Annotated in this window: 42 protein-coding genes and 1 pseudogene; 13 read left to right on the forward strand and 30 right to left on the reverse strand. The window is 46.3% G+C overall.

Features of this window, described 5'->3' with window-relative positions:
- Positions 1-756: 756 nt before the first annotated feature.
- Positions 757-2,013 carry a hypothetical protein gene (locus tag QUB10_RS17570; protein ID WP_333204045.1) on the forward strand — a complete coding sequence of 419 codons (1,257 nt, stop codon included), beginning with the start codon at positions 757-759 and terminating at the stop codon, positions 2,011-2,013.
- A 291-nt stretch (positions 2,014-2,304) separates the two neighbouring features.
- Here the strand turns inward: QUB10_RS17570 and QUB10_RS17575 are convergent, their stop codons facing one another.
- Complete coding sequence (locus tag QUB10_RS17575; RefSeq protein ID WP_333204047.1) at positions 2,305-3,048, reverse strand: SIMPL domain-containing protein; 744 nt, start codon at positions 3,046-3,048, stop codon at positions 2,305-2,307.
- Between the two features lie 174 nt (positions 3,049-3,222).
- Here QUB10_RS17575 and QUB10_RS17580 point away from each other — a divergent pair, with 174 nt between their 5' ends.
- The 3 genes from QUB10_RS17580 to QUB10_RS17590 all read left to right on the forward strand — a co-directional run bounded on the left by QUB10_RS17580 (position 3,223) and on the right by QUB10_RS17590 (position 6,951).
- The gene (locus QUB10_RS17580) at positions 3,223-3,606 is read left to right on the forward strand and encodes a YkvA family protein (RefSeq protein WP_333204049.1); all 384 of its coding nucleotides are present in this window, start codon (positions 3,223-3,225) and stop codon (positions 3,604-3,606) included.
- 210 nt (positions 3,607-3,816) lie between these two features.
- Positions 3,817-6,165: a DNA helicase PcrA gene (gene pcrA / locus QUB10_RS17585; RefSeq protein WP_333204051.1), complete on the forward strand. Its 2,349-nt coding sequence runs from the start codon at positions 3,817-3,819 to the stop codon at positions 6,163-6,165.
- A 180-nt stretch (positions 6,166-6,345) separates the two neighbouring features.
- Positions 6,346-6,951 carry a hypothetical protein gene (locus QUB10_RS17590; RefSeq protein WP_333204052.1) on the forward strand — a complete coding sequence of 202 codons (606 nt, stop codon included), beginning with the start codon at positions 6,346-6,348 and terminating at the stop codon, positions 6,949-6,951.
- 269 nt (positions 6,952-7,220) lie between these two features.
- Here the strand turns inward: QUB10_RS17590 and QUB10_RS17595 are convergent, their stop codons facing one another.
- From QUB10_RS17595 to QUB10_RS17630, 8 genes and pseudogenes are all read right to left on the reverse strand, one after another.
- Positions 7,221-7,421 carry a hypothetical protein gene (locus QUB10_RS17595; RefSeq protein WP_333051533.1) on the reverse strand — a complete coding sequence of 67 codons (201 nt, stop codon included), beginning with the start codon at positions 7,419-7,421 and terminating at the stop codon, positions 7,221-7,223.
- Positions 7,418-7,762, reverse strand: coding sequence for a hypothetical protein (locus tag QUB10_RS17600; RefSeq protein WP_106146328.1), 345 nt, complete (start codon positions 7,760-7,762; stop codon positions 7,418-7,420). The genes QUB10_RS17595 and QUB10_RS17600 overlap by 4 nt, the downstream gene beginning before the upstream one ends.
- 105 nt (positions 7,763-7,867) lie before the next feature.
- On the reverse strand, positions 7,868-9,190 hold the full coding sequence (locus QUB10_RS17605; RefSeq protein WP_333204054.1) for an FGGY-family carbohydrate kinase: 1,323 nt from the start codon (positions 9,188-9,190) through the stop codon (positions 7,868-7,870).
- Positions 9,191-9,396: 206 nt separating this feature from the next.
- The gene (locus QUB10_RS17610) at positions 9,397-9,606 is read right to left on the reverse strand and encodes a type II toxin-antitoxin system HicB family antitoxin (RefSeq protein ID WP_333204056.1); all 210 of its coding nucleotides are present in this window, start codon (positions 9,604-9,606) and stop codon (positions 9,397-9,399) included.
- A gap of 214 nt (positions 9,607-9,820) precedes the next feature.
- Positions 9,821-11,221, reverse strand: a complete 1,401-nt coding sequence (locus tag QUB10_RS17615; RefSeq protein WP_333204058.1) for a serine/threonine-protein kinase — start codon at positions 11,219-11,221, stop codon at positions 9,821-9,823.
- A 326-nt stretch (positions 11,222-11,547) separates the two neighbouring features.
- Positions 11,548-13,383 (reverse strand): biosynthetic-type acetolactate synthase large subunit, encoded by a 1,836-nt coding sequence (gene ilvB, locus QUB10_RS17620; RefSeq protein WP_333204060.1) that lies wholly within the window; start codon positions 13,381-13,383, stop codon positions 11,548-11,550.
- A 72-nt stretch (positions 13,384-13,455) separates the two neighbouring features.
- Positions 13,456-13,628: pseudogene (locus tag QUB10_RS17625) on the reverse strand (RNA-guided endonuclease TnpB family protein); the annotation flags it as partial.
- An 862-nt stretch (positions 13,629-14,490) separates the two neighbouring features.
- A complete protein-coding gene (locus QUB10_RS17630) occupies positions 14,491-15,789 on the reverse strand; it encodes an MFS transporter (RefSeq protein ID WP_333204062.1) in 1,299 nt (432 codons plus the stop codon).
- A 356-nt stretch (positions 15,790-16,145) separates the two neighbouring features.
- On the opposite strand from QUB10_RS17630, the gene QUB10_RS17635 reads away from it, so the two are divergent.
- Positions 16,146-16,484 carry a P-II family nitrogen regulator gene (locus QUB10_RS17635; RefSeq protein WP_006633346.1) on the forward strand — a complete coding sequence of 113 codons (339 nt, stop codon included), beginning with the start codon at positions 16,146-16,148 and terminating at the stop codon, positions 16,482-16,484.
- 161 nt (positions 16,485-16,645) lie between these two features.
- Here QUB10_RS17635 and rdgB read toward each other — a convergent pair whose 3' ends face one another.
- The 8 genes from rdgB to QUB10_RS17675 all read right to left on the reverse strand — a co-directional run bounded on the left by rdgB (position 16,646) and on the right by QUB10_RS17675 (position 24,696).
- Positions 16,646-17,233: an RdgB/HAM1 family non-canonical purine NTP pyrophosphatase gene (gene rdgB / locus QUB10_RS17640; RefSeq protein WP_333204064.1), complete on the reverse strand. Its 588-nt coding sequence runs from the start codon at positions 17,231-17,233 to the stop codon at positions 16,646-16,648.
- 28 nt (positions 17,234-17,261) lie between these two features.
- Positions 17,262-17,870, reverse strand: coding sequence for a hypothetical protein (locus QUB10_RS17645; RefSeq protein ID WP_333204066.1), 609 nt, complete (start codon positions 17,868-17,870; stop codon positions 17,262-17,264).
- A 155-nt stretch (positions 17,871-18,025) separates the two neighbouring features.
- Positions 18,026-19,450, reverse strand: coding sequence for a phosphoglucomutase/phosphomannomutase family protein (locus QUB10_RS17650; protein WP_333204068.1), 1,425 nt, complete (start codon positions 19,448-19,450; stop codon positions 18,026-18,028).
- A gap of 211 nt (positions 19,451-19,661) precedes the next feature.
- Positions 19,662-20,396: a GTP cyclohydrolase I FolE gene (gene folE, locus QUB10_RS17655; RefSeq protein ID WP_333204070.1), complete on the reverse strand. Its 735-nt coding sequence runs from the start codon at positions 20,394-20,396 to the stop codon at positions 19,662-19,664.
- 218 nt (positions 20,397-20,614) lie between these two features.
- A complete protein-coding gene (locus QUB10_RS17660) occupies positions 20,615-21,340 on the reverse strand; it encodes an SDR family oxidoreductase (protein ID WP_333204072.1) in 726 nt (241 codons plus the stop codon).
- A 241-nt stretch (positions 21,341-21,581) separates the two neighbouring features.
- On the reverse strand, positions 21,582-22,562 hold the full coding sequence (gene accA, locus QUB10_RS17665) for an acetyl-CoA carboxylase carboxyl transferase subunit alpha (protein ID WP_333204073.1): 981 nt from the start codon (positions 22,560-22,562) through the stop codon (positions 21,582-21,584).
- 266 nt (positions 22,563-22,828) lie between these two features.
- Entirely contained in the window at positions 22,829-23,854 is a 1,026-nt protein-coding gene (locus QUB10_RS17670) for a long-chain acyl-[acyl-carrier-protein] reductase (RefSeq protein WP_333051513.1), read from the reverse strand.
- A 149-nt stretch (positions 23,855-24,003) separates the two neighbouring features.
- The gene (locus QUB10_RS17675) at positions 24,004-24,696 is read right to left on the reverse strand and encodes an aldehyde oxygenase (deformylating) (protein WP_333204074.1); all 693 of its coding nucleotides are present in this window, start codon (positions 24,694-24,696) and stop codon (positions 24,004-24,006) included.
- Positions 24,697-25,191: 495 nt separating this feature from the next.
- Here QUB10_RS17675 and QUB10_RS17680 point away from each other — a divergent pair, with 495 nt between their 5' ends.
- Positions 25,192-26,010 (forward strand): carbohydrate ABC transporter permease, encoded by an 819-nt coding sequence (locus QUB10_RS17680; RefSeq protein WP_333204076.1) that lies wholly within the window; start codon positions 25,192-25,194, stop codon positions 26,008-26,010.
- A 191-nt stretch (positions 26,011-26,201) separates the two neighbouring features.
- Entirely contained in the window at positions 26,202-26,450 is a 249-nt protein-coding gene (locus tag QUB10_RS17685; RefSeq protein ID WP_333204139.1) for a transporter suffix domain-containing protein, read from the forward strand.
- Between the two features lie 60 nt (positions 26,451-26,510).
- Here the strand turns inward: QUB10_RS17685 and QUB10_RS17690 are convergent, their stop codons facing one another.
- Positions 26,511-27,539, reverse strand: coding sequence for a hypothetical protein (locus QUB10_RS17690; protein WP_333204078.1), 1,029 nt, complete (start codon positions 27,537-27,539; stop codon positions 26,511-26,513).
- 348 nt (positions 27,540-27,887) lie between these two features.
- On the opposite strand from QUB10_RS17690, the gene QUB10_RS17695 reads away from it, so the two are divergent.
- The 3 genes from QUB10_RS17695 (at position 27,888) to QUB10_RS17705 (ending at position 28,905) form a co-directional block, all read left to right on the forward strand.
- Positions 27,888-28,304, forward strand: a complete 417-nt coding sequence (locus tag QUB10_RS17695) for a XisH family protein (RefSeq protein WP_333204080.1) — start codon at positions 27,888-27,890, stop codon at positions 28,302-28,304.
- A complete protein-coding gene (locus tag QUB10_RS17700) occupies positions 28,292-28,645 on the forward strand; it encodes a XisI protein (protein ID WP_333204082.1) in 354 nt (117 codons plus the stop codon). The genes QUB10_RS17695 and QUB10_RS17700 overlap by 13 nt, the downstream gene beginning before the upstream one ends.
- Positions 28,646-28,740: 95 nt before the next feature.
- Positions 28,741-28,905 carry a DUF2281 domain-containing protein gene (locus QUB10_RS17705; protein ID WP_333204084.1) on the forward strand — a complete coding sequence of 55 codons (165 nt, stop codon included), beginning with the start codon at positions 28,741-28,743 and terminating at the stop codon, positions 28,903-28,905.
- Positions 28,906-29,060: 155 nt separating this feature from the next.
- On the opposite strand, the gene QUB10_RS17710 is transcribed toward QUB10_RS17705, so the two are convergent.
- Together QUB10_RS17710 and QUB10_RS17715 are read right to left on the reverse strand one after the other, a co-directional pair.
- Positions 29,061-30,731 carry a tetratricopeptide repeat protein gene (locus QUB10_RS17710; protein WP_333204086.1) on the reverse strand — a complete coding sequence of 557 codons (1,671 nt, stop codon included), beginning with the start codon at positions 30,729-30,731 and terminating at the stop codon, positions 29,061-29,063.
- A gap of 20 nt (positions 30,732-30,751) precedes the next feature.
- Entirely contained in the window at positions 30,752-32,161 is a 1,410-nt protein-coding gene (locus QUB10_RS17715; protein WP_333204087.1) for a helix-turn-helix domain-containing protein, read from the reverse strand.
- A gap of 191 nt (positions 32,162-32,352) precedes the next feature.
- On the opposite strand from QUB10_RS17715, the gene QUB10_RS17720 reads away from it, so the two are divergent.
- Positions 32,353-32,538 (forward strand): hypothetical protein, encoded by a 186-nt coding sequence (locus QUB10_RS17720; RefSeq protein WP_333204089.1) that lies wholly within the window; start codon positions 32,353-32,355, stop codon positions 32,536-32,538.
- A 189-nt stretch (positions 32,539-32,727) separates the two neighbouring features.
- Here QUB10_RS17720 and QUB10_RS17725 read toward each other — a convergent pair whose 3' ends face one another.
- The 10 genes from QUB10_RS17725 to treZ form a co-directional block, all read right to left on the reverse strand.
- Positions 32,728-33,000 carry a hypothetical protein gene (locus QUB10_RS17725; RefSeq protein ID WP_333204091.1) on the reverse strand — a complete coding sequence of 91 codons (273 nt, stop codon included), beginning with the start codon at positions 32,998-33,000 and terminating at the stop codon, positions 32,728-32,730.
- A gap of 439 nt (positions 33,001-33,439) precedes the next feature.
- Positions 33,440-36,643 (reverse strand): efflux RND transporter permease subunit, encoded by a 3,204-nt coding sequence (locus QUB10_RS17730; protein ID WP_333204093.1) that lies wholly within the window; start codon positions 36,641-36,643, stop codon positions 33,440-33,442.
- 184 nt (positions 36,644-36,827) lie between these two features.
- Positions 36,828-38,693 carry an efflux RND transporter periplasmic adaptor subunit gene (locus QUB10_RS17735; protein WP_333204098.1) on the reverse strand — a complete coding sequence of 622 codons (1,866 nt, stop codon included), beginning with the start codon at positions 38,691-38,693 and terminating at the stop codon, positions 36,828-36,830.
- A 266-nt stretch (positions 38,694-38,959) separates the two neighbouring features.
- Positions 38,960-39,568, reverse strand: a complete 609-nt coding sequence (locus tag QUB10_RS17740; RefSeq protein WP_333204101.1) for a PadR family transcriptional regulator — start codon at positions 39,566-39,568, stop codon at positions 38,960-38,962.
- Between the two features lie 196 nt (positions 39,569-39,764).
- A complete protein-coding gene (locus QUB10_RS17745) occupies positions 39,765-40,277 on the reverse strand; it encodes a DUF4112 domain-containing protein (protein WP_333204108.1) in 513 nt (170 codons plus the stop codon).
- A 198-nt stretch (positions 40,278-40,475) separates the two neighbouring features.
- Positions 40,476-42,383 (reverse strand): molecular chaperone DnaK, encoded by a 1,908-nt coding sequence (gene dnaK / locus QUB10_RS17750; protein WP_333204111.1) that lies wholly within the window; start codon positions 42,381-42,383, stop codon positions 40,476-40,478.
- 465 nt (positions 42,384-42,848) lie between these two features.
- Positions 42,849-43,373 (reverse strand): GNAT family N-acetyltransferase, encoded by a 525-nt coding sequence (locus QUB10_RS17755; RefSeq protein ID WP_333204113.1) that lies wholly within the window; start codon positions 43,371-43,373, stop codon positions 42,849-42,851.
- A 6-nt stretch (positions 43,374-43,379) separates the two neighbouring features.
- A complete protein-coding gene (locus tag QUB10_RS17760; RefSeq protein ID WP_333204115.1) occupies positions 43,380-43,628 on the reverse strand; it encodes a type II toxin -antitoxin system TacA 1-like antitoxin in 249 nt (82 codons plus the stop codon).
- Between the two features lie 143 nt (positions 43,629-43,771).
- Positions 43,772-46,567 (reverse strand): malto-oligosyltrehalose synthase, encoded by a 2,796-nt coding sequence (gene treY / locus QUB10_RS17765; RefSeq protein ID WP_333204141.1) that lies wholly within the window; start codon positions 46,565-46,567, stop codon positions 43,772-43,774.
- Positions 46,568-46,693: 126 nt separating this feature from the next.
- A complete protein-coding gene (gene treZ / locus QUB10_RS17770) occupies positions 46,694-48,517 on the reverse strand; it encodes a malto-oligosyltrehalose trehalohydrolase (protein ID WP_333204117.1) in 1,824 nt (607 codons plus the stop codon).
- Between the two features lie 317 nt (positions 48,518-48,834).
- On the opposite strand from treZ, the gene QUB10_RS17775 reads away from it, so the two are divergent.
- A complete protein-coding gene (locus tag QUB10_RS17775; RefSeq protein WP_333204119.1) occupies positions 48,835-50,895 on the forward strand; it encodes an amylo-alpha-1,6-glucosidase in 2,061 nt (686 codons plus the stop codon).
- 35 nt (positions 50,896-50,930) lie between these two features.
- A complete protein-coding gene (locus tag QUB10_RS17780; RefSeq protein WP_333204122.1) occupies positions 50,931-51,971 on the forward strand; it encodes a glucokinase in 1,041 nt (346 codons plus the stop codon).
- The last annotated feature ends 165 nt before the right edge of the window (positions 51,972-52,136 follow it).

A 52,136-nucleotide genomic window follows, 5' to 3' on the forward strand; every position in this document is an offset into this window, starting at 1 on the left:
GAGCTGATTTTCTCTGTTTGACCCTCACGAGTGAGTGTCAGTAACATGATACCTCATCTTTCAGAGAAAGGCTATATAATCTCTCTATTATTATATAGGGCAAAATGCCGTATGTGACGCTAAAATTTAGGAGCGATCGAACTTATGCCCAATTACACGTAAGTGCGATCGCGCCTCTGGTGGCTAAAGCGGTCAAGTTGCTGTTCAAAGAGTTCTCCTCGTCAGTTAGATCACTCCTAAATCTGGCGTTGCTTAATCAGGGTATGAAAAAAATCAGTTGAAAATCCCCAAGCTTTGTGGGGACTGGTTTTTATGACTGGCATATTTAACCTTTCCTACCGTAAATCAGCAACGTCCACAAAACAAATCACTTGGTTCAATAATTAAACCTACAACTTTCCCTGATAAATATATTATTAATATCGTTGTTAAACCTTAAATTATAAGCGGACACTCCCATTTTTTTTAGAATATTTATGAATCATTTAATCAGTAAACAAGCCTGTATATATTAGTTATTTTTGGCTGGCTAAGCTAAGACTGTGCCAGATATGCGATCCTCTTCGAGGGCTTCGCTAACGCGCGCCTCCAACTTGTTCAAGGTCGAAGGAACAGCGAGTCCCTAGCGCGGTAGTGGTCAGTATTTTTGAGAATCTACTTCTTAAGTAACAGTCAAAATCTAGTTCTTAGGCAGTAGATTTTCTGAGAAGTATATAGTTAGCCTAGTAAATGTAACAGTAATACCCAAGGATATCTATGACTGATAATAAGCAGCCTTTTAACCAACCTGAAGCCAATCCTGACTTCCAGGAAAAGAATGTTGACAATAGCGAAAACGCGCAGCTTCAGGCTCAGACTAACGAAAATGCAGAATCAAAGGAAGATCAATCATCAGGCTCAGGCATTGGTGCTAGGATAGCTGGAGCAGCAGTCGGTGGTATACTCGGTGCTCGCTCTGGAGGCATTATTGGTGCTGTAGCAGGCTCAGTTGCTGGCGCTATGATTGGTAAAGGTACTGCTGATACTGTTAACCGTGCTGTAGATAATTTAGGGGATGCAGCACACAGCGTAGCAGACGGTATTACACACACTGTAGAAGAGCTAGGGACAGTAGTAAAGGAAACTGCTGAGGAAGTTAGACCATCTATCAAAGCTACAGCAGAAGCAGTCAAGGAGACTGTTGAGGAAACCAAGCCTTCGATTAAAAGTATAGCCGAATCTGTCGATCAGACAGTTAAGGAAGCCAAGCCTTCTGTAGTAGAAGCAGTCAAGAGCGCATCCGAGGAAGTCAAACCTACAATTAGAGAAGTAAAAGATTCAGTCAAGCAGACAGTCGAAGGTGTCAAGCCTTCTATACAAAGTGCAGCGGATTCTATTAAGAGCACTGCTGATGAAGTTAAGCCTTCTGCCAAAGCTGTAGCTCAGGAAATTGAGGGGGCAACTAAGGATCTGAGATCGACTGTAAAAGATACAGCGAAAGCAGTTGAGCCCTCTATAAAAAGTGCAGCCGAATCGCTTAAGTCATCTGGTAAGAGTGCTGCTGAATCAATGAAGTCATCTGCTCAAAGCGCCGCCGAATCTGCTAAAGGTGCAGCGCAGGATGTTAAGTCATCTGCCCAAAATGCTGCCGAATCTGCTAAAGATGCAGCGCAGGATGTTAAGCAGGATGTTAAGTCATCTGCCCAAAATGCAACCCCATCTCCTCAAGCTGCAGCGCATGATTTTAAATCATCTGCCCAAAATGCAGCCGAATTTGCTAAACCTCCAGTGCCTGATTTTAGGTCATCTGCCCAAAATGCAACCCCATCTCCTCAAGGTGCAGGGCATGGTTTTAACTCATCTGCCCAAAATGCAGCCGAATCTGCTAAACGTGCAGCGCACGATGTTAAGTCATCTGCCCAATATCTAGCCGAATCCACCGAGGAAAATATGGATACGGATATTCACATCTCCGGCACTCCTAAACTCAAGGATCAAGTGGTCATTCATGACAAGAGAATCATTAAGGACTAGGTAAAGTAAGGACTTAACTCTAGCTTGTTCAAGCTAGCCCTAAGAGAGTTTAACAAAGAGTGGATCTGAGAAAAGAGTCCACTCTTTTCTGTGTATGAGAAATGCGATCGCCTAGGGTTTAACGGAGAGTCTATTTATTGAGGAACTCTCCCCCTGAAGAAGGAGAGATTTCGTTTCTAGACTACTGGCAGAAGTGGTTAAAACGGCTAAATTTTTTTGTAGAAAAAGCTGCTTGATAAATCGAGAAATAGTTAGGGTCAAGCTGAGGTGGCCAGTTCAACCCCTAACTATTTAATATCCAAATTGCAAAGTCACAGAAGCTTCTACCTGCTGTTCCCCTCCCACCACTGGCGTTGTAATAATATCAGCACCAGCAGGGCGAGAAGTAGCAAACTGCCGATACATTGGAGGCGGCGCGATCGCACCGTTGACTTGAATGCCCAGAATCTCTCCCCGCTTGAGGTTGAGGGCGCTAAAGGCTGCATCCGCTTGCGCTTGAGCATCTTGAGTTGCTTTTTTGATTGCTTGTTTTCGAGCAGATTCGATCGCACTTTCGGCGGCGGCAAAACTCACACCGTCGATGCGTGTGGCTCCGGCATTTACCGCATCGTCGAGCAAAGTGCCGGCAGATGCAGTATTAATCCGAAAACTGACGGTATTTGTCGCCGTATAGCCAGTCAAGCGCTGCTGGTTGTTTTCGTAGCTGTAAGTCGGGCTGAGGGTGATGCCGGCAGTTTCGAGTTTTTCGACTTGGCGCGATCGCAGCAACTCTACCACAGCGGACGATCGTCTCGCCGCTTCCTGCTGCACCTCGGCCGCCGTTTTCCCCTGCACCTCAACCCCCAGCCGCACTTGCGTTTGAGTTGTAGGAATCGCTTCCACACCCCGCCCAGTAACAGTCAATGTTCTGATCCGCTGTTCTTGGGCCACCGCCGGATCTAATCTCACAAAACTAACGAGAGTTAAGGTTAAACATAACGCTGTTACCAGACTACGGAAATTAATGCGATCGCGACGTTGCCAATTTGAATTCATAAACTTGATTCTCCTCACATACAACAGATGCTATACTTTACCTTCCCACTGAAAGTGCTAAATATCCGGGTTGTTACATTTTTAGCAACTAAAAAAAGTATTAGTCATTAGTCATTAGTCATTAGTCATTAGTCATTAGTCATTAGTCATTAGTCATTAGTCATTAGTCATTATATGCAATCGTTAAAACAACTTGCCCGCCGACTCAAAAAAGAAACTTACGCTGTTTATTTAGCAAGTACAGACCAGAGAGTACCTTGGTACGCCAGAATTTTAGCAGGCCTTACGGTTGCCTACGCTTTTAGCCCGATCGACTTAATTCCCGATTTCATACCAATTCTCGGCTACTTGGACGATTTGATAATTGTACCTTTGGGAATTTGGCTGGTACTGAAGATGATTCCGCCACAGGTTTTAGCCGAGTGTCGGGAAAAAGCAGCCGCAGAAATAGAGCGAGGAAAACCGATAAATCGGGCTGCCGCTGTTGTGATTATTGCCATTTGGATTGGCTTGGGAATATTAGCAGTAATTTGGCTGACACGGATATTTAAAGGTTAAAAAAAATTACCTATCTATTTATAGTGTAGAGTGCGCGCCGAGCACCTTACCTTAAACAACTCCTTTGAGCCAAAAATATTTAAAGTTTAAAAAATCACCGTTCTAGTTATAATATAGGGTGCGCTAGGCGCACCTTACCTTAAAAAGAACTCGCGGTATCGCATACCAAGTATTATTTACCCCTTAAAAAATTAAACTAACTTTCTAGCTATGACTCAAACCACTGATTTCCTCAGCCACCTCAATCCATCTCAGCGCCAAGCAGTCGCCCATTATAACGGGCCGCTGTTAGTAGTAGCGGGGGCTGGTTCCGGCAAAACCAGAGCTCTAACTTACCGAGTTGCTAACTTAGTTCGCACCAATCGAGTCGATCCTGAAAATATTCTGGCGGTGACATTTACAAATAAAGCCGCCAGGGAGATGAAAGAAAGAATTGAGAAATTGCTGGCAACTCAGCAAGCTGAAGCCGAATATGGCAAACCTTTGGTAGACTTAGCCCCGGATGTGCAGACGAAATTGCGATCGCAAATTTACCAAAGAATCACCAAACACATTTGGATGGGGACTTTTCACTCTTTGTGCGGCCGCATTCTCCGCTACGATATAGAAAAATACCAAGACGAAAAAGGGCGCCAGTGGAAGAAAAACTTTTCGATTTTTGATGAGTCAGATGCTCAAAGTCTCGTCAAACAAATTGTCACAAAAACACTGAACCTCGACGACAAGAAATTTGACCCCCGAAAAGTCCGCTATGTCATCAGCAACGCTAAAAATAAAGGTTGGTCGCCTCTAGAATACCAAGCAGCAGAACCGGATTATCGAGGTCGCGTGATTGCCGATGTTTACAGTCGCTACCAAGACGCTTTAGCAGCAAACAATGCCCTAGATTTTGACGATTTAATCCTCGTTCCCGTTAAACTTTTGAGCCAAAACGAGCAAGTATTAAGTTACTGGCATAAAAAGTTTTGCCATATTTTAGTTGACGAATACCAAGATACTAACCGCACTCAATACGATTTGATTCGGATGTTGGTGACAAATAACGCCGACCCGAAAAACTTCGATAAATGGCAAAACCGTTCGATTTTTGTCGTGGGCGATGTCGATCAATCAATTTACAGCTTTCGGATGGCAGATTATACCATATTGCTGGAATTTCAAGAGGATTTCGGAGATGGTTTGTCGGACGATAAAACTCAGACGATGGTAAAATTAGAGGAAAATTATCGATCGCGCGAAAACATCCTGCAAGTCGCAAACCACTTGATCGAACACAATACCGAACGGATCGAGAAAATTCTGCGCCCGACTCGCGAACCCGGAGCTCCCATTGTTGTCTGGCGGGCTGACAACGAATTAGATGAAGGGGAATTTGTAGCAGGTCAAATTCATTCTTTGAAGCGCCAAAACTCCGAATACGAAAACGGTAGTAACTTTGCGATTCTCTACCGCACAAACGCTCAATCTCGCTCCTTTGAAGAAGCGTTAATGCGTTTAGACATTGCCTACAATATTGTCGGTGGTCTCAAGTTTTACGATCGTAAAGAAATCAAAGATATCCTAGCATACCTGCGGGCGCTTGCCAATCCCGACGATAGCGTCAGCCTCAAACGCATCATCAATACTCCCCGTCGCGGCATTGGGGATACCACATTTTCCAAAATCGAAGACGCTGCAACTCAGTTAGGCATTCCGTTGTGGGAAATCCTCAGCGATGAATCTTCTGTCAATACTCTCGCAGGGCGATCGGCAAAAGCTATTATTAAGTTTGCCGAAATGATTGGTCGTTGGCAATCGCAAGTTGAAACCCTGCCCGCTTCGCAAATTGTCCAAGGAATTATCCAAGATTCAGGCTACATTGAAGATTTGAAAAATCAAGGAACCGAGGAAGCAGAAAATCGCATAGAAAACGTCAGAGAATTGTACAATGCTGTGCTGCAATTTGAAGAACAAAACGAAGAACCGACGCTGACATCATTTTTAGCAAAAGCATCTTTAGCATCCGATTTAGATGACTTGCAGGAAGAGGATTCCCGCGTGTCGCTGATGACGCTGCACTCTGCAAAAGGGTTAGAATTTCCCGTAGTATTTCTAGTCGGAATGGAACAGGGTTTATTTCCCAATTTTCGCAGTTTGGACGACCCGAAAGCGATCGAAGAAGAACGCCGTTTGTGCTACGTGGGCATCACTCGCGCCCAGGAATTGCTATTTCTCACCCACACTCGCGAACGCCGCCTCTGGGGAGGCTACCGGGAACACTGCACCCCTTCGCTATTCTTAGGGGAATTGCCGACACATTTGCTGGCTGGAAGTGCGAAGAAAACTAAGACAGCTAAAACGGCTGTTTCCAAGGGAAAAACTAATAATTCAGCAGCTAATTCTGGGAATTCTCAATCGGCAGAGTGGAAAACGGGCGATCGGGTTTTTCATCATGCTTTTGGAGTGGGAGAAATTACCCATGTTTTGGGAGAAGGCGATAAAACTAATCTGGCAATTAAGTTTTCAGGTTTGGGCAGAAAAATTATCGATCCGAGAACAGCTAAGTTGCAGCGAGTGTAATAGAAAATCCGGCGGTTTAAACCGCGTCTATACAGGCAAAACCCGCCGACGCGGGTTTCCGAGGGGGCGGTAAAAATTACGTTTTTATCTTTAGTCCACGTCGGGTATCTCGTTTGTGTCGATGCGGTTTCAACCTTAGTTTTATCTAAGTAAAAAGCAGAAATAAAAACCTAAACTCTTATGTCTTACAGTCAATTTACGACCATCGGCAAGGTTAAAGAAGCCTTCAATCTTACAGTAGTGGAAGGAATCAGATTTCTGCCGGAAATCGAACCGATCGCACCCGCAACAGCCTTGCAGACCATGCTGGAGACAAATTTGCCTTGGGCGATCGCCACTAGCACCGAAAAAGCCCGTTCTGAAGCTATTATTAACCCTGTATTGCTGGAAGTTCGCAGGATTCTTAACCAACAAATCAGCGTGTTTTCGGGTGAGGAATTTAATGTTGATGTAGCTGTTGGACTTACAGGAGTTTGCGATTTTATCATCAGCCGTTCCCCGGAACAGTTAGACGTTGAGGCCCCGGTAATTGTGATGGTGGAAGCTAAAAAAGGAGATTTGAAAGTAGGTTTGGGTCAATGTATTGCTGAAATGGTGGCAGCCCAGAGATTTAATGAAGCAAAAGGGATCTCGATTTCCGTCATCTACGGCAGCGTTTCCAGCGGCACAGCTTGGCGGTTTCTCAAGCTGGAAGGGCAAATAGTGACGATCGATCTTACCGATTATCCGCTACCTCCAGTAGATAAAATATTGGGATTTTTAGTGTGGATGGTGTGCGAAAATTAGCATATATCAAATCTGCGTTGAAAACTCCCGATCGGAGTCGGCGGTTAAAACCGTTACTACACAACCTTGCGTCCGAACAGAGGGGACTCAAAAGAAATGATTCAAGGCTATCCCGCAGGGAATCGCCCCTCGATCGATCTTATCTCACATCTTGCACCATTTTCAAGAACAGGCAAGATGCCTGTTCCACAAGAAAATTCACTCTTTGTGGAACAGGCATCTTGCCTGTTCATAAAAGACTTATTAACAAGGATGCAACATCTCATATCTTATTCGACTACCTGAGATTCCACACGCCTGTATTTACCCGCCAAACGTTCTCGACGCTGGCGGCGGTTGTCAGCTTCAAATATGGCAATCGCTTCATCTAACTTCAAATTGAAAGCGTCCAACTGTCGGCAGACTTCACGCATCTTTTCAACGTGTCGCTTTCTGGTTTCAGCGTCGGGGATTCTAGGTTGTTGATTCATCGTAAGTTCCAATCCATTTTGATTTCTTGAATGCTTGCTGCTGAGGCATCGACAATTGCCTCTCCGTCTTCTATCGTTCCATACAAAAAGTTTAACGTATCCGCAGTCGCAGCGGGTTGAGATTCTGCCACCTGCTGCAAAAGCCTGTACAAACGATTGTAAGAGGTTCTCAACCTTTCCTTAATATTATCCAGGGATTCTAGTTCCGGGAGTGTCGCTTCTGTCTCGCCAAACTGCTGCATGAATATATATTCTGTGGCGGTTGTTTCGTTGAGGATTTCCACTAGCCGCCGCTGCAATGTGAAAATTGTGTTCAGGATGTCATCAGGTAGCTTTGCCATTGTCCTTAATTTTTAGGGATAACAACTTAACACAATATATCAGAATGTTTACTTCCTCTCATTTTAGCTTTAATCGAGAGCGATATCAGTCCAAATTTACCACCTTTAAATTTGCATTCCATGCTTCGCCAATAACGCACTTCCATAAGCAGCTGCAGTATGAATTGGCTTTACTACAGGCACTTTTAAATAACGCTTTCTAATCGCACTCCAAACCAAATTTTTTGCCCCGCCGCCAGCAGTATAAACTTTTGTCAAAGGAGTTGCACCCAATTCTTGCAATAATTGATATCCCCGCGCTTCAATCCGCGCGATGCTTTCTAGCAAACCGTGCAGAAATTCCACTGAATCAGTTGGACGCGGTTCGAGTCTGGGCGGCAAATTCGGGTCATTAATCGGAAAGCGATCGCCCTTTTTCAACAATGGGTAATAATCCAGCAAACTCTCTTGTTCTGGATCAATTTGTGTGCTATAATTTTCTAACTCAACATCAGTAAAAAAGTGTCGCAGCACCGCACCTCCGGTATTAGAAGCACCTCCAACTAACCACAAATCGCCTAATTTATGACTGTAAATTCCGTATCTAGAATCATCTACGCGGGTATGACTTAACAGTTTGACTGCTAGTGTAGAGCCGAGAGAAGTTACTGCTTCCCCTGGTAAATTGACACCGCTTGCTAAAAATGCGGCAATGCTATCGGTTGTACCAGCACAAATCATACAATCGCGGGGAAAACCGAAGCGATCGCCCACTTGAGCTCTCACTTCCCCCACAGGCGTGCCCGGTGCGACAACTTGCGGCAATTCAGGAGTTGCAGCGCCCGCAATTCCCTCTATCAGCCAATTCGGATAGCACAAAGTATCAACATCGAAACCGAGTTTCAAAGCATTGTGATAGTCGCTAATTCCCAATTTTCCGTGCAGCAGAAATGCCAGCCAGTCAGCTTGATGCAGGAAATAAAGCTTCTCAACAACAGGCAAGATGCCTGTTCCACAAAGACTGAATTGTGTTGTCGGGTGGGCTTCTAGCCCGCCCTCCTGCAACCACAGGAGTTTTGCCAGACTCGATGTAGCGCTTATTACTGTGTGGTTGTCGGGGGCGATCGCCCGCAACCTCTCTGTCACCGCTGCACCGCGCGCATCATTGTATAAAATCGGCTCACATACTGGTATACCGTCGGTATTGCACAGCATGACAGTGGAAGATGTGCCGTCAAGGGCGATCGCCCTTACCTGATTGCGGATGGCTGGGGGAATTTGCTCGATCGAATCCCACAGCGCATTTTGCCACACCGAGGGCAATTCAGGCTGTTGTTGCCCGTTGTTGGCAAAAGTATGTTCTGTCTCGCAATGGATTGTACCCTGGGAGTCGATGATTGTCGATCGCGCGCCTGTCGTGCCAAAATCTATTCCCAAATAAAGATTCATTGATTACTCCCGCGAATTTTCCTATATCTCAGAAACCGGGTTTTTTTACGAAAATCTTTCGTTGTCACCCACAGATTAGGTAAAAAACCCGGTTTCTTTGGCATTAGTGCGTAAGTTCATGGCTTAAGCATGGGGGCTAGAAACCCGGTTTCTACGAGTTTTGCGTTGAGTGACGAGAAATATAGAAAGAAACCGGGTTTCTGAGATTATCGTGCTTCGACATATTCACAAAGCGTAGTTGGTTCGGGAATCGGTAAACCTTCTTCTCGCAATCCTTCTAAGTGAAATTCGATCGCTTCTTTAATTTGCTGCTGTACTTCCGCAAGGGTAGCGCCTGTGGCTGCACATCCGGGTAAATTGGGCGCGTAAGCTGAATAGTTATTCGGTGTTTTTTTAATGACAATCGCATAACGCATTAGTTGATACCCACGGGTGGTCAGAAACCGGGTTTTTTTACGAAAATCTTTCGTTGTCACCCACCGATTAGGCCAAAAACCCGGTTTCTTTGGCCTTAGTGGGTAAGTCGTGTCTTTGTGAAACCCATCCAATTAGCACGTAATGAAATGACTAAAATCGATAATTTCGTAAAAAAAGATTCGATAAAAAAGACTTGAAAAAAGGCTGAAATTCCTATAAATTACACCTTACAGCTCTTGATGCGAGAGAAGAACCATAACGCCACTTCACACCCAAACCCCGGAACCCACCCCACCACCCACACAGTTGCCTAGGGAGGTGGCCCACAGGTGCTTGTTTATTATAGGTTAGGTCCTTTGTGTCCAACCAACTGCCTCCTTTTCGCCAACCGACACGATCGCCTAGCTTGCATTCAGTATCCCAATCAACTTTGCCGCCCACTTCCAACCAAATTTTTTTCTGGACGCTAAAACCAAAGCGACCCTGACTGTATTTTACCCACAATTTGTCGATGGTGTGTAAATCATCGCAAGGAAAATTCTCAATTGAACCCGTATCAAAATAATCTTCCTTCTCCCGTCTCGCAGCTTTCAGCATTACCTTTATTGTTTCCTGATCCGCCTCTTTCCACTTTCCTGCTGCTAATAAATCCCGCAGACGAGTATAGTCAACACCCCGCGCTGATTTAAGCGAGTCTGGTGGCGATGCCGGTGGAGGTGTTTGAGCTGATAATTGAGGTGATTGAGTACCAAGAGCCTGCAAAACTTCAGTAGCAGATTGATAACGTTTTTTAATAGCAGGTTGTATCATTTTATCTAAAATCTGACCCAGTTCCGAACTGACAGATGTTTTTAAGTGTTCTCGCCACACCCACTCAAACTCGCTATCATCGAATAAATCAATCGGTTCAACCTCAGTTAACAGACACAGACAAGTGACACCCAGACTATAAATATCACTCGCATGAATCGGTTTACCGTTGGCTTGTTCTGGTGCCGTATATCCAGCCGTCCCGATTCTCGTTCCCGTTACCCCTAGAGCCGTTTGTGTCGCATATTTCGCGGCTCCAAAGTCAACTAAAACCAGTTGCCCATCTTGCCTAAGAATAATATTTTCTGGCTTGATATCCCGGTGAATTACTTGGCGAGAGTGAATGAACTCGAATACTGGCAGTAAATTATTAAGCAAGTCGCGAATCTGCGTTTCGCTAAAATATCCCTTAGATTCTAGTGCTTCGGCTAAGTTTTCACCGTCGATGAATTCTTGGACTAAATACTGCCGTCCATCTTGACTAAAATATGCTAATAAGTCGGGAATTTGAGAATGTTTACCCAACTGCTCTAGGCGGACTGCTTCAAGCTCAAATAACTCAGCAGCTTTCTGGATACTAGAAGGGTCTTGAAATTGGGGGTAAAATTGTTTAATAACGCAGGGAGGTTTAGATGGTTTATACTCGTCAATAGCTAGAAAAGTGCGCCCAAATCCCCCTTGTCCAATAATTTTTTGGGCTCCGTAGCGATCGCCCAATAGCAGTTTATTCCCACATTTTTGACAGAATTTTGTATAGCCAGACGGGTTTTGGAATAGGCAATCAGGGTTTAGACACTGGCTCATAAAATATGCTTAGAGATTACACATTAAAGCTCTCGATGCGATGCCAGCGGAGATGGTGTTAAATGTGAAACAGCAGATCCGGGTAAAGAGACGGCATTGCCGATATGTGTCAACTTAAGTCTGAAACCTTTGTATCTCTCGCTTTTATCCGAGGCCAGATCCCCCCTAGCCCCCCTTAAGAAGGGGGGAACCGGAGCGATCTCAAAGTCCCCCTTCTTAAGGGGGATTTAGGGGGATCTGGCCTCGACGATAAACAGCAGTCTATGACTACGTTTGACCTTAAGTTGAGACTAATAGGCACTGCCTAAGTCCCCACTCAAAACTCGTTAAACTTTTGTCCCGCATTCAGGACAAAAATTATTGCTCGAAACATTCTTCGCGCCACAACTCGGACAATAAACCAACTCTGTAGATTGCAACTTGCTACGTTCCGGCAAACCAACCATTTGAGCGTTGCTCTTACCTGGAACTACCATCGGATAGCAGTTTTCGTCCCTCGTCACCTTCACGTTCATCAGCACCGGGCCGTCGTGAGCGAGCATTTGAGCGATCGCATCTTTGAGTTCCTCCGGTTGCGAAACCAGCATCCCCTTCACGCCATAAGCTTCAGCCAGCATCACAAAATCCGGCATCCCCACCGTCATATTCGACGAGGAATAACGCTCGCCGTAGAACGCCTGCTGCCACTGCCGCACCATGCCTTGCCAGCCATTATTTACAATAACAACCTTGACATTAATGCCGTATTGTGCTAGTGTTCCCAGCTCTTGAATATTCATTTGAATGCTAGCATCCCCAGCAATACAAATCACTTGCTCATTGGGTAGCGCCATTTTCGCGCCCATCGCAGCCGGCAGCCCGAAACCCATCGTGCCCAAACCAGCGCTGGAAATCCAGCGGCGCGGCCCGTTGTTCAAAAATTGAGCCGACCACATTTGATGTTGACCGACATCCGTTGTGTAGTAAGCATCAGGTGCTTGAGTAGCCAACTGAGAAATCACCTCTTGCGGAGACAAAATGTCTGGGTAATGAGGCACAACTAACGGATAGTCCTGTTTCCAGTGATCGATCCTGTGCAGCCATTCCGCAGTCTGTCCGGCCTTCCCCGAAACTCCAGTTTCCCGACAGCGACGCAGCAAATCGAGCAAAACTTGGCGGACATCTCCGACAATCGGCACGTCAGGGCCGCGATTTTTGCCTACTTCCGCCGGGTCGATATCGATGTGAATCACCTTCGCGCGCGCTGCAAACTCGTCTAATTTGCCCGTCACCCGATCGTCAAACCGAGCCCCGACAGCAATCAGCAAATCGCACTCGGTAACGGCAAAATTAGCGTAAGCAGTGCCGTGCATCCCCAGCATTTTCACCGACAAAGGATGGTTTTCGTCAAAGGCACCTTTGCCCATCAGCGTTGTCGTCACCGGCAATTGGAAAAGTTCGGCCAGTTCCTTAATTTCCTCGTGGGCCCCGGCTGCGATCGCCCCGCCCCCGACATAAAGCAAAGGACGCTTTGCTTCCTGCAGCAAATAAATTGCTTGATTAATTTGCCGGGGATTTCCCTTCACCGTCGGCCGGTAGCCCGGAATTCTCACCGATCCGGGTTCCACGGGCAGATAGTCAAATTCTTCTAAACCCACATCCTTGGGTACATCAACCAAAACAGGCCCCGGCCGCCCTGTACTCGCGATGTGGAAAGCTTCAGCCACAATTCGCGCCATATCTTTCGGGTCGCGTACTACATAGGAATGCTTGACAATTGGCAGGGTAATCCCGTAAATATCTGTTTCCTGAAACGCATCAGTGCCGATCGCCGGACGGGGCACCTGACCGGTAATAATTACCATCGGGATCGAATCCATGTGGGCTGTCGCAATCCCCGTCACTAAATTAGTTGCGCCGGGGCCCGAAGTAGCAAAACAAACCCCAACTTGTCCGGTAGCGCGGGCGTACCCGTCGGCCGCGTGAGCAGCACCTTGCTCGTGGCGCACCAGAATATGTTTGATTGCGCCAGTTTCTTCGGCGCGGTAGAGTTCGTCGTAAAGCGGCAGAATTGCGCCACCGGGATAACCAAAAATATGCTTGACGCCGTGGCGGATCAAGCTGTCAATCAGAGCAAATCCACCAGTTGCACGCCTGATGGTCACTTTAGTTTTTAGTTGCACAGAATTTCCTCCCTTAAACTAATTATGATTTTTAATGAAAGCTTTTATAGCTTGTAAAACTATAGTCATCTATTACATGACGTGGGAGGCATGAAGTCCCTCCCCTTTCGCTTTTACTTTGAGCGGATTAACCCGCCTCGGCTGAACTACGCAGCTCCCTATCCCATCGCTAAACGCATTTGGGATTGCTTTTCTCAAAATATTATAGACCCGTTAACATCGGCATTAATCATCTGGCTATATGATACTACCATTGTCTATTGATGTTTACAATCTTAATGATGTTTTATAATACTATAGCGGTTCTCAAAAAAGTGAGGTAGGCCATTAGCCATTAGCCCTATGACCTATGCCATTAGCCATTAGCCCATGAGTACCTCATCTTTCTGAGAAAGGCTATACTTTAATCTCAATAGTCAAACTCTGAAAATTTGACTGCTGATATTTTACAAAAAGTTTGGCGAGCGGGCGGTGTCCGATCGCGAAATTGTGGAACAGCAGAGGCTCAAAAGAAACAGAGGAAATCGCGGCCCCTATGCCGGTTTACCGCGATATGACGCTTGTATAGCATTCTTGATACTCCCCACTGATGAATCAGGGGGATTCTTGAATAAGACCACAAAGGGACTTTCAAAGGCGCTATCAATGCGCCTCTACCCACTCAGCATGGACGAATCCAAGCTTTGCGTATACTTTTGGCTTTTTTCTGCTTTCGGAGTCCATCACTTATGCCAGATAGGTACGCTCCACATTTTGATATTTTTTGTCAGTTAAATAGGCTTCCTGCTCAAATGCAGTAGTGGCTTACTGTGCCGGAATCTCACCGAAACTAAAATGTTTCAACACGTAGATGGTTATTCTTAGTCGCTGCACTTATCATATCATTGCGACTCCAATTGCGATCCTTCCACGGCGACGGTCGTCGCAGTCGCTTTCCTCCCCATGTCTAAAGCCAGGGGCTTCTCGCTCGTTTTTTGGTGATTCGGCATTCGACAAGAAAAACTAATCGTTTGAGCAATTAAGAACGTCCTAATCATCAGGGCGGTTGCTATGTTATGGATCGATCGCGAAAACCAAGCCCTCTTGCTTCTTCCTTCTTTGCAAAGTTCAGAGAACATCCTGCAAGACTTTGCGAGTATGTTTCCAAGCTGCCATGCCCATCACCGAGACCAAAAAGCCCAAACTCAGCAACACGATCCGCAAGCCGAGGTCATCCGAGCCGACTGCTTTGCTGACAGCATCAGTCAGTGGGCCAGTAATCGCTAAAGGCAGGCTCAGAGCAATATTAATCGCATTGTTTTCAAATCCAAAGACTTTACCCCGCATAGATTCGGGAGTTTTTTCTTGAATCAGAGCTTGCATCGGGCCGTTAATCAAGGAAGCACCAAAACCAAACAGAGCACTCAATCCGAAACCCACCCATAACTGTCGAGTAAAGGCAAACATTGCTAATACAAAACCCATCATCAAGAAACCGATTAAAGGCAGAGGTTTGTGGTGCATTCGATCGCCCCAGTGTCCCAAAAAGGCTGCGCCGAAGACCATTCCGACTCCTGCTGCAGCCAGCAAAAAGCCAAATTGAGTTTCTTTGAGACCTATTTTGCCTGAAAGCGCGATCGCCAGCACCTGAAGCGCCGCAAACACCGAATACAAAATGGTCAACTGCACCATCGCGTTGCTGACAAGGTGATTGTGTTTCAAATAGCGCAAACCTTCTTTGAGATCTTGCCAAGGATGGACGTTTTTGCCACTGCTGCCGGCATGACGTTCTTTGATCCGCATAGCATAGATCAAACCTGCTGATATTAGGTACAACCCGCCCAGCAAAAACTCTTGAGAACTCGATCCGAAGCTGTGTTTGACCCAACTAAACAGCGGTTCGCCGATCGTCATCCCGACAATAATCCCGCCCATTGTGGACGAGGCGAACAGCGCATTTGCCGACATCAGTCCCTCTCGCCCCACGGTCAGGGGGATTGCAGCCTGCTCTGCCGGAGCAAAAAATTGCGTTACGGTAGAGATTAAAAACGTCATCGTCAACAAAACCACAAAAGCTTTGGGCAAAAACGGCAAAGCTACAATCAACGCGGCTCGAATCACGTTGCAGGCGATCAGCATTTGCTTTTTGGAAAAGCGGTCTACCACGATACCGGCTACGGAACCAAAGACGATCGCCGGCACGGTGTAGGCGATCATCACCGCTGACAGCATAGAATTTTCCGAATGTTGCCAAGAAACAGGCCAGGGTCGGTAGTCGCCGGTTTTCAGCAGAATAATCAGCAATACGTAAAAGATTTTATCCGCCACTTGGGCCAATAATTGGCCCGTCCACAAGGCGAGGAAGGGGCGATTTCTCAGTAGGGCATCAAGCCCGCTGCGGTCAGGGGGAGGGCTGGCTGGGTGCATAGGAATAGTTTAACTGACCGCTTCTGGCAATTATAGTTTTCAGCAATATGTGCAAATCTGACATAGCAAAGCGGAAACTCGGAAAACTCCTGTCTCCTGCGTTCTTTTTCTGTTTTAGCAGATCAGCGGCGGGGGACGGCTGCTGCAGTCTTCTTAACTCTACCGCGATCGGCCGGAGCCGAGAACCCGCTCGCCCGGAAAATCCGAGAAGATTGTTAAAGGTTGGCGTGCATTTCATCGCGAGTACAAGATACGGTAATATACTTGACAAAATACTTGCTGCTGGCAGTGATATTAAAAGATGTCACGCCGATTAAGTAATATAACGAAGGTACTAACTGTTAGGAGTGAGAAACTTGAAAAAGGTTGAAGCTATTATTCGCCCCTTTAAACTAGACGAAGTGAAAATCGCACTCGTCAATGCTGGTATTGTGGGGATGACTGTTTCTGAAGTTAGAGGTTTTGGCCGTCAGAAGGGCATGACAGAACGCTATCGCGGTTCTGAGTACACTGTTGAGTTCTTGCAAAAGCTCAAGGTGGAGATTGTTGTGGAAAACGATCAGGTTGACATGGTGGTTGATAAAATTATCGCGGCTTCCCGCACGGGCGAGATTGGCGACGGCAAGATTTTCATCTCTCCTGTAGAACAAATTATTCGGATTCGGACTGGGGAAAAGAACTTGGAGGCAATCTAAGATACTGGGGCATTGGGCATTGGGCATTGGTAATTGGTCATTGGTCATTGGTCATTGGTAACTAATCATTGCCAAGGAAAAACCTCTTTCCTGTTTAGTTCTGATACCTAAGTGTCAATATCCAATGCCACAGTTACCCCCGGTTTTGGCTTTTTTCCTAATTAGGGGTTGACAATGCTCGCCATTTGTGGTATAAGAGCGTGGAAGGCTCTGCCGCGGTGAGAGTGCGATCGCTTGATATCCGGTGTCATTTCGGCAAATGTCTGTTGCTGTGCGGGTACGTAGAAAATGGGGTCATATCCGAAACCTCCCGTACCGCGAGGAGTATGCAGGATTTCGCCGCGGCAAATTCCTTCTACTTGCAAGGCAATTGTACCGTCGGGACGGGCGATCGCGATCGCGCAAACAAATTGTGCTTCCCGGTTTTGTTCGCTTCCCAATTCTTTGAGAAGTCGAGATATCCTGTCAGGATCGGTTTTCCCGTAGCGTGCGGAGTAAATCCCAGGTTGGCCGTCGAGTACGTCTACCATTAAACCAGAATCATCGGCGATCGACCATTTGCCCGTTGCTTTTGCCACTTCAGACGCCTTCAAGCAAGCATTAGCAATAAAAGTTTCGCCTGTTTCCTCGATTTCCAACTCTTCCGGTTTTAGTTCCAATTCCCATCCCAAATCCTGAAGATAAACTTGCATTTCCTTGAGTTTACCCGGATTGCCCGTAGCTACAACTAGCAATTTGCGATCGGTCATTATTTCTGTTAAAACTTACCGATCCATATTAACAAACATATTGGGGAAATGGTTGCAACAAAATTCCCAAAATCTTATCAACATCTTGAATATAGTATTCAATCGGATCGATATAAACAATAGTTTCCTCCAAAATCAAGAATTTCCAGTTAGTTCCCGTCGTCACCGCGCCGTAAATGCGATCGACCTCAGTGTCTTGGTTTTGATTGAAACATTGGGCCGCTACCATTGCAGCCACGCATTGACCCAAACCGCCAATAATATCTTCTTTTTTTGCCTCAAAAATTGTTATAACCGGAGCACTGATGAACAATTGTTCTGAAGAACCGCTAATAATATAATCGCAAAATCCTTGCAAACCTCTTTCTGGATCGACAGTAAAATCCTTACCGGAAAAAAGAGAAACTCGTTTGTTTAACAATCGCCGAACTTCTGCTAATATCGGGGCAATCAAAAATTCTGAGCGAGCTTTTTCTGTGGAAATAAAAGTTGCTAGCGGTACATAATCAATCAGGATTGTTGTTAATATTTCGGATGGTGAGACGGGTTTTGTATCGGCAAATAAATTGCGAGTTTCATCTAAAATCAATCCAAAATCTTTTTTGACTTTCGCAAGGCTGAAATCGCTGTAAGCCATTTGCTTTTATCCTAAAATTAATCTGATATAGCAATAGTATTTCATTGTGAGTAATATTTTTTTTACCGCAGAGGCCGCAGAGGACGCAGAGAAAGAGAGATTTGAGATCGAGTCATCCGCGTTCATCTGCGTTTATCTGCGGTGGAAAAGTCCGATTAATTATGCGCCCAATTTTTCGCCCAGTTTAAGTTTTGCATGACTTCTTTCAATGTCGCTGCTTCTGAATACAGCCGCAACACGGGTTCTGTTCCGCTAAACCGAATTAACAGCCAACTTCCGTCAGCTAAACGGAATTTATATCCGTCCACTTTGTTGCAATCTACAACTGCTTTGCCGGCGATTTCTGTTAAGGGTTGATTTTGCAGCAGGGACAGCAAACGCGACCTTTCTTCCATGTTTGCTAGGTGCAAGTCTATTCTGTCATACGCTGAAGTAAAGCTTGTTTCTTGTTGCAGTCGGCTGTAAATTTCGCTTAAGTCTTCCCCGGATTTGACCACTGCTTCTAATAAGTACAGGGCTGACAGTAAAGCATCTCGTTCGGGAATGTGCGTACCGTAGCCAATTCCTCCCGATTCTTCGCCGCCGACTAAGACTTGGGTGGTCAACATTCGATCGGCTATATACTTGTAACCGATCGGCGTTTCAAATAATGGCAAGTCGTACAGCTTGGCAATTTTGGGAATTATGTCTGAACCGCTGACTGTTTTGATGACTTCCCCGGTCAAGCCGCGCCGTTTTGCTAAATGTTCGATTAAGATGGGAACTAGGATTTGTGAACTGAGGAAGTTGCCGCTAGAGTCAACGGCTGCAATTCGATCGCTATCTCCGTCAAATACAAATCCGATTGACAAACCAGAACTTTTTCGCTGGTGAGTACGCATCACCCGAAATAACTGCGACAGGTAGCGCGGCAAAGGTTCGGGTGCACCGCCACCAAACAGCGGATCTCGATCGCTGTTGACTTCGTGCACTGTTTCTTCTAAAATTTGAGCTAATCCTCCGGCGGCGGCCCCGTGCATTACATCTACAAATACTGTAATTTTGCCGCTGGCGATCGCTTCTTTAATCGCCTCAATATCTACCGTTTCCCGCAAGGTTTTGCAGTAAGCCGGCCAAGGATTGAAATTCTCCAATTTGCCGGGAGTTGCTGAAAGTGCCGCCGGATTTTCGAGTTTTGCTTCTATCTGTTGAGTAACTTCGGGCGAAACTGAACCGCCAAATCCGCCCTTGACTTTTAACCCTAAATATGCACCGGGATTGTGGCTGGCTGTCAGGACGATCGCACCCAAAGCATTTAATTGTTTGGCAGCTAAACTGAAAGCTGGAGTGGGGGCGTAGGATTCGCTCAGGAGCACGTCAAATCCTGCGTTTTGGATGGCAACAGCCGCTGTGAAGGCAAATTCTTCAGCCAGAAATCGGCGGTCGTGACCGACAATTACGGTACCGCTGCTGCCATCGCTGCCGCCGGTTTGTGCGAGAACTTGTGCCGCTAGGGGAGCGACTAACGCTACGCGATCGAATGTAAAATCGTCAGCAATGATGCCGCGCCAGCCATCTGTACCGAATTTAATAGGATTCATTTAGTCACAAGTCATGAGTCACCCGTCTATTTTATGGGTTTATCAGTCGATCGTCATCTGATTTTAGATTTTAGATTTTAGATTGCGACTGCGGATGAATCTGGGGGCTAATGACCAAATTGCTCGATCGCTAGCCACCTGGAAAAAGTGATTGACTAATGACTAATGACTAATGACTAATGACTAATGACTAATGACTAATGACTAATGACTAAAAGAATGCCGGTTGGTGGCGGATCAAATTCAGGAATTCTTCACGAGTTTTCTGTTCTTCTTGGAACACGCCCAACATTGCACTTGTAACCGTCCAAGCACCGGGTTTTTGCACACCCCGCATCGTCATGCACATATGGCTGGCTTCCATTACCACAGCTACTCCCTTCGGTTCCAATATTGTCTGAACTGCTTCGGCAATTTGGCGCGTCAAACGTTCTTGCACCTGCAACCGGCGGCTATACATCTCGGAAATTCGGGCTAATTTGCTCAATCCCACTACTTTTTGGTTAGGAATGTAAGCAATGTGAACTCTGCCCATAAACGGCAGCATATGGTGTTCGCACATACTGAATACGCTGATGTCTCGCACCAGTACCATTTCGTTGTGACCTTCGTCAAAGATAGCGCCGTTGAGGAGTTCTTCGAGGGATTGACTATAACCACTGGTGAGAAACCGCATTGCTTCTGCTACCCGTTTTGGGGTTTTGAGCAATCCTTCGCGTTCGGGGTCTTCTCCTACTCCCAGCAGTATTGTGCGAACGGCCTCCATCATTTCTTCTTGGCCTACTTCTGAGGGTTTGGGCACGCTGGATTCTTGACCGTTCGAGGAATTGCGATCGGGTCGAGTGGGGATGCGCGGGGAGTTATTATCTGCGGTTTGTAACAGTTTCATGCTGTCAGTCGAGAGTGAGTTCGAGCCATTGGAATCGGTGGAAGATGCAATTGTCATAACAAGTTGGTGTGAGGGTGAATCGATTTTCGATTTTCGATTTTAGATTTTCGATTGGGGGATATATAGCCTTTCTCAAAAAGGTGAGGTACGAATTTTGACCTGAAAAGCTTGACCTTACAGGGTTTCTGTATACCTCATTTATCTGAGAACCGCTATAGCTAGAGATTCAAAGATTGTTGAATTCGAGAAAAATCCAGCAGTCTAAAATCTCAAGTTCACAAAACTCCTGCGTTGGACATGAGCGTGATTTCTTCAATTACTGCACTCGCTGGCAACTGAACTGCGTGCAGAATTGATTGGGCGACGATTTCTGGGGTTAACATGGCGGTGCGATCGAAGTCGGCGTCCACGGTGTCTGTGTCCCACAGGGGAGTGTTGACAGAACCGGGACAGATTGCTGTTACGCGAATTCCGTGAGCCCGTTCTTCGGCGGCTAAGGTTTTAGACAAAGCCATGAGACCAAATTTGCTAACGCAGTAGGCTCCCCAGTTGGGGAAGGCTTGGGTGCCGGCGATCGAGGAAACGTTGATGATGATTCCCGATCGGCGATCGCGCATGGAGGGCAAAACTCCTAAAATGCACTGCCAAACGCTAGTTAGATTGAGGTCTAGAACGCTCTGCCAGTCGGTTAGGGACGTTTCCGTCAAGGAGCCGGTGTAGCCCATGCCAGCGCTGTTTACCAGGATATCTACGGAACCCAATTGAGCTGCGATCGCGCTGATGCTGCTTTGCACTTGCTCAATTTTTGCCAAGTCTAAGGGATAAGCTTCTGCTTTCACTCCGACTTTTCGGGCTGCTGCGGCAACGGCTTCTAAGTTTTCCGACTCTCGGCTAACTAAGGCCAGATTTATGCCCTCGGCGGCGAACGCTAGAGCCGTCGCTTTGCCAATACCGCTGCTGGCTCCGGTAATCAGAGCCTGCTTTGTTGTTGGATGGTTCATTCAGTGTCCTAATACTTTCGCTCGGCAACTCCCTACAGCGTTGCAGCCTTCTTCGGCAAATTAGACAACTGTCTGCTGCGGGTGATAACAGTTAATTATGAGATAAACATTAAGAACTGTTAAGCCGTGTCACCTGAGAAATTATAACACTGCTGACAGATCCGCAGAATAATGAGGTGTGAGTTATGAGTTTAAAGTAAAAGATTTTCAACTCATAACTCACAGCTCTGAATCGAGCGGCTCAAGCCGCAATTTCAGTGAATACACCGATGTGACGAAACTTTTGATACCGGAGTTCGCGTCGCTGCTGACCCGTAAGCTGGGTTAGTTCTGCTAAGTTTTCTAACAAAGCTTGTTTGAGTATGGAAGCGGCTTTGAGGGGATTCGAGTGAGCGCCACCGATCGGCTCTGGTACTATTTGATCGAGAACGCCGAGGTTTTTCAAATCCCAGGAAGTGATTTTCAGGGCTTCTGCAGCCAAGTTAGCTTTGCCAGAGTCTTTCCAGAGAATGGCGGCACAAGCTTCGGGGGTGGCGACGGTGTAGACGGAATGTTCCAGCATCAACAGCCGCTCGCCGACACCGATACCCAATGCGCCGCCGGAACCGCCTTCGCCGATGACGGTGCAGATGATGGGAACGTCGAGGCGAAACATTTCTCGGAGGTTACAGGCGATCGCCTCTCCCTGTCCGAGCTGTTCTGCTTCTAAGCCCGCCCAAGCCCCCGGAGTGTCGATAAACGTGAAAATTGGCATTCCGAAGCGATCGGCGTGTTCCATCAACCGCAGGGCTTTGCGATAGCCACCGGGAGCCGCCATGCCGAAGTTGCGGGCGATATTGTCTTTTGTGTCGCGTCCTTTTTGATGGCCGATGATGACTGTGGGACGCCCGTCTATGCGGGCAATTCCACCGACGAGGGCCGGGTCGTCTCCGCCGCGCCGATCGCCGTGAAGCTCGATCCACTCGTCGCTAATTGCCTGAATGTAATCGAGGGTGCTGGGGCGGCGCGGGTGACGGGCGAGTTGCAGTCGCTGCATGGGGGACAAGCTGCTGAAAATTTCTTGTCGCAGTTGGGCTGAGCGAGCCTCGAGTTTGCGAATTTCGTCGGTGACATCGACGCTGTTTTCTGCGGCGAGTTCGCGAATCTGGTGAATTCGGGTTTCGAGTTCGGCCAGGGGCTTTTCAAAATCTAAGAGTAAGGGTTTACGGTCTGGGTTTGGCACGCTGATAATTTCTATAAGGTTTTGTCAGGTTTTGTCAGGTTTTGTCGATCGACTATTTTCCGATCCTACCCTGTCAGGGGATGCTGAAAAAGAGAGGAAATTTGGAAATTTTGAGTTTTAAATTTTGTATGATATCCAACTCGGTCACATCATCATTATCATATAGCGCGAGCTTCCCGATCGCGCTGCACTCCTCCAAATATTATTCCGATGCCAAAGAAAAAGTCAACTATTAAATTTTCAAATTTAACAGTTGACTTTTAACATCAAACTGACATTAATAAAGGTCTGAAACCGTGCTTGACAGAAATATGACCGATTTGCTCCATCTTTTCCACAGTAATTTGATTCCGTCCCCAAGAAAAATTGGTATACATTTTTTCAAATTCCAGTAGCATTGATTCAGCAAAACAGGCAAACAACTGTCGGCCCGGCACATCCATATTGACAATCTTCATGATTTTCCACTCAATATCGAGGGAATGCTCCACAATGCCGCCATTGAGTACGTAAATTCCGGGATGCTGAACCTGAGTTGCCAAATTTTTCGGATAGCCACCGTCAATCAATAAACATGGTTGCTTCAATGTCTTAGGGTCAATTTCTACTCCCTTGGGCATACTGGCTACCCAGACTACAATATCCGCTTGGGGCAGGGCTTCTTCCAAGTCCATAATTTTCCCTCGACCCAATTCTGATTGCAAATCTTGCAATCGTTCTTTGTCGCGGGCGATGAGCAACAATTCTGCTACATTTGTTTTAACATTGAGCCAGCGACACACAGCACTGCCAATATCGCCAGTAGCACCACAAACGGCTACCGTGGCTTTTGAAAGTTCAATCCCCAATTTAGGGGCTGCTTCTTCTACTTGGCGGCAGAGGATGTAAGCTGTGTGAGTGTTACCAGTGGTGAAGCGTTCAAACTCCAACTTGAGATTGCGAATTTGCTTAATTTGCTGCAAGTTGAAAGTCTCAAAAATGATCGAAGAAAAGCCGCCTAAAGCCGTGATGTTAATCCCGTTTTTTTGAGCGTGTGCCATTGCATTAAGGATTTTGCGAGTGGCTGCTTTTATCCGGCGAGTGGCTAGCATTTCTGGCAGAAAACAGGACTCCACATAGCGGCCTTCTATTTTTTGTCCAGTGATGCTTGTTACCGTGATCTGATCAACTATTTGGGGCGGTGCGCTGCACCAAAAATCTAGACCTTGATCGGCATATTCTGGATAGCCCAGCTCGTTAGCTACTGATTGGGCGTGTTCTAAGCTGGTTAAGTGACCGATTAGACCAAACATTAAGTTGTCAAATGAAGGAAGATTGAAGATGGAAGATGAAAGATGGAATATGGAAGATGGGAAAATTAAAAATATATATTTTAAAATGAGGTATCCCATTTTTAATTTTTAATTTTTAATTTTTTTCCCATTCCTTATTTCCAAATTAACTAGGCTGCGAGGCCTTGTGCTGACATCCGCATGATATCGCGGTTGTTAAAGCCTATGTTGCCTAGGGCTTCGCCGTAGGCAATCATAAAGTCTTCGATTAAAGCGTCTTTTTCCATTCCCAAAACGCGGGCATCGTCTGCGACAGAGTTTAGCAGTCTCCAGATGATGGGCAGGTTTTGGCGGTTGGCAGCTTCGAGTTCGGCTTTGGATTCCTCAAAGTGAGCTTGCAGCCAGACTTCCCCAAAGTTGAGGTGGGTGTATTCTTCTTTGACGACGCCTTCGGTGATTTTGCGAGCAAAGTCATCGGCGACGGGGATGTAGATGTTGTAAGCTGCGATCGCAAAACACTCGATAATTAGCGATTGAATCAACAAGCAAGTTACAATCTGACCTTGGGCCGCAGCCGTCTGGAAGTTTTTGTGCAATTCCGAAAAGAACTGCTTGGCAAATGCCATGTCCGGCGTGACTTTAAGATTCCGGCCACAAGCTTGGAAGCCTTTCATGTGGCGGTTCTCCATCTTGGACAAGCCAACTAACTCTGCTTTTTTGTCCGCCAACAGTTCGGCCAGTGTCAGGTAATTATCGTGAGCTTCTTGTTCGCCTTCAATCACAATGGCGTTGATGCGGCTGTAAGCATCTTTGTAAGTTTCGGTTTGAAAGTCAATTGTTGGGCTGGCCTCAAGCTGGGGCATAGATATGTAGTCTCCTTATATAAGCTTGCGGGATGTTGGGAAACCCCTTTAAAATGGGGGGTCAGTGACAGTACACTTTACCTATTTTGAACGCACCCCATCTAAATCACAGATTATAGCTGAGGATGCTTTCGACAAAGAACTTTTCTTTGACGTTCCGGGAAAAACTGGCGTCAAGCGTGCGTGTTTGCCGGACTTTTGCCGTCGAACACTCCAGAAAGACTATCGCTAGAATGCTATCTATTTACTAATTACTTGAATTAGTCGTTAGTCGATCTTTTGCCCGGAAATAGATGATAGAAATACGGTCTATGTCTCCACCTTTCAGGGTTTTACAGTACCAACTCTATCTATAACATTATATCCTAATCACAACTTCCTCCCTAGGTACTCCTTCTTTCCCTCTACTACTATTATGTTCTTGTATGGGAATCTGGGATGCGATCGGGTTGGAGAACGTCACAGGCTTATTATTTTAGGTTAATTCACAAATTTATGGGTAAATCCTTTGACAGGTCTCAGGCGCTGGAACTGCTGAGTTTTATTTTGTTGCTGGCGGGTGCTGCGCTGGTGCTGCTGCCACTGGCTGCTGTATTCTTGGTTTCAATATCACCATCGGGTGTCGGTGTCAAGGCCACAGGCCTGACTTTTGCAAACTATCAGGAGGCTTGGCGACGGGGCAATTTTTTGTTGGCATTCCTTAATTCTACTCTAGTGGCGATCGCAGTGACGGGTTTTCAGGTGGTGACTTCTGCTTTGGCCGGTTATGCTTTGGCCAGGCTAAAGTTTCGGGGGCGACAGGCCCTAGTTTTGGGGGTTTTGGCGACGCTGGTAATTCCGTTTCAGCTTTTGGTGATTCCGATTTTTTTGGTTTTGAAGTGGGGCCATCTACTGAATACCTACGGGGCGCTGATTTTGCCGACGGCGGCTAACGGTTTTGGGATTTTTTTGCTGCGCCAGTATTTTATGACTGTTCCGGTGGAGTTGGAGGAGGCGGCAATGCTGGATGGGGCTAACCGCTGGCAAGTGTTGTGGCAGGTGATGTTACCTTTGGCCCGCCCTGCTTTGGTGACGCTGTTTTTGTTTACGTTTATCGGGGAGTGGAATGATTTGTTTAAGCCGCTGGTGTTTACGACGCGGCCGGAGTTGCGGACTGTGCAGTTGGTTCTGGCTGAGTTTCAGGAACAGTTTACTAGCAGTTGGCAGTTGTTGATGGCGGCGGTGGTAATTGGAACTGTACCGGTGGTGTTGCTGTTTTTGGCCGGTCAACGGCAGTTTATACGGGGGATTGCGGCGACGGGGATTAAGAATTGAGGTGGAGATGCTTGGCAATTAAGTTTGTAGTCATTTGTTGAACCATTCTCTAGAACAGGCAAGATGCCTGTTCCACAAATACTAAATATTCTTGTGGAACAGGCATCTTGCCTGTTGCTGACATTGGTGCGAAGTCAACTCCAAGCGGACTAAGAGATAAAGGGGATATCAAAGCTGTATTATCTGAATCTATGCAAAAGCTCGGTTTGTTTTTATTTCTCCTATCTTTTCTGCCCTGGCTGGCAATCTTATTTGTTGTGCCGTTCCTGCCGCTGGACATTACCCAAAAAACTACTTTATCTGTCGTTCTAGCTGTTGGGGCGGAAGTTTGTTTTTGGATTAGCGTAGTGCTGTTGGGGAAAGAAGTAGTTACCAAATATCGGCGTTATTTGCATCCGCGATATCTTTGGAAAAAAATCAGAAATTTTAACCGCAGATGAACAGGGTTCGACGCCGATAATGAGCCGGGAGATTGGCGTTTATCTGCGGTCAAGGTTGAGCTATTCGCTGAAAATTTGCAAGCGAATAGAGCGTTCTCCGTCTCCGAAATCCACTTCAATCTTTTCTCCCGAAAGACTGTCCAAGCATCCCAAAAGCAATCGCAGATTGGGTGTGCTTGCTCCTGTATCCACGTACAATCTATCGGCCAAACTGCCTAAACGCTTCCAAATTGTGTAGAGTTTGACTACTGTTTGTTCAAGCTGTGCGGCTTGTTTTACAACGTCGGCGGTGGTTCCCAAACAGCCTACTCGCAAAGATTCTTCTAAGGCCATTTCCATGTCTAAGTGAGACTGATTGAGAGCTTGCACTTGGGCGGCGGCGTCGAGATATTTTGATAAGTTCTTGGCGTCGGAAGTTAGCTGTTTGACAGTATCTACGTCGGGATTTTCTGCTACTTCTTTTTGAATTTCGCTTTGGTGAGAGGGGGAGAGTTTCTCCATTTCTTTGACTAAAGGAGCGAGGTAGCGGGAAGGTAGAGAACCTGTAGATGCTTTTTCTTTGACTTCTTCTGGCAATAAATCTGAGTTCATTGCCATCCATTCGTCGGATAGTTGTTTGACTTCGCGGCGGGTGATGCGATCGCCATTTGCTGCTGCATCTGTTACCATTTGCTGGACTTCGGGAGATGCTTTGGCGGTTTCTACAAAGGCTCTTTTGCTGAAGTTTCTAATGGAATTTGGGTCTAAATCTCCTTGCTGGATCAGAGTATCGGCACTATTAGCTAATTCTATCAAAGAATAGGCTTGACTTTTGCCAATTTCTCTTTCTTTGAGCCAGTTCAAAAAGCCTGTACCGCGTCCTTCGCCGCCTTTTTTTTCTCTGTCTCTAACTGTTCGGAGAATGCGTCCCCGCCAAATGTCGGTTTGCAAGTCGAAGCGATCGCACACTTTCCAGGCATTGTCAACCTGATTGTCAAAATCAAAGTCTGGTATTTGTTCGTCTTCGGGGTCTGGCAATTGGAAATTGATATCGGTAAAGCCGTTGAGGGCTTCTGCAAGTTCTGCGGGATTTAGGGGGACTTCAGCCATTAGGAAAAATTTGGGTAGTGCAACAGCCGGTTGAATTGGGAACTTGCACGGGTTGACAGTTGAGACGCTATATGTAGCGGTAAGGTAGGCAAAATTTACCTACTAATAGAGTTTTTGTGCAAGTCATATCATTATTGCACGATGGGGTGCGATCGGCGAAAAGATACCCAAAAAGACTCCGGGCACGCCCCTGGTGGGACTTGATGCGAGTGCTGGCTGTGGGGAGATTCAGTTAAAGTGAATGAGGATATTATAGGATGGGATTACCTACTGTACTCGATCGCCAAGTTTGGGAGTATGTTGGTCAGCATGACTATAATTTAAGTAGCTGAAAACTCAAGTTGATTTATGCCAGCTAAAGATATCTACCACAACGAAGTTAAAAATGCCTTACTCAAAGACGGTTGGACAATTACGGCCGATCCATACTTTATTAAATATGAGGATGCCGAGTTATATGCTGATTTAGCAGCAGAAAAGCCGATTGCAGCACAACGTCATGGACAAAAGATAGTTGTTGAAATTAAGAGCTTTATTGGGCGATCGCTAATGTATGATTTTCACGGCGCACTCGGTCAATATATGGTATACAGAAATCTCATTCAACTCACAGAGCCAGAATACAAGCTCTATTTAGCAATTGACGATGTTGTCTACAAAAACTTTTTTCAACGCAAGTCTATACAATTAATTACTAATGAAAACAAGCTTTTGTTAATGGTAGTTGAAATGGAAAAGGAGGAAATCCTGCAATGGATCAACTAAAATACTATCGGAGTACGATCGAAAAAATATTGACTGAATATTATGAACTCGGCGTCAAGGGAGGGATGGCGATAGATGAATTAGAGACAGACAGCCGCCTTGCATTTGACGAAAAACGAGATCAATATCTGTGGTTTCGCTCTGGTTGGGAGGAAAAAAAACGGATATGCCACATTACGATGTATCTTCGTATTAAAGATGGCAAAATTTGGGTTGAAGAAGATTGGACAGATTTGTGTGTAGTTGATGATTTACTAGCAGCAGGAATTCCTAAAAGCGATATTGTTTTAGGGTTTCACAATCCCTATAAACGCAAATTTACGGAGTTTGCTGTTGGTTGATGCAATAAGTGCGATCGTCCGAGAGGATAAGCTGGGGGGCGATCGCTATTTTCTGATGCTAAAATGGAGAACAATCGAATAAATAAAGTAAAAATATGACAATTTACGATCTAACTTCGGCTAAAATTAGCCAACTGCCAGAGTCACTTGTTCAAGAAGTGAATGATTTCATAGACTTTTTGCTCCTCAAATATAACAGTGAATTGCCACAGTTCACTGAATCAGACTTTTCTGACTATTTAAATGATTTAGAAGCCTAAGAAGAAAAGTTAGCACGAGGAGAAATTCAATGGTAGGGGCTTCATCAGTAAATGTAACTTATACCAGAGGAGATGTGATTTTGTGCGATTTGAATCCGGTAGTTGGTACAGAGCAAGCTGGCATAAGATAGGAATTTCGCTAGTTTCAGCTACTGTTATGTGGGTTGGATGAGAGCTAAGTGCTGTTGATTGTACTCTCTTGCTTTGTTATAGTCTCCTACAGCAGAGAAAGCTTTGCATAAATTAAGTAACGTTCGCTCTTGGGCCGAGCGTTGTCCGATTTCCCGTACAATAGTTAAACTGTGTTGGTAATAGTTGATGGATTGAGGATATTTTCCTAGCGAATAGTAAGCAACTCCCAGATTTAACAGTGCGGTTCCCTCACCGTTGCGATCGCCGATTTCTCTTGCAATGGTTAAACTTTGTTGGAGATAGTGGATGGCTTGGGAATAATCTCCTAACAAATTGTAAGCATTGCCCAGATTTCCCTGTGCGCGTCCCTCACCGTTGCGATTTCCGATTTCCCTTGCAATGGTTAAACTTTCTTGGAGATAGTAGATGGCTTGGGAATAGTCTCCTAGCAGACCATAAGCAAGTCCTAGATTTCCCAGGACAGTTCCCTCACCGTTGCGACTGCCAATTTCCTGAACAATGGTTAAACTCTGCTGGAGATAGTCTATGGCTTGGAGATATTGTCCTAGCCCATAGTAAGCATTGCCCAAATTTCCCAGTGCGTTTCCCTCACCGCTGCGATTTCCGAACTCCCGTGCTATGGTTAAATGCTGCTGGTGAAAGTCGATGGCTTGAGGATAATTTCCTAGCGAATCGTAAGCAACTCCCAGATTTCCCAATGCGCGTCCCTCACCGTTGCGATCGCCGATTTCCCGTGCAATAGTTAAACTCTGTTGGTGATAGTCAATGGCTTGGAGATAATTTCCTAGCGAATTGTAAGCATTACCCAGATTTCCCAGTGCGATTTCCTCACCTTCGCGATTTCCAATCTCCCGTGCAATGGTTAAACTCTGTTGATGATAGTCAATTGCTGCGAGATATTTTCCTAGCCCATCGCAAGCATTACCCAAATTGCCCAGTGCGTTTCCCTCACCTTTGCGATCGGCAATTTGCTGAAAAATGGTTAAACCCTGTTGGTAATAGTCGATAGCTTGGAGATAATTTCCTAGCGAATTGTAAGCATTGCCTAGATTTACTAGCGCGTTTCCCTCACATTCGCGATTTCCAATCTCCCGTGCAATGGTTAAACTCTGTTGATGATAGTCAATTGCTGCGAGATAATTTCCTAGCGAACGGTAAGATCCTCCCAGATTCCCCAGTGCGCGGCCCTCACCTTTGCGATCGGCAATTTTCCTAAAAATGGTTAAACCATGTTGGTAATAGTCAATAGCTTGGGTATAATTTCCTAGCGCATCGTAAGCATTGCCTAGATTTGCGAGAAAAACAGCATCCAGATTAGAGCTTAATTTGCCCAAAAGTTGCTTATAAACCTCAATCAGTTCCTTATAGTAGCCCCAGAGTGATAATTGATGGTGCAATTCCTCTTTGGTAGGTGTATCTAGTCGAATTGATATAATTTTGCTATTTCGCATCCAATCTTCTACCTTACCCAGATGATGAAAGGTTTCCAAATACCCCCGCACCTTATCCAAATTAGTAGCATCTGACTTCGGTTTGTAATCCGTGAGCCACTGTACAACTGCTCTGTACTGAAGCCGCTGCTCGCGAGTAGGAAAATCGGCACGGAGATTATTAGAATTGATTCCTAACTGTTCCAAAACCTCCTCTCCAGATGGTGTCAGATTATTTGTCATGGTTAATTTCTCTAATTTGTTCAGTTTTCTGGTAGCTGTAATCGGTGAGCGATCGCCACACTGCGAATCAAATTATGTTGTCCCACCAGCCGATTATCTTCATCATCAATTCCTCCATCTTCAACTAAATACCGAGCGCGCAAAGTTTGCATTGCTGCTTTTTGCTGTTCTTCAGTGTAACCCTCGTCTTCTAAATTAATCACCCACCATTTTTCTTTCACTTCGCCGCGATATATTGAGGCAGTACAAAACAAAAGATAAGCATCGTAAACATCATTTTTTAACCGTTCAAATGTCTTTTCAATCCGTTCCTTGACTTTCCACCGCAAGACGGTATTATATGAGGCTAACTCCCACCTATCCTCATCTCCTTGAACTATTTCTTGATTCCGAGCTTCCTCAAGAGCCTCTTTTACTTCTTCAATGTAACGACTATTATCTTTCCAGTAAGACCTGACTTTCCCACCATAGGAACCCTTAATTTCTCCGGCGATTGTCCGCAAGGCTAAAGGATGCCCGTCATAAACTTCCCCAATTACTCGCAGGGGACTATGCGGTAATTCCAAATCGCCATCTAGTTCAGCTTTTTGAAATAAAGCCACCTGCTCAGGTACTTCTAATCCTTTCAAAAGTTGGCAATACCAAAGATTTTTGTAGCGATCGCACTCCGCCATCTCAAACTTAGTTGGCAAATCCTGAGATGTAAGAATGAAGCGACTTTGACAAGATGATTCTGCCAACAAACTCACAAAAAACTTACCCCACCACTCATCAGCAAAATCACCCCAGCCATCCTCTTCATTTCCTGTCAATAGGTACTCAACAGAATCTATGAGGATTAAATACCGATTTTCCCGCAAGCGTTTGACTAATCGCTGTAACAGTTGCTCTGGTTTGCGCTCCTCCTTTGGGACAGTTTCCCTCCACTTTTCCAGCCATTGCAGCGCCACACTGGCAAAATCTGAAGCTTTTTTATCATCTTCAAAATTATCCCTGTGTTCAGTCCAATCTCCTCGCAATTCCTCTACTATTCGCTCTGCAAAAGCAGTTTTACCAATTCCTGTAAGTCCTAGGACGAGCAACAACCGACATGAGCTGCGAAGTTTATCAGTTAGTTCTGCAAGAATTTTCTCTCGACCTACCCAGGAAGAGTCATAGACAGAAAAATTCATTAAAGCAAGTGGCTGTTCCGAAAGAGCGTCATCTTCTGACTGGACTGACTTGATTTCTTGCTTATCTAAGTTCAATTTTTCACAAATCCGTTCAAAAGTCGATACAAATACAGGCTTACTATTAATGAAGTTGCTGACGGTGGATAAAGCTATCCCCAAATGTGCTGCTAAGTCCCCCTGAGTCAAAAACCCATTGCGTTCAATGGCTGATATAACTTGCTGCTTGCGATCTGGGTTAATTTTGACGGATCTTGTCATGGCTCATCCCACAAGATTTACTTATTTATAAAATTACACAGTTGGTACTGATAATTCCGCATATTTGGACAAAACGATCGCGTCACAAATCAGTTGCGAACTCAGTTATCAAGTCAGATATTCCTCAGATTCGACCTCACTCAGACTTTTCAGACTATTGGAGTGTAGAGTTTTACAGGACAAATAACTCCATGTCTCAAACACAACCCACGACTTACACGAGCGAACCAATCATTTCTATACCAACTCATATCGAACCAAATCTGCCACCGCAATCTTATACAGGCAGTGTACCTGAAACCTTCTTAGCGATCGCAATCCTGATCCGCTCAATTGCACTACTAATTCATGTACTAAAGTCAGGTTCTAAGAAGTAGTACCCGTCATCTGGGAAAGAATGTCGCATCTCCTACTTATGGGGATGCGACTTTCAGACAGAACAGACATACTCCGAGGCCTAGAAACCGGGTTTTTCAGCGAATCTGTGCGCCACAGCGAAGTATTCTCGCAAAAAACCCGGTTTCTGACCACCCGTGCGTCAGTCCTCAACTACTCGATCGCGCAGCTTACCGTCCAGATTTTCTCGGCGGTGTATCATCAGTCGATCGCTTCCGACGGATCAGCACGCTCATCACCTGCTTCGGATTAGCGGCACGCTGTACGGGACTCCAATCGCCCACTTCTGCAAATCCCAGTCGGTACAAAGTGAGTATGGTTTCCCTGACACCTTTGGGCGAACCGACAACCGTTAACAGCACCACTTCCTGTTCGCATACTGCTGCTGAGTCGTCATTTGGGCGATCGGACAAGTTGTCGTCAGGCACGAATTCCTGTGACATAATATGTTCTCCTGGTTTTGGGTTTTCTAGAAAAACCCAAAAACCCAGCCGCCCCGCATTTCAAGACATAGCAGGGCGGCTACAGAGGATGTTAAAATGCTCCGTTAGCCTCCAGACTGCTCGTACCAGTTTGGCGGTTATGCTGTCCATTGCTGTTCGTAGCAGCTTTGGGCAGTGCAACTAGATTTTTGGGCGACGCGGGCTGCCTCCTCTACAAGCAAGCAACCTCTCACTTCAAAGCGTAGCCGCAGATGGGGGCCGCCGTCAATCGATTTTAGATTTTAGATTTTAGATTTTAGATTTTAGATTTTGGATTTTGGATTGAAGAATTGATCCCCGGACTAATCTGGGGACTTTGGGGGTTTTGATGCGGGATTGGCGGGTTTTGGGCGATCGCACCAATTCTACTGACAAAACCATAGTATTTTCCACTTACCAACTACAACGGCGATACTTTGTCGCGTTCAATCTCCTCGTGGGGAGTCGTTTTGCCATTCAAAATTGTGCCATCATCGGGCAGATTTTGCGGTCGATCGCGCTTCTTAAAGCGATCGCGAGCCGAGACAACCACCACATACAGAACCGGCACCATAAACAAACTCAAGACAGTAGAAACAACCATCCCCCCCGCGATCGCATTCCCTAGCGATCGCCGGCTCGCTGCACCCGCACCTTCTGGGTTAATCAGAGGAGAAATACCCAAAACGAAAGCCAGAGAAGTCATCAAAATCGGTCGTAAACGCTCTTGAGAAGCCTCAACTGCCGCCTTAGCAATTGAATATCCCTGCTCCCGTAACTGGTTCGCAAACTCCACGATTAAAATCGCATTTTTACTAGCCAATCCAATCAACATCACCAAACCAATCTGGCAATAAACATCATTCGCCAAACCCCGCAACGACTGAGCTAAAAGAGCACCCAAAATCGCCAGAGGCACCGATAGCAAAATAATGAAAGGATCGACATAATTTTCGTACTGAGCCGCCAACACCAAGAACACAAAAATCAGCCCCAAACCGAAAATAATCGGTGCTTGACCGCCCGATTCAATTTCTTCTAAAGAACTCCCCGACCATTCATAGCCAAAACCAGAGGGTAAAACTTCAGCCGACACCTTTTCCATCGATTTTAGCGCCTGTCCCGAACTCGCTCCCGGAGCCGGAGAGCCAGTAATTTCAATTGACCTATACAAATTGTAGTGGTTAACAGTTTGAGCTCCCACCACCGGAGTGATCTTCACCAAATTGCTCAAAGAAACCATTTCATTCTTTCCAGAACGCACATACAATTTTCCAATATCTTCAGGGTTATCACGAAACTGTTTATCCGCCTGAACATACACCCGATAATTGCGCTGCTGGAGGTTAAAATCGTTCACATACTGAGCACCCAGAGCCGTTTGTAACGTACTGAAAACATCATTAATCGGAATATCTAGAGCTTTAGCTCGATTGCGGTCAACCTCCACAATTAACTGAGGTGTATTCGCCGCAAACGTACTAAATACCGCTTGCAATCCCGGTGTCTGATTTGCCTGCTTCAAAATCCCGCCCATAGTCTGGACTAAGCCATCTAAACCGCTGTTACCTTTGCGGTCTTGCAATTGAAATTGGAAACCCCCAAATTGACCTAAACCTTGAATAGCCGGCGGATTCACAGGGAAAATTCTAGCTTCGGGAATCGAGAAAAACTTACCCCGCAACTTACCAATAATCGCTTGTACAGTTTGATCTTCTCCGTGACGTTCATCCCAGGATTTAAGTGTAGTAAATATAATGCCTTGATTAGAAGTGCTACCGCTAAAACCAAATCCACCCACTGAAAAAGTCCCGACAACTTCAGGAAGTTTGAGGATTTCTTGTTCTACTTGATCCATTACTTTCTGAGTGTATTGCAGCGAAACACCTTGGGGCCCTTGAATAATTGTCATAAAATACCCCTGGTCTTCTTCCGGGATAAATGCTGTGGGCACTGATAAATAAAGCCAAGCTGTTACTCCCAGAGAAGCGATGAACACCAGGGTGACAATAGTCTTAATTCCTGTTAGAAATATTAAGGATTTCCGATATTGCCGCTGTACCCAATCGAGAACTCCATTAAATCGGTCAAAAACCCAACCCAGCGGGCCTCCAAACTTCGGACCTCGACGCAGTAATATAGCTGAAAGTGAGGGCGTAAGAGTAATCGCCATAAAGGTAGAAAGCAGGACTGAAAAAGCAATTGTCAGCGCAAATTGTTTATAAAGCGCTCCTGTAGTTCCGGGGAAAAATGCCACGGGCACGAACACTGCCATCAACACTAAAGAAGTCGCAATTACAGCGCTAAAAAGCTCCCGCATTGACTCAAAAGCCGCTTGGCGGGCATTCATCCCTTGGCGGATCAGCCGATCAATATTTTCTACTACAATGATAGCGTCATCAACCACTAATCCGGTCGCTAATGTCAGACCAAACAGAGATAAACTGTTAATCGTAAATCCGAAAACTTTGATAAAGGCAAACGTCCCTATCAAAGAAATTGGAATTGTGATGGTAGGAATAATAGTTGTGCGCCAGTCTTGCAAAAAAAGAAAAATTACTATCACCACTAGCAATACTGATTCAAATAATGTCTTGACTACTTCTGCCATCGACTCTTCTACAAACAAAGTCGTGTCCAGCGCTACTCTATGTATCAACCCCGGAGGGAAAGCAACAGCTAGTTTTTCCATTTCTTTTTTGACGGCATGGGCAACATTCAAAGCATTACTTCCAGGCAGTTGGTAAATCCCTAAACCTACTGCATCATTGCCTCGAAATCGCAGAAATGAGCTGTAATTCTCTGCCCCTAGTTCTGCTCTCCCCACATCTTTTAATTTAACTAACGTTCCATTTGTCTCTGTTTTGAGGACGATATCTTCAAATTCTGCTGGTTCTTTGAGGCGACTTTCAGCACGCAAGTCAATTTGATACATTTGTCCCTGTGGAGCAGGTTCTTGGCCAACTCTCCCAGCACCAACTTGCAAGTTTTGTTCGTTGAGAGCCCTCGTTACATCTTGCATTGTGAGACGGCGAGCTGCTAGTTTATTGGGGTCTATCCATAAACGCATTGCATAGCGTCTTTCCCCAAAAATTCGCACGTCGCCAACACCTTTTACCCGCTTTAAAGCATCTGCTAAATATAGGTCAGCGTAGTTGCTTAAAAATATGGTGTCGTATTCTTTATTTTCGGTAAATAAACCGATCGCTAATAGGAGACTGGTAGATTGTTTTGTAACTGTAACTCCTGTGCGCTGTACGGCATCTGGTAGCTGGGGTTGAGCAACTGCAACTCGATTTTGAACATCGACGCCGGCAATGTCTTTGTTGCGCGAGGAATCAAAGGTAGCTGTAATGGTGCTAGTGCCATCGTTACTACTACTGGAAGTTAGATATTTTAGTCCTTCAACGCCGTTTATTTGCCTTTCTAGGATGTTGGTAACTGCATTTTCGACAATTTCAGCACTCGCCCCGCTATAGTTAGCTGTGACGTTAATTTGGGTAGGGCTGATGTCGGGGAAGCGCTCGATCGGCAATGTGGGAATGCTGATTGCGCCTACCAAAACAATAATTAAGGCGCAGACGCTAGCAAAGACAGGTCGTTTAATAAAGAAATCTGCAAACATTATTTGGGTAATGGGTAGTTGTTAGTTGAGAATTGCTAATTCCTAATTGCAGGCACTTCAGTCAAAAATTAAAATAGCCCCCTTTTTTAGAGCGGAGCAATCAAGTAGTTTCGCGTAAGGTACGTAGTTGCGCTTTAGCACTCTTAATTAACCTATTAAGAGCGCTGAAGTGCAACAACACACCTTATTTTTGGCTTGCTAATGGTAATTTTTTCTCTGCTCCTTTCCCTTCCTCTTGAGCCATAATGGGAACCCCGTCTGTGAGGTTAAGGATGCCGGCAGTAACAATTTTTTCCCCGGCTTTCAAACCTTCGATAACTTGATAATTATTCCCCTCAATGGCTCCCAATTTCACGGCCTTTTGGCGCGCTACTAAAGGTGGCATTCCCGGTTTTGGCTGTTCCGGCTTTTGAGCTGTGAAGACAAAAGTTTGACCACCTAAGCGAGTGACTGCTGTGACTGGAACTAAAATTCCGGGGTTCTGTTTCCAGATGACTTTAGCTTTTACAAACTGGAGATTAAGCAGTTCGCCGCTGGGGTTGGGAAAGGTGGCTTTAGCTAAAATTGTTTGGGAATTGGCGCTGACGTTGGGGGAGATAAAACTGATTTGACCTTGGGCGATCGCCTTACCTTGAGCGTCGAGCATTTGTACTGGCAGCCCTAAGCGTAATTGAGGCATCCGTTCCAAAGGAATTGATAACCGCAAGTCTAGCAATTGGTTCTCTGTCAGGGTGGCAATGGCATCACCTTTTTGCAAGTAATCACCTACTTTCACTGGTATGTCGCCGATAACTCCCGCGAAGGGCGCGATGACCGCAGTTTCTTGTAGTTGTACTTCAAAGCCGCGCACTTGAGCGGCGGCCTCGGCAACTTGCGCTTGGGCTTGATCGAGCTGTTCTTGGCGCGTACCGTTGGCTAACTGCGCTAATCTGCTCTTGGCTTGTGCGACTTCTGCTTCGGCTTTGGCTATTTCCTCTGGGCGCGAACCGTTTTGCAATTGCCGCAAAGCTTGCCGCTGCTGTTGCAAGGCTGCTGTCCGGCGCTCGATCTCGGCTTGTCTGTTTTTTTGCCGCTGCTCGAACCGCCTTTGAGCTTCTCGGAGGTTGGCTTTGGCGGTGCCTTCTTTTTGCGTGTATTGTTCGAGGGTGTTCGCGGATTCTGCGCCTTCTTTTGCCAATGCCTGATATCTGGCAAGCTGCTGGCTGGCTAATTTTGCTTCGGCTGTGCTTGCTTCTATTTGCGCTCTTGCTTGGGCGATGTCTTCTAAAAGGCTACCTGTTTGGGCGTCGGCGAGGTCTGCTTCAGCTTGGGAAACACGGGCTTGGGCTTGACCAATTTCTTCTGGCCGAGAGCCCGATCGCAGTTGGGCGAGGTTGGCTTGGGCTTGGGCGACTTGGGCTTGAGCTTGGGCGATTTCTTCGGGCCTGGCTCCTGCTTGCAATTCGGCTAAATGGGATTGAGCGCGGATCAGGTTGGCTTGGGATTGCCTCAAGTCAGCTTGGGCGCTCTCGCTTTTCATGCGGGCGATGGCTTGCCCTTTGTTTATGAAGTCCCCGGATTTGACAAAAATCTCCGTGACTAGCCCTTCTACTTCGGGTTTGATTTCTACCGAACGCTTGGCTTCTAAGCTGCTGACAAATTCCGAAGAATCTTGGACTGAGCTGGTTTGTACGGCTGCCAGCTTGACTGGTATGCCTGGGGGTTGGGCTGCTGCTGCCGGTTGCTGTGCGCGATTCTGACCCGATTGCCACGAGTACCAGCCGAAACCGGCTGCGCCTGTGGCGATCGCGATCGTGGCAATTAGGGGCCAGCGCGATCGTTGTTTAGCAGGAGGGTGGGGGCGATCGGCAACGGGGGCCAAATCCTGCGGTCGATGTCTGTCTGCATCCGTTGGGTGCTGTTCCGGTTTAGCAACCGGTTCGGGGCGATCGGCAACGGTGGCAGAATCCTGCGGTCGATCGTTGTCTGCATCAGTTGGGTGCAGTTCCGGTGTGGGAGATTTTTGCTTTTCAGCTTCAACGACGGATTCTGGGGATTTAGAATAACTCATTGGCAGCACCACTTAGATTTTTTTTAACTTCTGACTGAGACTTGGGCGAAATCTTTGATTTTCCGGCGTTCCTCTCAAACATGGGGGAATAAGGACAAGCGATTTTAAACAGGATGGAATCGGGAAAGTAACTTTTTAATGGGGTTGGGGTATGTGCAGGGCTTTAGTCCGATCGCAGTTAGCGCTCGCGAGGGAGTGATTATTTTTAGGAAAGCTTCTTGTTATCTCTCAAAAGTTACGATGGCAGGGAAGATTACACATCCTTCTTATGACTCACCTGAGTGGGTGAGTTGGAAGGATTTTCCCTTGGAGTCAGCGGATTCAGCGGAGGTTGGGGAGTCACGAACTCCAGCGATCGCGCTTTTTTCCTTGGCTAGCTGCTCGGTTAACCACTCTATCTCTGACGCCAGCACTGACTTGCAGCGATCGCGAGAGGCGAATTGATAGTCGTCGGTTAGTGGATATTCGCTCTTGAGGCTTTCGATGTAGTCTTGTCGGGTGTAACAGGCTCGCAAGCGGTGTTCCAACAATTTCAGCCGTTCTGAGGGTTCTAAGTCGCCAAAAAAGAAAAACTTGATTTGGAACCGGGAACCACTGTTAACCCAGCTTTCTTGAGGGTGTTCGAGCATTTTTTGCCGCCAGAGTTCGCGCCCTTTGGGGGTAATTCCGTAGATTTTGCGCGGACAGCCCGCATCTCCGGCTTCTTCGGCTATTACCGAAATCTCCCCTCGCTCTTCCAAGCGCTTCAGCAGCGGGTAAATCGCTCCGTAGTTGACGCTGATGCAACTGCTCATAAACAGCTCCAGTTTTTGCTTTAACCGATAGCCGTGCAGGGGTTGCAACTGTAGCAGCCCAAGGGCTGATAATTCAAGCATTTATATCAATTTGATATTATAGTCTGCATTATATCACTATATCGGACTCAAGGGCGATCGGGTCAATAGCTAGTTTTAAAGAAATTTGATTCTTAATACACAGTTAATAAAATTTGTCAATACCCTTAAGATATATTATTTTCGGATCGGGAGAGGGCGATCGCTCGATCGGAAAAATTGGGTCTAAAACCCAAGATTAACGCCCTGTAATTACTTGAAATAGCCATCCAAAAAGCATCACACTCAAGAAAATCACGCCTCCGACAATTAATATCAAACCCAATAACAACGCCGCCACAAATAACCAATCGGCTTTTTTGCCTTGTTCAGGGGAACCTAAATGAGCATCCAGCAATTCTATATTTTTGACATTAGCTTTCCAAGCAACATCCAACAAATCTCCTGCTACCGGTACAGTACCAGCAACTGTATCAAATACGATATTAGTTGCCATTTTTACTAAAGTCTCTTGAGGCACTCCCATCTGAGCGGATTTAAAGACAACATATCCTGCAAAAATTGAACTAATTAAATCGCCGCCGCCCGGTATCAGTCCTAATATTGGATCGAGTCCAATGCGGTATTTTGTGCCGGGAATCGGAATTGCATTGTCTAGTAAATGGCTGATCCGGCGGAGTCGGCGCAAGGATGCAACATGAGATTGGCTGGGAGTATTTGGGGAGGAATTTTGTATAGGAGAACGTGACATTTAATTGCTCTCGATTGCGATATTAATGCTAGTTTATGATATTTATTGAAGCATACTCTAGTTGGGTCTCTATGCCTCAAGCAAGATTTTTAGTAATTTTAGCCGATCGACTTTGGTTGGTTTTGGAATGCACAGAAACCCGGTTTCTGTTCAAAACCGGGTTTCTTGCTTCTAGCTGGGGGCTTTTAGTTTAGCCTTTTATTTGTTGCCTTCTGTGAAGTCGGCGTCAATCACGTCGTCGCCGCCTCCAGTGGGGCCGCCGTCTCCATAGCCACCAGGGCCACCAGGGCCATCAGTGGGGCCGCCTGCTTGCTGGTACAGGTTGCTGCTGACAGCGTAGAATGCTTGCTGCAACTCTGTTGTTAGGGTTTTGATGCGATCGTCATCTTCACTCTCGATCGCGGATCGCAAGTCTTTAAGCAACCCTTCAATCTTAGTTTTGTCATCAGCGGGAACTTTATCGCCCAATTCTGCCAACTGCTTCTCGATTTGATAGGCTTGAGAATCAGCTTGGTTTTTGCGATCGATCCTTTCGCGACGTTCCTTGTCAGCAGAAGCATTCGATTCGGCTTCCCTCACCATGCGCTCAACTTCATTGCTGGGCAAAGTAGAAGCACCAGTAATGCTAATCGATTGCTCCTTACCAGTACCTTTATCCTTAGCAGCTACATTCAAAATACCGTTAGCATCGATATCGAAAGTAACTTCAATTTGAGGTACGCCACGGGGGGCTGGTGGAACTCCATCTAAGCGGAAGGTTCCCAAATCCTTGTTATCATTCGCCATTTCCCGTTCGCCTTGCAAAACGTGAATTTCCACGTTTGTTTGGCCGTCTACAGCAGTCGAGAAAGTTTCCGACTTCTTGGTAGGAATAGTGGTGTTGCGGGGAATGATTTTGGTCATCACGCCGCCCAAGGTTTCGACGCCGAGAGACAGCGGAGTAACGTCGAGCAACAAGATGTCTTTGACTTCGCCGGAGAGTACGCCGGCTTGAATTGCTGCACCGACTGCGACCACTTCGTCCGGGTTTACCGTTTGGTTGGGGTCTTTGCCAAGGAGTTTTTTGACCAGTTCTTGCACCGCTGGAATGCGCGTAGAACCACCAACTAAGACGACTTCATTAATTGCAGATTTGTCTAATTTGGCGTCGCGGATCGCATTTTCTACGGGGATGCGCGAGCGATCGATCAAATCTGAACAGAGTTCTTCAAACTTGCCCCGCGTCAAAGTCGTGTCCAAGTGTTTTGGCCCGTCTTGAGTCGCGGTAATAAACGGCAGGTTGATTTCTGCTTGGGTAACGCTCGAAAGCTCAATCTTGGCTTTTTCTGCGGCTTCCGTCAGGCGTTGCAGTGCTTGTTTGTCTTTGCGAAGGTCAATGCCTTCGGCTCTTTGGAATTCATTAGCGATGAAATCAACAATTTTTTTGTCGAAATCGTCACCGCCGAGGTGAGTGTCTCCAGAAGTTGCTAACACTTCAAACACGCCGTCGCCTACTTCAAGAATAGATACGTCGAAAGTACCGCCACCTAAGTCAAATACGAGGATGGTTTCGTTGCTCTTTTTATCTAATCCGTAAGCTAAAGCTGCTGCTGTAGGTTCGTTAATAATCCGCAGCACTTCAATCCCGGCAATTTTTCCCGCGTCTTTGGTAGCTTGGCGCTGGGAGTCGTTGAAGTAAGCGGGAACAGTAATTACTGCTTGGGTGACAGTTTCGCCGAGGTATTTGCTGGCGTCTTCTACGAGTTTGCGGAGAACTTGTGCAGAAATTTCTTCTGGGGCAAATTGCTTGCCGCGGGCGGGACAGTCTAGTTTGAGGCTGTTGCCGACTTTGAGGACTTTGTAGGAAACTTCAGTGGTTTCGTGGGTTACTTCATCAACCCGACGCCCGATAAACCGTTTTACTGAGTAAAAGGTGTTTTCGGCGTTCATCACGGCTTGACGCTTGGCGATTTGTCCGACAAGTTGATCGCCATTTTTAGCATATGCTACTACGGAAGGTGTGGTGCGACCCCCTTCGGCGTTGGCTATGACGGTGGGTTTGCCGCCTTCCATAACTGCGACGCAGGAGTTTGTCGTACCTAAGTCAATTCCAACTACTTTTCCCATAGGGGTGTTCCGGCTCCAATCTCTACAAAATTTTGGTTTTCTATCTGTGTGATAGTCTGGTTATTCAGGACTGCGATTTTACCTCGCGGTTTACGGGTAGTGAGTCCTGCTTTAATACAGTCTTCGATAGGGTGCTGATCTCTATACTGCGGGCGGTAGACCTTGCGATGAAGGGGTATTTACCGAACCTGTTGGGGGACGGTTGCATCCGTGAGGCTTGCACCGCTACAGTTGTTGACTGCTTTTCTTTACTCTTCCCAATGTACGGTGTGCGATGGATTCGGGTATTGTGGCAAACCGTATACGTTGTGTTGTATTTGCCGTCTTTGTTGTATAAATTTTGTTTGGTTGGTAGGGGCGATCGGTCGATCGGCTTCAAAATATAAACAGAATACCCCGATTCCTGACTTCTTTAAAAAGTCGGGAATCTAATAGCGATCGCATTTTAGGTTTAATTAGAGCGAGCTAGTCATCAAGTGCTTGTTTAAAGGTTTGAAGCCGGAGTAAAAGAGAAAGAGGTATCTCCGGCATTTCTCGAAATCCTGAATTTTCGTAAAACGTCTTGGCTGCTTCATCTATGGCATCAACTTTAACAGCATATACTCCTACTGTTTGAGATACATTTACTGCATTTTCTAATGCGTGAAATAGCAAACGCTTTCCTAGACCTCTTCCTTGCACAGAAAGATCGACGGCTAGCTTCCCAATCAGTATAATTGGAGTCGGATATCTGGGCAGCCTTTCCTGCAACTGGGCAGGTAAATCTTCAAAAGATAGTCCGCCTGTGCAGCAAGAATAATACCCAACTATCCTTTGACTGTCTTCAGATGAAACAGCAACAAAAGTTCTAGAAATCCCGTTTTTATCGTTTTTCAGAGCATACTGTTTCAGATATCGATCTAATTCAGGATTTCCCGATTGAAAAGGGTCTTTTCTGAGACTGCTGAGACTCCGTTCTATGGAATCTATAGGAGAGATAATCCAATTCACAATGATTTACTCTTGAGAACTCCTACATTCTTTGATTAATGCAATTAAACCTTCAGAAGGTTCTGGCGGATCTAACATCATATCTAACAAAAAATCCCAGTCGCGCTCGGACAGCTTCAAAACAGGGTTGCCAAAGGCTGCTGGGCCGTTGATCGTAGCATCTGCTTCGGCAATGAATTCGTCGAGGACAAATAGGTAAGCCCACCAAGAGAGTCTGGTTTCGGTACTGGTTTCGGTTTTGACGAGCGATCGCATTTTGCTATTTCCCCCGCTACTAAGATTGCTTTCCTGCTACTATTTTAACTCAAAAAGCCCAGCACATGGTATGGTGCGTCAGAGCCAAAAAACATTGTGAACTCCCAATAATCAATTCCTGACGCACCCTACAACTTTAATTGCTATTTTTTACCGATCAGCAGAGCTGCCGGAAAGTAACTCAGAGCGTCACCAATTGCCAAAGTACCGTTACTTTCTACCGCCTGATTTGTAATTGCATCTTTCCAAACCGACGGCATTTGTTCGGACAATTTCAAATTAGTATCTTTCCAGACTTGTTTGTCGATAGGCATTTCTTCCGGTTTGACAATCCCCGTCAAAAACCGGGGAGCAATGACAATAACGGTAGTCTCTCCAAAGCTTCTGGCAAAGGCAACAACATTATCTTTAAACGTGCCAACTGCTTCCAGGGGCAGATAATCGCCTGATTGAAAAACTTGCAAGTATTTTTTTCTCGCTTCTAGCGCTCTTGCCGTTAAAAACAACTTAATTCTCGCGTCTTCTCGCGTCGCAATCAAATCTTCAACCAGTTGCAAAATATCCGTCTGAGCTTGCTCTTTAATTTCCCGCAAAACCTCGATTCTGCGCTCAAAATCAACGGGACGGCGGTTATCGGGATCGACGTGGCTTAAATCCCAGAATTCCGTCCCTTGATAAATGTCGGGAACGCCGGGAGCCGTGATTTTCAGCAGCGTTTGAGATAAAGAATTGAAAATTCCGTAATTAGCTACTTTTTTACAGAAAGGTGTAAATTTGTTGAGAAACTGATTTTGTTCCGAAGGTTCGAGAACGGTATCGACAAAGGTCATAAAACCAGCTTCGTAATCGTTATCCGGTCTCAGCCAAGCCGTATAAACTTTGGCTTCACGGACAGCTTTGATCACATAATCTTTCAGGCGCTGGACATAATCAGTGTTTTCAATTCCCTCAAAGGGAAAACTGCCGAGCAGAGTTTGGTACAGGAAGTATTCGTCATTAGTATCTGGAACCATTCGATTCGCAAAGTTGACTTTCTTAGAAGAGTTTACCTCTCTCCAAGACCTGACTTGCTGTTCCCATTCATCGGGAATTTCTGACAAAACGTTAAGTCTGGCTCGCACATCTTCGCCGCGTTTGGTATCGTGGGTAGCTGTCGCATTCATTTTGTGCGGCCAAGCGGCTTGCTGCTGTTGGTTGAACTCGTGAAAATCTCCCAGCGACACGCCGAACTGGCTGGGATTTCCTCCCACTTCGTTGAGAGATAAAAGCCGATAGTAGACGTATAAAAGCGTGTCTTCAACGCCTTTTGCCATTAATGGGCCCGTCAACTGCTGGAGTTTCATTACAAAGTGCCGGCGCTGCTCTTTTTGTTCGGGTGTTAGGGTTTCTTCTTCTTCGAGCAACAGCACCGTTTCGATAAAATTAAGTTCCTTGAGGAGTCGCGGTACTTGTTGTTTGGCATGGGCGATCGCATATTTTACGTAAGTGCGATCGGACTCTCTCAAACCATCTTGATTGATGTAAGTTCGGTACACTGGAAAAATCGTCAAAACAGCCGCCAATGCTTTTTCCAAACCGGGACGAGTAAAGTCGTTTCCCTGTCTCGATTGACCGGAGATATTCTTCAAAAGTTGAGCTAGATTGTCTACATCTCCCGCCAAGTTTTTCTCAACAATCAGCCCTTTTTTATCTAAAAACAACTGTTCATAGGGAACATTCAATCGAGTAAATCTCTGATAGATTTCGGTAAATTGCTGCTCGCGATCGCACCGACAAAAAACGCCGTTTACATAATTCAAAAAGTCGTAGCCACTCGTTCCCTCAATCGGCCAATATGACGGCAAATCTTCTTCGTGTTCCAGAATCTTTTCAACAGTAATGTAAGTGTCTCCGACTTTCTCCCGGAGGCGTTTCAAATATTCTGTGGGGTCGTACAGTCCGTCGATGTGGTCGATTCTCAATCCGGTAAACTTGCCCTCATCAACCATGTCGAATATCAGAGCATGGTTTTTGTGAAAAACTTTAATCTCTTCAACTTTTACCGAAATAAGTTCGTTGACCGTAAAAAACCTTCGGTAGTTAATTTCTTCTGCCCCCACTTTCCAGAAAGACAGACGGTAAAACTGCTCGGAAAGCAATTCGTCTAGCAAATTAAAGCTTTCAGAATTTCCCTTTTCTCCGTTAAAAACTTTGATATTTTCATCTATAAATTCCTGCACAAGGGGATTTTGATTGTAGAGTTCCCAAAGCAGTCCTTTGACAAAAGCTATCTGATCGTATCTGGTTTTACCTTTAGTTTCTGAAGGTGTATTTTTAATCAAATAAAGAATTCCCAAAAACTTGATAAAATCTGGATGGCGTCTGCCTAATTCTCTGGCTAAATGCCCCAAATTATGACTGATAAATTTAGCATAAGATTCAATTCTTACTGGCAATTGTAAGCTATAATAATTGATGGTCAGCCCAATTTCGCTGTATTTGAGTTGAATCTCGCCATTTTCCAGACACTCTCCATAAAAATTGCCCAGCAGCGGAGCCAGCACTCGACCTCTGAGATGTTCGTAAGCATGATTCCATTCAATATCAAAGTAATCGAAATAGTCGGAATCCGGCCCGTGTTCCAATACGTCTAACAGCAGCAAATTTTGAGTGTCATAAGCCATGTGGTTCGGGACAATATCTTGCAGCCATCCCATGTTCCGTTTCTTGATTTCGTATGTGAGACCTTCAAAATTTTCTGATGTTCCCAAATCGGGATTGAGCTGATTTGAGTCAACGACATCGTATCCGTGAGAGCTGCCTTTTCTGGCTTTAAATATTGGTGAAGCGTAAAGGTCGGTAATTCCTAAATCTTCCAGATAGCTAAGGATTTGTTTGGCGGCTTCAAAGTTAAAACCTCCATGAAATTGAATCCGATAAGTTGTTGTGGGAATTCTCATCATGTTAAATTTACTCCAGGTTTTTTAGGGTTTTCTCTTTTTTGTATCGAAGTCTAGATACCCCCTAACCCCCCTTAATAAGGGGGGAACAAGAGTATTATCTAGAGGCTCTGCCTGCCGTTTTAATTACTCTAATTCATAGAGTGCAAAACTATGCGGTTTAATGGTCAATTTTTGCTCTGAAGTTATCTTTTGAGGCAAGCTAGCACCTGAACCCATCCATTTTTCATCAGCAGAGTCTAAAATTTTGCGACCGTTGCCTTGGGGAAGTGCAGCCGTAAAAGCGACATCTTGCGTGTTGAAGTTTAGAATGCAGAATATCTGGCTGTCATCTGTCCAGCGACGTAGAAATAAGATTTTTTCCGCTTCAATGCTGGACACTTCTAGACTGTTTTTGTCGAGTTTTTTAAGGGCTGGTATTGTCCGCCGCAGTTGAATCAGATGTTGGTGCCATTCCCAAAGGATTTTGTGTTTGCCTTCGGTTTGTTTTTCCCAGTTTAACTTACACTTATCGAAAGTCTCAGGACTCTGGGGGTCTTGAAACTCGCCTCGGCCTTCAAAGATTTTAAATTCTTGTTGTTTGTCTTTGCGGATAGCTTCAATTAAGTTTTCGTCCGAGTGGGAAACGAAGTAAAAAAACGGTGCTTCTTCTCCGTATTCTTCTCCCATAAAAAAGAAGGGGATGTAGGGAGAAATTAAGACTGTGCCTGCTGCGAGTTTTAATGCTTCAAAGTCAACTATTTTGGATAGTCTGTCTCCCAAAATGCGGTTGCCGATTTGGTCGTGGGTTTGGGCAAACACCAGAAATTTATGACCCGGTTCATCCTTAACAGAATTGCCGTGTTTCCGCTTTCTGTGGGGGGCGTACTGGCCGGAGTAAACAAAGCTTTCTTTGAAGGCTTTTTCTAAGTGTTCGCACTTGCCGAAATCTTGGTAGTATCGGTCGTCTTCTCCGGTGAGCAAGGCGTGCAGTGCGTGGTGGAAATCATCGCACCATTGGGCGTCTAGTCCGAAGCCACCGAGTTCTTTGGGACGTACAGTGCGGACATCATTTAAGTCACTTTCGGCTATTAAGTAAAGTTGCCGTCCTAGTTCTTGGGAAATATCGGCTGTGGCATCGGATAGTTCTTGTAAAAAAGGTCTTGCACCTACTTCAAATATTGCTTGAATGGCATCTAATCTCAGGGCATCGATGTGATAGTCTCGAAACCAGTAGAGGGCGTTTTCAAGAAAGTAGTTACGCACGCCGTCGCTGTAGGCGTCGTCGAAGTTGAGGGGGTCTCCCCAAATCGAGCCGTATTTGGATGTAAAGTAGGGGCCGAAGTCCCTGAGATAATTTCCTTCGGGGCCGAGGTGGTTGTACACTACATCGAGAATTACTGAAATGCCGTGTTCGTGGCAGGCGTTGACGAGTGTTTTGAAGCCTTCGGGGCCGCCGTAGGAGTTTTGAACTGCGTAGGGATATACGCCGTCATATCCCCAGTTTCGCTCGCCAGGAAATTGGGCTACAGGCATTATTTCGATGGCGTTGATTCCCAATTCTTTAAGTTGTTTTAGCTGGGGAATTATTGCTTCAAATGTTCCGGCTTGGGTGAAGGTGCCGACGTGCAGTTCGTAAATAATCATTTCGGTTAGCGGCACGCCTTGCCATTTTGTGTCTGTCCAAGTAAAGATATTTTCATCTATTACTTGCGACGGAGCGTGCACGCCTTGGGGTTGATATTTTGAGGCTGGGTCTGGTCGGTCGGTTTTTCCTTCGATTTGATAAGTGTAAAGGGTTCCTGGTTCGATGTCTGTAGCTGTGGTTTGCCAATAACCTTCTGCAGATTGTTGCAGGGGTATCAGGCGTTTTTTTGGAGAAACAATTTGGACGGCGATTTGTTTGAGGGTGGGCGCCCAAACGGTAAATTCACATTGGTTATTGCCGAGGTAATTTGCTCCTATCTTCACTTTGAGCTGTTCTCCTTATAAAATAGGTTGGTAGTTCGATCGCCCGACGCGCTATCAAATGCTTTGCCCTTAACGTTCAGCGCCTGTTTAGACGGTAATATTACTTAATATAACAAACAACTAACTTTAGACAGAGGCATCAAAGGGGAAAATTGGGTAAGCGGCCAAATTAGCGGTTGGTGAGGCCGAAATTAGAGCAGGAATGGGCACGGGGCCGATCGCCAAATTAACGGCCTGCAAGCGTTAATATTTCTAGTTGATATCATGTCGAAAATCTACCTAAAGGTAGGTCAAAAATCAGCGCGAGTGTGGATCTTATGGTTATGGCTTTTGGACGGGAAATCTGCTGCAATCTCGACTCAGCGGAGTCTCGGGAGTGGTTGGTCACAAACGGGATCGGCGGTTACGCTAGCGGGACGATCGCAAATCTCCTCACCCGCCGCTATCACGGCTTGCTGGTAGCCGCCCTCAAACCCCCGCTGGGACGCACTTTGATGCTCGCCAAGCTGGACGAGACGGCTGTGTATCACGATCGCGCCTATCCGCTTTATACAAACCGCTGGGCCGACGCGACGATGGAACCCCACGGCTACAAATACATCGAAAGCTTTCACCTCGAAGGCACGACGCCTGTTTGGAGGTTTGCTCTCGCCGACGCTATCCTGGAAAAGCGGATTTGGATGCAGCAAGGTGCTAACACAACATATATTCAATACCGCTTGCACCGCGCCTCACAACCGATCGCCCTCGCTGTCAAAGCCCTAGTCAACTACCGCGACTACCACCACACGACGAGCGCCGGCGACTGGCAGATGAGCCTACAAACCTTGGAAAGCGGGGTTTGCGTGACGGCATTTCCCAAGGCTGCACCCCTGTACCTGCTGACAGATGCCACACCAGAAGCCCAATTTCGAGTCTCTGCGCCCTTATACAATTGGCATTACGGATTGGATCTAGCAGCCGAAAAGCGCCGCGGATTGGACTACTGCGAGGATCACTTGCACGGGGCGACTTTTCACATGACGATCGCACCGGGAAGTTCTCTCACATTGATAGCGAGCACCGAGAAAAATACCGAACTCAACGGCGGTACAGCTTTAGAAGTGCGTCGCACTTATGACCAACAACTGCTGCAAAACTGGTCAAAAGTGAGCGAATCTCCCGACTGGATTAATCACTTAGTGCTAGCCGCCGACCAATTTATCGTCAGCCGCCCCCTACCGGAGGAACCCGCAGGCAAAACGATCATCGCCGGATATCCCTGGTTCAGCGACTGGGGGCGCGACACGACGATCGCCCTGCCCGGCCTCACAATCTGTACCGGGCGATGGGAAATTGCGCGATCGATTTTGCGGACATTTGCGCGGTATGTCGATCGGGGAATGCTGCCAAACCGCTTCCCGGATGCGGGCGGCGCACCGGAATACAACACCGCAGACGCCACCCTGTGGTACTTTGAGGCAATTCGCGCTTATATCGATGCCACGGGGGACGACGAACTTTTGAGCGAACTCTGGCCGACCTTATGTGAGATTGTTGATTGGCACATACAGGGAACTCGGTATAAAATCCGCCTCGATCCCGATGACGGTTTAATCTACGCCGGCGAGAAGGGTGTGCAACTGACTTGGATGGATGCGAAAATCGGCGATTGGGTGGTGACGCCTCGGATTGGTAAGCCGATCGAACTCAGCGCGCTTTGGTACAATGCTATACAAGCTATGGCAAGTTTTGCTCGAAAATTGGGCAAGCCTCACAATGAATACCAGCAATTGGGCGATCGAACAGCCGCCGGATTCGCTCGCTTCTGGAACGCCTCAACTGGTTACTGTTACGACGTTCTCGACGGCCCAGACGGACACGATACCTCCCTGCGGCCCAACCAAATATTCGCCGTATCCCTGCCCCTAGACTCGATTCCTCCTCACTCCGCCAACTCCTTGTCAGCGGGGATGCGCCAAGAAACCCGCTATACACCGTTACTGACGCCCATCCAGCAGCGCGGCGTGGTGGACGGCTGCGCTCAACAGTTGCTCACTTCTGTCGGCCTCCGCAGCCTCTCGCCCCAGCACCCCCAGTATCGTGGCGCCTACGGAGGCGACCAATTGCAGCGCGACAGCGCCTACCACCAGGGCACAGTTTGGGGCTGGCTGATTGGCCCGTTTGTCTTGGCGCACTTGCACGTATACAAAAACCCAGCACAAGCGATCGAATTCCTCGCACCGATGGCACATCATATAAGAGCCGGCGGAGTTGGCAGTCTGGGCGAAATTTTTGAAGGCGACGCCCCCCACTCGCCGCGGGGCTGCACGGCTCAAGCTTGGACTGTGGCTGAGGTGCTGCGGGCTTGGTTGGCAATTAATACTGTGGGTGTTTAAATGGGGAATGTTATCTTTGGTGGAAAAAGAGATTTATGGCATTATTATTAGCGGGCGATATTGGCGGAACTAAGACAATTTTGCGTTTAGTGGAAAGGACTGTTAACGGTGAAATGAACGCTCTTTACGAGTTTCGCTATCCGAGCGGGGAGTTTCCCGATTTAGTGCCGATGGTGCAGCAGTTTTTGACGGAAGCTGCTATGAAATTGGATTTTGCGCCATTGCCTGAAAAAGCTTGTTTTGCGATCGCAGGCCCGGTGGTTAACAACACTGCAAAACTGACTAATTTGCCTTGGAGGCTGGATGCGAAGCGTCTGGAACAAGAATTAGGAATATCCCGCGTCAGTTTAATTAATGATTTTGTTGCGGTTGGCTACGGCGTGTGGGCTTTGGACGATCGAGATTTGCACATTTTGCAAGTCGGAAAACCCCGCCAACACGATCCAATTGCTGTTATTGGTGCGGGGACTGGTTTGGGAAATTGTTTTGCAGTTCCCGAGGCAAATGGCATCAAGGTTTTTTCTTCGGAAGGGGGACACGGTGACTTTGCTCCTCGTTCGGAGTTGGAGTTTGAATTGCTGAAATATTTGTTAGCAAAACACGACATTCAAAGAATATCGATCGAGCGTGTGGTTTCGGGACTAGGGATTGTTTCAATTTACCAGTTTTTGCGGGACAGAAAGTTTGCTCCTGAATCGCCGGAGATAGGGGAAGTTATCAAAAAATGGGAGTCAGAAATCGGGAAAAGCGAGAAGACTGTCGATCCGGGGGCGACAATTGCACAGGCGGCACTCAAAAAGTGCGATCGGCTTTCCGAACAAACAATGCAAATGTTCGTAGAAGCCTACGGTGCAGTGGCGGGAAATCTGGCTGTGACACTGTTACCTTACGGCGGTTTGTACGTAGCCGGCGGCATCGCTGCTAAGATTTTGCCACTGATTCTAGAAGGCGGTTTTATGCGGGCTTTTACCCACAAAGGCCGGATGGATTCGCTGTTAGAAATGATGCCTGTTCGTCTTGTTTTGAATCCCAATGTAGGGTTAATTGGTGCGGCTGTTTGTGCGGCCGGTCTTTAGGAGAATTTTAAATAGTTTGGGGCGGGCAAGATGCCCACCCCACAAGATTTTTTGTGGCACAGGCATCTTGCCTGTGCAAATAGTTTGGGGCGGGCAAGATGCCCACCCCACAAGATTTTTTGTGGCACAGGCATCTTGCCTGTGAAATCCTTGTGGCACAGGCAT

It is taken from the genome of Microcoleus sp. B5-D4 (assembly GCF_036705145.1).
Lineage (GTDB): Bacteria > Cyanobacteriota > Cyanobacteriia > Cyanobacteriales > Microcoleaceae > Microcoleus.

What these genes read in the sequence shown, in the direction of transcription:
- QUB10_RS17570 (WP_333204045.1), top strand. Translation starts at nt 757, where the DNA reads ATGACTGATAATAAGCAGCCTTTTAACCAACCTGAAGCCAATCCTGAC.
- QUB10_RS17575 (WP_333204047.1), bottom strand. Translation starts at nt 3,048, where the DNA reads ATGAATTCAAATTGGCAACGTCGCGATCGCATTAATTTCCGTAGTCTG.
- QUB10_RS17580 (WP_333204049.1), top strand. Translation starts at nt 3,223, where the DNA reads ATGCAATCGTTAAAACAACTTGCCCGCCGACTCAAAAAAGAAACTTAC.
- pcrA (WP_333204051.1), top strand. Translation starts at nt 3,817, where the DNA reads ATGACTCAAACCACTGATTTCCTCAGCCACCTCAATCCATCTCAGCGC.
- QUB10_RS17590 (WP_333204052.1), top strand. Translation starts at nt 6,346, where the DNA reads ATGTCTTACAGTCAATTTACGACCATCGGCAAGGTTAAAGAAGCCTTC.
- QUB10_RS17595 (WP_333051533.1), bottom strand. Translation starts at nt 7,421, where the DNA reads ATGAATCAACAACCTAGAATCCCCGACGCTGAAACCAGAAAGCGACAC.
- QUB10_RS17600 (WP_106146328.1), bottom strand. Translation starts at nt 7,762, where the DNA reads ATGGCAAAGCTACCTGATGACATCCTGAACACAATTTTCACATTGCAG.
- QUB10_RS17605 (WP_333204054.1), bottom strand. Translation starts at nt 9,190, where the DNA reads ATGAATCTTTATTTGGGAATAGATTTTGGCACGACAGGCGCGCGATCG.
- QUB10_RS17610 (WP_333204056.1), bottom strand. Translation starts at nt 9,606, where the DNA reads ATGCGTTATGCGATTGTCATTAAAAAAACACCGAATAACTATTCAGCT.
- QUB10_RS17615 (WP_333204058.1), bottom strand. Translation starts at nt 11,221, where the DNA reads ATGAGCCAGTGTCTAAACCCTGATTGCCTATTCCAAAACCCGTCTGGC.
- QUB10_RS17630 (WP_333204062.1), bottom strand. Translation starts at nt 15,789, where the DNA reads ATGCACCCAGCCAGCCCTCCCCCTGACCGCAGCGGGCTTGATGCCCTA.
- rdgB (WP_333204064.1), bottom strand. Translation starts at nt 17,233, where the DNA reads ATGACCGATCGCAAATTGCTAGTTGTAGCTACGGGCAATCCGGGTAAA.
- QUB10_RS17645 (WP_333204066.1), bottom strand. Translation starts at nt 17,870, where the DNA reads ATGGCTTACAGCGATTTCAGCCTTGCGAAAGTCAAAAAAGATTTTGGA.
- QUB10_RS17650 (WP_333204068.1), bottom strand. Translation starts at nt 19,450, where the DNA reads ATGAATCCTATTAAATTCGGTACAGATGGCTGGCGCGGCATCATTGCT.
- folE (WP_333204070.1), bottom strand. Translation starts at nt 20,396, where the DNA reads ATGACAATTGCATCTTCCACCGATTCCAATGGCTCGAACTCACTCTCG.
- QUB10_RS17660 (WP_333204072.1), bottom strand. Translation starts at nt 21,340, where the DNA reads ATGAACCATCCAACAACAAAGCAGGCTCTGATTACCGGAGCCAGCAGC.
- QUB10_RS17670 (WP_333051513.1), bottom strand. Translation starts at nt 23,854, where the DNA reads ATGTTTGGTCTAATCGGTCACTTAACCAGCTTAGAACACGCCCAATCA.
- QUB10_RS17675 (WP_333204074.1), bottom strand. Translation starts at nt 24,696, where the DNA reads ATGCCCCAGCTTGAGGCCAGCCCAACAATTGACTTTCAAACCGAAACT.
- QUB10_RS17680 (WP_333204076.1), top strand. Translation starts at nt 25,192, where the DNA reads ATGGGTAAATCCTTTGACAGGTCTCAGGCGCTGGAACTGCTGAGTTTT.
- QUB10_RS17685 (WP_333204139.1), top strand. Translation starts at nt 26,202, where the DNA reads ATGCAAAAGCTCGGTTTGTTTTTATTTCTCCTATCTTTTCTGCCCTGG.
- QUB10_RS17690 (WP_333204078.1), bottom strand. Translation starts at nt 27,539, where the DNA reads ATGGCTGAAGTCCCCCTAAATCCCGCAGAACTTGCAGAAGCCCTCAAC.
- QUB10_RS17695 (WP_333204080.1), top strand. Translation starts at nt 27,888, where the DNA reads ATGCCAGCTAAAGATATCTACCACAACGAAGTTAAAAATGCCTTACTC.
- QUB10_RS17700 (WP_333204082.1), top strand. Translation starts at nt 28,292, where the DNA reads ATGGATCAACTAAAATACTATCGGAGTACGATCGAAAAAATATTGACT.
- QUB10_RS17705 (WP_333204084.1), top strand. Translation starts at nt 28,741, where the DNA reads ATGACAATTTACGATCTAACTTCGGCTAAAATTAGCCAACTGCCAGAG.
- QUB10_RS17710 (WP_333204086.1), bottom strand. Translation starts at nt 30,731, where the DNA reads ATGACAAATAATCTGACACCATCTGGAGAGGAGGTTTTGGAACAGTTA.
- QUB10_RS17715 (WP_333204087.1), bottom strand. Translation starts at nt 32,161, where the DNA reads ATGACAAGATCCGTCAAAATTAACCCAGATCGCAAGCAGCAAGTTATA.
- QUB10_RS17720 (WP_333204089.1), top strand. Translation starts at nt 32,353, where the DNA reads ATGTCTCAAACACAACCCACGACTTACACGAGCGAACCAATCATTTCT.
- QUB10_RS17725 (WP_333204091.1), bottom strand. Translation starts at nt 33,000, where the DNA reads ATGTCACAGGAATTCGTGCCTGACGACAACTTGTCCGATCGCCCAAAT.
- QUB10_RS17730 (WP_333204093.1), bottom strand. Translation starts at nt 36,643, where the DNA reads ATGTTTGCAGATTTCTTTATTAAACGACCTGTCTTTGCTAGCGTCTGC.
- QUB10_RS17735 (WP_333204098.1), bottom strand. Translation starts at nt 38,693, where the DNA reads ATGAGTTATTCTAAATCCCCAGAATCCGTCGTTGAAGCTGAAAAGCAA.
- QUB10_RS17740 (WP_333204101.1), bottom strand. Translation starts at nt 39,568, where the DNA reads ATGCTTGAATTATCAGCCCTTGGGCTGCTACAGTTGCAACCCCTGCAC.
- QUB10_RS17745 (WP_333204108.1), bottom strand. Translation starts at nt 40,277, where the DNA reads ATGTCACGTTCTCCTATACAAAATTCCTCCCCAAATACTCCCAGCCAA.
- dnaK (WP_333204111.1), bottom strand. Translation starts at nt 42,383, where the DNA reads ATGGGAAAAGTAGTTGGAATTGACTTAGGTACGACAAACTCCTGCGTC.
- QUB10_RS17760 (WP_333204115.1), bottom strand. Translation starts at nt 43,628, where the DNA reads ATGCGATCGCTCGTCAAAACCGAAACCAGTACCGAAACCAGACTCTCT.
- treY (WP_333204141.1), bottom strand. Translation starts at nt 46,567, where the DNA reads ATGAGAATTCCCACAACAACTTATCGGATTCAATTTCATGGAGGTTTT.
- QUB10_RS17775 (WP_333204119.1), top strand. Translation starts at nt 48,835, where the DNA reads ATGGTTATGGCTTTTGGACGGGAAATCTGCTGCAATCTCGACTCAGCG.
- QUB10_RS17780 (WP_333204122.1), top strand. Translation starts at nt 50,931, where the DNA reads ATGGCATTATTATTAGCGGGCGATATTGGCGGAACTAAGACAATTTTG.